General features: G+C 58.9%; 58 protein-coding genes (2 of these 58 running past the window's edge). 25 read left to right on the top strand and 33 right to left on the bottom strand.

Annotation, left to right across the window (positions count from 1 at the left end):
• The 11 genes from RE428_RS07850 to RE428_RS07800 all read right to left on the bottom strand — a co-directional run.
• Window positions 1-220, bottom strand: the 5' portion of a protein-coding gene (locus RE428_RS07850; protein ID WP_205624610.1) for a 2-hydroxyacid dehydrogenase. 758 nt of this gene lie to the left of the window's left edge; 220 of the gene's 978 nt are visible here — the first part of the coding sequence; its start codon is at window positions 218-220; the stop codon falls past the left edge of the window.
• A 114-nt stretch (window positions 221-334) separates the two neighbouring features.
• Window positions 335-1,912: an aldehyde dehydrogenase (NADP(+)) gene (locus RE428_RS07845; RefSeq protein ID WP_004581441.1), complete on the bottom strand. Its 1,578-nt coding sequence runs from the start codon at window positions 1,910-1,912 to the stop codon at window positions 335-337.
• Between the two features lie 147 nt (window positions 1,913-2,059).
• Window positions 2,060-2,818 (bottom strand): FadR/GntR family transcriptional regulator, encoded by a 759-nt coding sequence (locus tag RE428_RS07840; protein WP_004581440.1) that lies wholly within the window; start codon window positions 2,816-2,818, stop codon window positions 2,060-2,062.
• A 57-nt stretch (window positions 2,819-2,875) separates the two neighbouring features.
• On the bottom strand, window positions 2,876-4,201 hold the full coding sequence (locus RE428_RS07835) for an enolase C-terminal domain-like protein (RefSeq protein WP_004581439.1): 1,326 nt from the start codon (window positions 4,199-4,201) through the stop codon (window positions 2,876-2,878).
• 75 nt (window positions 4,202-4,276) lie between these two features.
• Complete coding sequence (gene kdgD / locus RE428_RS07830) at window positions 4,277-5,188, bottom strand: 5-dehydro-4-deoxyglucarate dehydratase (RefSeq protein ID WP_004581438.1); 912 nt, start codon at window positions 5,186-5,188, stop codon at window positions 4,277-4,279.
• Window positions 5,189-5,325: 137 nt separating this feature from the next.
• Window positions 5,326-6,900 (bottom strand): galactarate dehydratase, encoded by a 1,575-nt coding sequence (garD, locus tag RE428_RS07825; protein WP_004581437.1) that lies wholly within the window; start codon window positions 6,898-6,900, stop codon window positions 5,326-5,328.
• On the bottom strand, window positions 6,897-8,408 hold the full coding sequence (locus RE428_RS07820; RefSeq protein WP_004581436.1) for a tripartite tricarboxylate transporter permease: 1,512 nt from the start codon (window positions 8,406-8,408) through the stop codon (window positions 6,897-6,899). The genes garD and RE428_RS07820 overlap by 4 nt, the downstream gene beginning before the upstream one ends.
• Before the next feature lie 12 nt (window positions 8,409-8,420).
• Window positions 8,421-8,864, bottom strand: a complete 444-nt coding sequence (locus tag RE428_RS07815) for a tripartite tricarboxylate transporter TctB family protein (protein WP_004581435.1) — start codon at window positions 8,862-8,864, stop codon at window positions 8,421-8,423.
• 116 nt (window positions 8,865-8,980) lie between these two features.
• On the bottom strand, window positions 8,981-10,027 hold the full coding sequence (locus RE428_RS07810) for a hypothetical protein (RefSeq protein ID WP_004581434.1): 1,047 nt from the start codon (window positions 10,025-10,027) through the stop codon (window positions 8,981-8,983).
• A gap of 301 nt (window positions 10,028-10,328) precedes the next feature.
• Window positions 10,329-11,282: an HlyD family secretion protein gene (locus RE428_RS07805; RefSeq protein ID WP_004581433.1), complete on the bottom strand. Its 954-nt coding sequence runs from the start codon at window positions 11,280-11,282 to the stop codon at window positions 10,329-10,331.
• A gap of 2 nt (window positions 11,283-11,284) precedes the next feature.
• Window positions 11,285-11,629, bottom strand: a complete 345-nt coding sequence (locus tag RE428_RS07800; RefSeq protein ID WP_004581432.1) for a DUF3302 domain-containing protein — start codon at window positions 11,627-11,629, stop codon at window positions 11,285-11,287.
• A 261-nt stretch (window positions 11,630-11,890) separates the two neighbouring features.
• On the opposite strand from RE428_RS07800, the gene RE428_RS07795 reads away from it, so the two are divergent.
• The 10 genes from RE428_RS07795 to RE428_RS07750 all read left to right on the top strand — a co-directional run bounded on the left by RE428_RS07795 (window position 11,891) and on the right by RE428_RS07750 (window position 23,899).
• Window positions 11,891-12,841: a ribose-phosphate diphosphokinase gene (locus RE428_RS07795; protein WP_004581431.1), complete on the top strand. Its 951-nt coding sequence runs from the start codon at window positions 11,891-11,893 to the stop codon at window positions 12,839-12,841.
• Between the two features lie 609 nt (window positions 12,842-13,450).
• Window positions 13,451-14,905: a catalase gene (locus tag RE428_RS07790; protein ID WP_004581430.1), complete on the top strand. Its 1,455-nt coding sequence runs from the start codon at window positions 13,451-13,453 to the stop codon at window positions 14,903-14,905.
• A gap of 144 nt (window positions 14,906-15,049) precedes the next feature.
• Complete coding sequence (locus RE428_RS07785; RefSeq protein ID WP_004581429.1) at window positions 15,050-15,850, top strand: Fpg/Nei family DNA glycosylase; 801 nt, start codon at window positions 15,050-15,052, stop codon at window positions 15,848-15,850.
• A gap of 230 nt (window positions 15,851-16,080) precedes the next feature.
• Window positions 16,081-16,866: a PIG-L deacetylase family protein gene (locus RE428_RS07780; RefSeq protein ID WP_004581428.1), complete on the top strand. Its 786-nt coding sequence runs from the start codon at window positions 16,081-16,083 to the stop codon at window positions 16,864-16,866.
• 67 nt (window positions 16,867-16,933) lie between these two features.
• Window positions 16,934-19,189: an HAD-IIB family hydrolase gene (locus tag RE428_RS07775; protein ID WP_004581427.1), complete on the top strand. Its 2,256-nt coding sequence runs from the start codon at window positions 16,934-16,936 to the stop codon at window positions 19,187-19,189.
• A gap of 1 nt (window position 19,190) precedes the next feature.
• Window positions 19,191-20,432 carry a glycosyltransferase family protein gene (locus tag RE428_RS07770; protein ID WP_004581426.1) on the top strand — a complete coding sequence of 414 codons (1,242 nt, stop codon included), beginning with the start codon at window positions 19,191-19,193 and terminating at the stop codon, window positions 20,430-20,432.
• Entirely contained in the window at window positions 20,429-21,334 is a 906-nt protein-coding gene (locus RE428_RS07765; RefSeq protein ID WP_004581425.1) for a glycosyltransferase family 2 protein, read from the top strand. Before RE428_RS07770 ends, RE428_RS07765 begins: the two co-directional genes overlap by 4 nt.
• A complete protein-coding gene (locus RE428_RS07760; RefSeq protein WP_004581424.1) occupies window positions 21,331-21,933 on the top strand; it encodes an SAM-dependent methyltransferase in 603 nt (200 codons plus the stop codon). The genes RE428_RS07765 and RE428_RS07760 overlap by 4 nt, the downstream gene beginning before the upstream one ends.
• A 2-nt stretch (window positions 21,934-21,935) precedes the next feature.
• A complete protein-coding gene (locus tag RE428_RS07755) occupies window positions 21,936-22,955 on the top strand; it encodes a hypothetical protein (protein ID WP_004581423.1) in 1,020 nt (339 codons plus the stop codon).
• Window positions 22,956-23,116: 161 nt separating this feature from the next.
• A complete protein-coding gene (locus RE428_RS07750; RefSeq protein WP_004581422.1) occupies window positions 23,117-23,899 on the top strand; it encodes a crotonase/enoyl-CoA hydratase family protein in 783 nt (260 codons plus the stop codon).
• Between the two features lie 7 nt (window positions 23,900-23,906).
• Here RE428_RS07750 and RE428_RS07745 read toward each other — a convergent pair whose 3' ends face one another.
• From RE428_RS07745 to RE428_RS07735, 3 genes are all read right to left on the bottom strand, one after another.
• Window positions 23,907-24,215 (bottom strand): hypothetical protein, encoded by a 309-nt coding sequence (locus RE428_RS07745; RefSeq protein ID WP_004581421.1) that lies wholly within the window; start codon window positions 24,213-24,215, stop codon window positions 23,907-23,909.
• 26 nt (window positions 24,216-24,241) lie between these two features.
• Entirely contained in the window at window positions 24,242-25,270 is a 1,029-nt protein-coding gene (locus RE428_RS07740; protein WP_004581420.1) for an alpha/beta fold hydrolase, read from the bottom strand.
• Window positions 25,271-25,407: 137 nt separating this feature from the next.
• The gene (locus RE428_RS07735; protein ID WP_004581419.1) at window positions 25,408-25,671 is read right to left on the bottom strand and encodes a hypothetical protein; all 264 of its coding nucleotides are present in this window, start codon (window positions 25,669-25,671) and stop codon (window positions 25,408-25,410) included.
• A 108-nt stretch (window positions 25,672-25,779) separates the two neighbouring features.
• On the opposite strand from RE428_RS07735, the gene RE428_RS07730 reads away from it, so the two are divergent.
• Entirely contained in the window at window positions 25,780-26,703 is a 924-nt protein-coding gene (locus RE428_RS07730) for a LysR family transcriptional regulator (protein ID WP_004581418.1), read from the top strand.
• Window positions 26,704-26,715: 12 nt separating this feature from the next.
• Here the strand turns inward: RE428_RS07730 and RE428_RS07725 are convergent, their stop codons facing one another.
• Window positions 26,716-28,113, bottom strand: coding sequence for a DHA2 family efflux MFS transporter permease subunit (locus tag RE428_RS07725; RefSeq protein WP_004581417.1), 1,398 nt, complete (start codon window positions 28,111-28,113; stop codon window positions 26,716-26,718).
• Window positions 28,114-28,460: 347 nt separating this feature from the next.
• Here RE428_RS07725 and RE428_RS07720 point away from each other — a divergent pair, with 347 nt between their 5' ends.
• From RE428_RS07720 to RE428_RS07710, 3 genes are all read left to right on the top strand, one after another.
• Window positions 28,461-28,997, top strand: a complete 537-nt coding sequence (locus RE428_RS07720) for a YgjV family protein (protein WP_040882571.1) — start codon at window positions 28,461-28,463, stop codon at window positions 28,995-28,997.
• A gap of 114 nt (window positions 28,998-29,111) precedes the next feature.
• On the top strand, window positions 29,112-29,480 hold the full coding sequence (locus RE428_RS07715; protein WP_004581415.1) for an ArsR/SmtB family transcription factor: 369 nt from the start codon (window positions 29,112-29,114) through the stop codon (window positions 29,478-29,480).
• Window positions 29,477-30,010: an SRPBCC family protein gene (locus RE428_RS07710; RefSeq protein WP_004581414.1), complete on the top strand. Its 534-nt coding sequence runs from the start codon at window positions 29,477-29,479 to the stop codon at window positions 30,008-30,010. The genes RE428_RS07715 and RE428_RS07710 overlap by 4 nt, the downstream gene beginning before the upstream one ends.
• Window positions 30,011-30,146: 136 nt before the next feature.
• Here RE428_RS07710 and RE428_RS07705 read toward each other — a convergent pair whose 3' ends face one another.
• From RE428_RS07705 to RE428_RS07680, 6 genes are all read right to left on the bottom strand, one after another.
• Window positions 30,147-30,659, bottom strand: coding sequence for a DUF2243 domain-containing protein (locus RE428_RS07705; RefSeq protein ID WP_004581413.1), 513 nt, complete (start codon window positions 30,657-30,659; stop codon window positions 30,147-30,149).
• A 78-nt stretch (window positions 30,660-30,737) separates the two neighbouring features.
• Entirely contained in the window at window positions 30,738-31,307 is a 570-nt protein-coding gene (locus RE428_RS07700) for a DUF421 domain-containing protein (RefSeq protein ID WP_004581412.1), read from the bottom strand.
• Between the two features lie 240 nt (window positions 31,308-31,547).
• On the bottom strand, window positions 31,548-31,943 hold the full coding sequence (locus tag RE428_RS07695) for an SRPBCC family protein (RefSeq protein WP_004581411.1): 396 nt from the start codon (window positions 31,941-31,943) through the stop codon (window positions 31,548-31,550).
• 24 nt (window positions 31,944-31,967) lie between these two features.
• Window positions 31,968-32,594, bottom strand: coding sequence for a LysE family translocator (locus tag RE428_RS07690; protein ID WP_040883332.1), 627 nt, complete (start codon window positions 32,592-32,594; stop codon window positions 31,968-31,970).
• 22 nt (window positions 32,595-32,616) lie between these two features.
• Window positions 32,617-32,982 carry a hypothetical protein gene (locus RE428_RS07685; RefSeq protein ID WP_154660755.1) on the bottom strand — a complete coding sequence of 122 codons (366 nt, stop codon included), beginning with the start codon at window positions 32,980-32,982 and terminating at the stop codon, window positions 32,617-32,619.
• Window positions 32,983-33,229: 247 nt separating this feature from the next.
• Window positions 33,230-33,907, bottom strand: coding sequence for an SIR2 family NAD-dependent protein deacylase (locus RE428_RS07680; protein WP_004581408.1), 678 nt, complete (start codon window positions 33,905-33,907; stop codon window positions 33,230-33,232).
• Between the two features lie 211 nt (window positions 33,908-34,118).
• Between RE428_RS07680 and RE428_RS07675 the strand changes: the two genes are divergently transcribed.
• The gene (locus tag RE428_RS07675; protein WP_004581407.1) at window positions 34,119-35,144 is read left to right on the top strand and encodes a synaptic vesicle VAT-1 family membrane protein; all 1,026 of its coding nucleotides are present in this window, start codon (window positions 34,119-34,121) and stop codon (window positions 35,142-35,144) included.
• Window positions 35,145-35,180: 36 nt separating this feature from the next.
• Here RE428_RS07675 and RE428_RS07670 read toward each other — a convergent pair whose 3' ends face one another.
• Window positions 35,181-36,575 (bottom strand): FAD-binding oxidoreductase, encoded by a 1,395-nt coding sequence (locus RE428_RS07670; protein ID WP_004581406.1) that lies wholly within the window; start codon window positions 36,573-36,575, stop codon window positions 35,181-35,183.
• Window positions 36,576-36,786: 211 nt separating this feature from the next.
• Between RE428_RS07670 and serA the strand changes: the two genes are divergently transcribed.
• From serA to RE428_RS07655, 3 genes are all read left to right on the top strand, one after another.
• Complete coding sequence (gene serA / locus RE428_RS07665) at window positions 36,787-38,016, top strand: phosphoglycerate dehydrogenase (RefSeq protein WP_004581405.1); 1,230 nt, start codon at window positions 36,787-36,789, stop codon at window positions 38,014-38,016.
• Between the two features lie 330 nt (window positions 38,017-38,346).
• Window positions 38,347-38,661 (top strand): hypothetical protein, encoded by a 315-nt coding sequence (locus tag RE428_RS07660; protein ID WP_004581404.1) that lies wholly within the window; start codon window positions 38,347-38,349, stop codon window positions 38,659-38,661.
• 128 nt (window positions 38,662-38,789) lie between these two features.
• On the top strand, window positions 38,790-39,053 hold the full coding sequence (locus tag RE428_RS07655) for a hypothetical protein (protein WP_004581403.1): 264 nt from the start codon (window positions 38,790-38,792) through the stop codon (window positions 39,051-39,053).
• A gap of 114 nt (window positions 39,054-39,167) precedes the next feature.
• Here RE428_RS07655 and RE428_RS07650 read toward each other — a convergent pair whose 3' ends face one another.
• Together RE428_RS07650 and RE428_RS07645 are read right to left on the bottom strand one after the other, a co-directional pair.
• Window positions 39,168-39,827: a YiaD family glycine zipper/OmpA-like lipoprotein gene (locus tag RE428_RS07650; protein WP_004581402.1), complete on the bottom strand. Its 660-nt coding sequence runs from the start codon at window positions 39,825-39,827 to the stop codon at window positions 39,168-39,170.
• A gap of 32 nt (window positions 39,828-39,859) precedes the next feature.
• Window positions 39,860-40,903, bottom strand: a complete 1,044-nt coding sequence (locus tag RE428_RS07645) for an alpha/beta hydrolase (RefSeq protein ID WP_004581401.1) — start codon at window positions 40,901-40,903, stop codon at window positions 39,860-39,862.
• A gap of 294 nt (window positions 40,904-41,197) precedes the next feature.
• On the opposite strand from RE428_RS07645, the gene RE428_RS07640 reads away from it, so the two are divergent.
• Window positions 41,198-42,097, top strand: a complete 900-nt coding sequence (locus RE428_RS07640) for an alpha/beta hydrolase (protein ID WP_004581400.1) — start codon at window positions 41,198-41,200, stop codon at window positions 42,095-42,097.
• A gap of 84 nt (window positions 42,098-42,181) precedes the next feature.
• Window positions 42,182-42,988 carry an SDR family oxidoreductase gene (locus RE428_RS07635; protein WP_115840245.1) on the top strand — a complete coding sequence of 269 codons (807 nt, stop codon included), beginning with the start codon at window positions 42,182-42,184 and terminating at the stop codon, window positions 42,986-42,988.
• Between the two features lie 61 nt (window positions 42,989-43,049).
• Here RE428_RS07635 and RE428_RS07630 read toward each other — a convergent pair whose 3' ends face one another.
• Together RE428_RS07630 and RE428_RS07625 are read right to left on the bottom strand one after the other, a co-directional pair.
• Entirely contained in the window at window positions 43,050-43,328 is a 279-nt protein-coding gene (locus RE428_RS07630; RefSeq protein ID WP_004581398.1) for a GIY-YIG nuclease family protein, read from the bottom strand.
• Entirely contained in the window at window positions 43,325-44,227 is a 903-nt protein-coding gene (locus RE428_RS07625; protein WP_004581397.1) for a DMT family transporter, read from the bottom strand. Before RE428_RS07625 ends, RE428_RS07630 begins: the two co-directional genes overlap by 4 nt.
• A 376-nt stretch (window positions 44,228-44,603) precedes the next feature.
• Here RE428_RS07625 and RE428_RS07620 point away from each other — a divergent pair, with 376 nt between their 5' ends.
• Entirely contained in the window at window positions 44,604-44,978 is a 375-nt protein-coding gene (locus RE428_RS07620; RefSeq protein ID WP_004581396.1) for a DUF4168 domain-containing protein, read from the top strand.
• Between the two features lie 72 nt (window positions 44,979-45,050).
• Here the strand turns inward: RE428_RS07620 and RE428_RS07615 are convergent, their stop codons facing one another.
• Together RE428_RS07615 and RE428_RS07610 are read right to left on the bottom strand one after the other, a co-directional pair.
• Window positions 45,051-46,331, bottom strand: coding sequence for a TRAP transporter large permease (locus RE428_RS07615; protein ID WP_004581395.1), 1,281 nt, complete (start codon window positions 46,329-46,331; stop codon window positions 45,051-45,053).
• Window positions 46,332-46,374: 43 nt separating this feature from the next.
• The gene (locus RE428_RS07610) at window positions 46,375-46,977 is read right to left on the bottom strand and encodes a TRAP transporter small permease (RefSeq protein WP_004581394.1); all 603 of its coding nucleotides are present in this window, start codon (window positions 46,975-46,977) and stop codon (window positions 46,375-46,377) included.
• A 210-nt stretch (window positions 46,978-47,187) separates the two neighbouring features.
• Here RE428_RS07610 and RE428_RS07605 point away from each other — a divergent pair, with 210 nt between their 5' ends.
• Complete coding sequence (locus tag RE428_RS07605; RefSeq protein WP_004581393.1) at window positions 47,188-48,336, top strand: TRAP transporter substrate-binding protein; 1,149 nt, start codon at window positions 47,188-47,190, stop codon at window positions 48,334-48,336.
• Window positions 48,337-48,438: 102 nt separating this feature from the next.
• Here the strand turns inward: RE428_RS07605 and RE428_RS07600 are convergent, their stop codons facing one another.
• From RE428_RS07600 to RE428_RS07580, 5 genes are all read right to left on the bottom strand, one after another.
• Window positions 48,439-49,488 (bottom strand): META domain-containing protein, encoded by a 1,050-nt coding sequence (locus RE428_RS07600; protein ID WP_004581392.1) that lies wholly within the window; start codon window positions 49,486-49,488, stop codon window positions 48,439-48,441.
• A gap of 20 nt (window positions 49,489-49,508) precedes the next feature.
• Window positions 49,509-50,309 (bottom strand): mechanosensitive ion channel family protein, encoded by an 801-nt coding sequence (locus tag RE428_RS07595; RefSeq protein WP_004581391.1) that lies wholly within the window; start codon window positions 50,307-50,309, stop codon window positions 49,509-49,511.
• A 23-nt stretch (window positions 50,310-50,332) separates the two neighbouring features.
• Complete coding sequence (locus RE428_RS07590) at window positions 50,333-51,544, bottom strand: hypothetical protein (RefSeq protein ID WP_154660754.1); 1,212 nt, start codon at window positions 51,542-51,544, stop codon at window positions 50,333-50,335.
• 86 nt (window positions 51,545-51,630) lie between these two features.
• Complete coding sequence (locus RE428_RS07585) at window positions 51,631-52,041, bottom strand: DUF1330 domain-containing protein (RefSeq protein WP_004581389.1); 411 nt, start codon at window positions 52,039-52,041, stop codon at window positions 51,631-51,633.
• Between the two features lie 86 nt (window positions 52,042-52,127).
• Window positions 52,128-52,964 (bottom strand): 23S rRNA (adenine(2030)-N(6))-methyltransferase RlmJ, encoded by an 837-nt coding sequence (locus RE428_RS07580; RefSeq protein WP_004581388.1) that lies wholly within the window; start codon window positions 52,962-52,964, stop codon window positions 52,128-52,130.
• A 184-nt stretch (window positions 52,965-53,148) separates the two neighbouring features.
• Here RE428_RS07580 and RE428_RS07575 point away from each other — a divergent pair, with 184 nt between their 5' ends.
• The 3 genes from RE428_RS07575 to RE428_RS07565 form a co-directional block, all read left to right on the top strand.
• Window positions 53,149-54,450, top strand: a complete 1,302-nt coding sequence (locus tag RE428_RS07575) for an imelysin family protein (protein ID WP_004581387.1) — start codon at window positions 53,149-53,151, stop codon at window positions 54,448-54,450.
• A gap of 123 nt (window positions 54,451-54,573) precedes the next feature.
• Entirely contained in the window at window positions 54,574-55,986 is a 1,413-nt protein-coding gene (locus tag RE428_RS07570; RefSeq protein ID WP_227500218.1) for a di-heme oxidoreductase family protein, read from the top strand.
• A 30-nt stretch (window positions 55,987-56,016) separates the two neighbouring features.
• Window positions 56,017-56,809 carry the 5' portion of an imelysin family protein gene (locus tag RE428_RS07565; protein WP_004581385.1) on the top strand. It continues 227 nt past the right edge of the window, so the window shows 793 of its 1,020 coding nt (coding positions 1-793); it begins with the start codon at window positions 56,017-56,019; its stop codon lies off the right edge, out of view.

The following is a 56,809-nucleotide window of genomic DNA, read 5'->3' as shown; positions in this document are numbered from 1 at the left end:
GTAGTTCGCGGGAAAAACCCACGCCGTTGCTGGTTACCACCACCTCGATCTTCTCGCCAAAGTTTGCAATCAAGACGTCGGAATCAGTGGCTTGGTCCAATCGGTGCAGTATATAGAGGTCTTCGAGCTCGGCCATTTGGGCCGGTCGAATGGCGCCAACGACGAGCACATGCCGCTCTGCCCGGGTTGCTGAGCGAGTATCTGAATTCGGTTCTGACACAGGTACCTCCCTGAACCAAAAAGGCCCCGCTCTCACGGGGCAAGGAGAGGATCGCTCCGAACCGGGCGCCTATAGAGCCACCCGGAAGAAACCAAAGATATGAGAGCGGATCGTCTAGCGTTGGTCCTGACCATCCACCAAGCGGCGAATGCCTTGTGGATTGCCATCCTTGAGGCTCTCCGGCATCAGCTCCTGCGGCAGGTCCTGATAGCAAACCGGGCGCACATAGCGCTGGATCGCCAGGGAACCGACAGAGGTGGTGCGGCTGTCGGAAGTCGCCGGATAGGGGCCCCCATGAACCATGGCATGGCAGACTTCCACGCCGGTAGGATAGCCGTTGCAGAGGATGCGCCCTGCACGGTATTCAAGCACCGGGAGCAGTTTGCGGGTGGCATCGTGGTCGCCGTCGTCCAGCTGCAACGTTGCCGTCAGCTGACCTTCCATTTGATCCGCAACGCGGGCGAAGTCGTCGACGCTCTTGCACTTGACCACCAGGGACGTCGATCCGAACACCTCGGCGGACAGACTCTCATCCGCCAGGAAGTCTTCCGCAGTCGTTACGAACAGGCCCGCCTGGCACTGGTTGGGCTGGTCGCTATCCTGGCCGGTCGCGACCTCGGTGACGCGGCTGTTGCCCTTGAGCTGCTCCATGCCGCTGCAATAGGCCTTATGGATCCCCGGAGTGAGCATGGTCTGCGTGCCGGCCTGGGACAGTTCCTCAGCAGCGACTTTCAGGAAGTTGTCGAGGTCCTCTCCTTCCTGTGCAAACACCAAACCCGGGTTCGTGCAGAACTGGCCTGCCCCCATTTGCAGGGAGCCGATAAAGCCCTTGGCAATCGCTTCGCCCCGCGCCTTGAGCGCCTGTGGCATCAGGAATACCGGGTTAATGCTGCTCATTTCCGCATACACCGGAATAGGCTCCGGGCGATTGGCTGCGATGTTCATCAGCGCCGTGCCACCGGAACGGGAGCCGGTGAAGCCTACGGCCTTGATGCGCGGGTGCGCGACCAGCGCCTGACCCACGACGTTGCCAGCGCCGAAGATTAGCGAGAACACGCCCTCGTGTAGGTTGCACTTGGCCACAGCCTTCTGCAGGGCGCGGCCGACCAGTTCGGAGGTGCCGGGATGCGCAGAGTGCGCCTTGACCACAACCGGGCAGCCCGCAGCCAGCGCAGAGGCGGTATCGCCACCTGCCACGGAGAACGCCAGTGGGAAGTTGCTGGCGCCGAAAACGGCGACCGGACCCAGAGGGATCATGCGCATGCGCAGGTCGGCGCGCGGCATCGGCTCACGGTCGGGCATGGCCGGATCGATCCGGGCATCAAGATAGTTGCCCGCACGCACGACGCTGGCGAAAAGACGCAACTGACCCATCGTACGACCGCGCTCGCCTTCGATCCGCGCCCGGGGCAGGCCGGACTCGGCCACGGCACGCTCGATCAGTTCATCGCCCAGGGCGAGGATCTCGTCAGCGCAGGTCTCAAGGAACGTGGCGCGGGCTTCGGGTGCCGTTTCGCGGTAACTGGCGAAGGCGTCCCAGGCCAGTTCTACAGCTGAATCCACATCTGCTTCGGTACCGCCGGCGAAGACCGGTTCCAGGGTCTCGTTAGTGGCAGGATTGATTGCGTGGATCGGCCCGTTGCTGCCCTTCACGGCGCGTGAGCCAATGAGCATTTCGCCAAGAATAGTCATCTGCATCTCCATTAAAGATTGTCTGCACTCCAGACGATCCGGAGCGCATTCAGTCAGGCCAGTACTCGGAGAAAGGTCCGCGGCTATGAGTCGATGGCTACAAAGTGCGAGCCATTGCCACTGCGTCATAAATGACGTCAGCTAGCGTTAGTCGAACTCATTGCTGGTGCGGTACTTCTCGTACAGGTGATAGGCACGATAGAGGTGCTTGTGCATCGCCTTACTGGCCGCTTCGGGCTGTCCCGATTTGATAGCGTCGAGGATTTCGCGGTGCTCCTGACGCACCCGGTCCAGGTACTGCTCGGTCGCCGGGTGATCGAGACTGGTATTGACGATCTTTGCTCTGGGGATGATGTTCTTGTTGAACTGCTCGTAGAACTGTCGGAAAAACGGGTTCTTGGTGGCGCTGGCGATGCCGAGGTGGAACGCGAGATCCTCGTCCCGGGCCAACTCCCCTTTTTCCAGGGCCTGGTCAAAGCGATCCAGGCATTGTTCGAGCCGTTCGATATCCTGTTCGTTCCGGCGCACCGCAGCAAATTCCGCCGCCTTGGTCTCGACACTGAGACGCAGTTCCAGGATGTTCAGGATATCTTCCACGGCCGTGGGATTGATGGTGTACGCATACAGGGTTTCAGCGGGCTGATTACGCATGACCGTCGTGCCAACACCACGGCGCGTCTCGACCAGGCCCAGCGACTTGAGCTGGGTAATCGCTTCGCGGACCACGGTGCGGCTGACCTCGAACATGTCGCACAACCGGCTCTCGGTCGGCAACTTGTCGCCAATGGCAATCTGCCCCTGGGCAATCATCTGCTCCAACTGCGAAGCGACATGCGTCGCCAGGCTGCCCGTGCGCTTGACGGGTTCAACCTTGAACGTACTACCGGAGGAGCCAGTGTTTCCCATTTTTGTTGTTTCCATCATCAATCCAATTCGGCCGAGTTACATTACCCCATGAGCTGATCAGCGAACAAGCGCGGGGCGCTTGGGATTAAAGGTCCAGCCCGGAATCAGGTACTGCATTGCCATGGCATCGTCTCGCTTACCGAGAGATAGGGACTTGAACAGCGCGTGCCCCTGCTCCAGCTTTTCGCGATCCAGTTCGATGCCGAGGCCGGGCTTTTCCGGAACCTTGAGTTTGCCGCCACGGATCTTCAGCGGGTCCTTGGTGATCCGCTGGCCGTCCTGCCAGATCCAGTGCGTGTCGATAGCGGTGATTTCGCCTGGGCAAGCAGCTGCCACGTGGGTCATCATCGCCAGTGAAATATCGAAATGGTTGTTGGAGTGAGAACCCCAGGTCATGCCCCACTCGTTGCATAGCTCACCCACGGCGACAGCGCCCTGCATGGTCCAGAAGTGGCAGTCGGCAAGCGGGATGTCCACGGAGTCCAGTCGAACCGCGTTGCGTAGTTGCTGCCAGTCGGTGGCGACCATATTGGTCGCCGTGCGCAGGCCCGTTTGGCGACGGAACTCGCTCATGGTTTCGCGACCCGACCATGCGCCTTCCTGGCCGCAGGGATCTTCGGCATAGCTGAGCATATGCTTGACCGGCGTGAGGTATTCCACCGCCTGCTTGAGCGTCCAGGCGCCGTTAGGGTCCAGAGTCAGCCGGGCCTCGGGGAAGACGTCATAGAGTGCCGCGATACATTCAGCTTCCTGGTGGCCATCGAGGACGCCGCCCTTCAACTTAAAGTCCCTGAAGCCATAACGGGCGTAGGCGGCCTTGGCCAGCCGCGCAACAGCCTCGGGCGTCAGGGCCTCCTGGGTCCGAACAATGTCCCAATCGTCGGAAGGATCGTCGGCGGTCGGATACGGCAGGTCCGTCTTCTTCGGATCGCCCAACAGGAACAGGTAGCCGAGGGCCTCGACCTCGTCGCGCTGGCGCCCGAACTGACCCAGCAGCTCGACCACCGGTAGCCCCATGCTCTGGCCAGCAAGGTCCAGTAGCGCGGACTCGATGCCAGTAATCACATGCACGGCAGTGCGCAGATCGAACGTCTGATTGCCACGGACGTCGTCCGCCTGTCCCGACGTGGCCTCGCGCACACGGCTGATGATGGCCTTGTAGCGTCCCACGGACTGGCCTTCCACCAGCTCGCGGCACTTCTCCAGGGTATCGATGATCGAAGCCGTTGCCGGGATTTCGCCCAGGCCGATATTGCCGTCGTTATCTTCCAGAACCACCACCGTCCGGATAAACCACGGGGCATGCCCGCCGCTGAGGTTCAGCAGGAAGCCGTCGTAGCCGGCGACCGGCACCACGGACATCTTCTTTATGGTTGTAAACATGCGCATACCTCACTCAAAGGTTTGGACAGGGCCCTTGTTCTTGCTGTTGCCTGTCCAGGGGACGTGATACCGCGGTCAACGATTGTTGTTGATGATGGCCGCAAGTGCCTCGCGGTCCGCCGGTGTCGGCATGGTCAGTGGAGCGCGCACGTCGCCTGCCGGCTGGCCCATAATGTCCGCACCGGCCTTGATCAGGCTGACCGCATAACCTTTCTTGCGATCGCGCAGGCGGCAGAACGGAATGAAGAAATCCTTGATGATGGACGACACCGTGGCCTGGTCGCCGCCGCGCAGCGCCTTGTAGAACTTCATTGTCATTTCCGGCATGAAGTTGAAGACGGCTGAAGAGTATGTATTCACGCCGACAGACAGGTAAGCCTCGGCAAAAATCTCGGCGGTCGGAACGCCACCGATATAGACCAGGCGATCGCCCACGGTCTTGATGGTGTCGTTAAGGGCGGCGATATTGCCGACGCCGTCCTTCAGGCCGATCAGGTTCGGACAGTCCGCCGCCAGCGCCTTTACGCTTTCAGCATCGAGAATGCCGTTGCCGCGGTTGTAGTAAATCACCTGCAGCGAGGTGCTGTTAATGATCGCTTTTGCATACTCGACCACACCTTCTACCGGACACTCAGTGAGGTACGGCGGCATCAGCAGGATACCGTCACAGCCCGCCTCTTCCGCGGCCTTGCAGAAGGCCCGGGCGTCCGGGACGCTACGGCCGGCACTGGCAATCACCGGCACACGGCCGTCAACGACCTCGACAGCTGCCTTGACGATCTGCCTGTACTCATCCAGCGACAGGGAGAAGAACTCACCCGTACCGCCAGCCACGAACACGCTGGATACGCCCTGCTCCACGAAACGCTCGATGCGTTGGCGATAGGTCTCGACATTGAAGCGGCCTTCGGCGTCCATGTCGGTGATCGGGAACGAAAGCAGGCCGTCGCTAAGGGACTGGCGGATACGTTCTACTGAAAGTGTCATTATTAATAATCCTCGATCTGTCGTTTTCGGGCGCCCACCTGGGTGGTCATACTCGGCAGAAGAGTTTCGATGCCCGGTCACTTAGTAATACATCATACAACATGCAGCGGTCGTCTCAACCACGCATCCCTACTACATCAAGTCACTGGCGCTGGATTAAACAGGACCAGATCGTTATGAAGACCCAAACGATCGGCGGCGACGACCTTGCGCCCGCTGGCGACATCAAGAATCATCTCGAAGAGTTCCCACCCGAGCGTTTCTATCGTTGCTTCACCGGTAGCAATCCGTCCGGCATCCAGATCAATCAGATCGTGCCAGCGGTTGCCCAACGTGCTGTTAGTGGACATCTTGATGACCGGCGCAACTGCCAGGCCATAGGGAGTCCCCCGTCCCGTGGTGAACACTTGCAGATTCATCCCCGAGGCAAACTGCAACGTGCCGCAGATAAAGTCGCTCGCCGGCGTCGCCGCAAAGTTCAGGCCGCGCTTGCGGATACGTTCGCCAGGACCCAGAACGTCGACGATCGGACTGGTACCGGACTTCACAATGGAGCCGAGCGCCTTCTCGACCACGTTACTCAGGCCGCCCTTCTTGTTACCGGGAGATGGATTCGCACTGCGGTCAGCCATGCCCTGGGTCAGGTAGTTGTCGTACCAGTCCATCTCACGGACCAGCGCCTCTGCTACCGATCGGTCGGCCGCTCTCGGCGTGAGCAGGTGAATGGCATCGCGAACCTCGGTCACCTCGGAAAACATGACGCTGCCACCGGCGCGAACGATAAGGTCGGAGGCAAAACCAACGGCCGGATTCGCCGTCACACCGGAGAAGGCGTCGGAGCCGCCACATTGAACGCCGACCACCAGCTCACTGGCGGGACAGGTTTCGCGACGGCGGCGATCCAGCTTCCGCAGGTGGGCTTCGGCCATTTCCAGGATCCCGTCAACCATCTCGCCGAAGCCTTCAAACTGCTCATCCTGCAGGCTGAGGATGTGATCGATCTCTTCGGCCGGATCGATAATACGCAGTGGTTGCTCATCATTGCCCTCCCCCAGCAGTCGTTTGGGTTGCAGCTTCTCGCATCCCAGGCCGATTACCATGACTTCGCCCCCGAAATTGGGGTTATTCGCCATGTTTTGCAGGGTACGGATCGGCACGATGGCGGCCGGTGCATTTATCGCCACCCCGCAGCCATAGCTGTGATTGAGCGCGACGACGTCATCCACATTTGGATAGCGCGGTAGCAATTCCTGCTTGATGCGCTTGACCACATAGTCGGTCACACCCGCGACACACTGCACGCTGGTGCTGATACCGAGGATATTTCGCGTGCCTACGGTGCCGTCGGCGTTGCGGTATCCCTCGAAGGTATAGCCCTCCAGCGGGGCGGCTTCCGGAGCAGGCCGCGTTGCCATCGGCAGGTTATCGAGCCCCGGAGGTGTCGGGAGCTGCACGAGGGTTTCGCGTATCCAGCGTCCGCGGGGCAACGGTTCGAGCGCATAACCTATCACCTCGCCGTAGCGGACAATCGGTTCGTCGCTCCCGATATCGGCCAGGGCCACCTTGTGACCTGACGGAACACCCTCGATCAGCATGGTGCCATCCTCGAGCTCGGTCCCCTCGGGTAGTCCTTTGGGATTGACGACAATAGCGACGTTATCCTCAGGTTTAATGCGGATAACCAGTGGCTTCGTATTCGCTTCAACACTCACGCGTTAGCCTCCTCTAGAGCAGCCTGAAGCTTGTTGCGGCGATGAACGACGACCGAGAACACCAGGGAAGCGATAATCAGGATCCACAGCACAACAGCAATGGGGCTCTTGGTAAAAAAGATCGTCAGGTTGCCGTAGGATTCGATGCTCTTGACGAAGTAGACTTCCGCGGACCCACCGAGAATGAAACCGATGACCAACGGGGCCGCCTCGATGCCTATCTTGGTCGCGGCCCATCCGAAGATGCCGAAGATCAACAGCGTCCACACGTCAAACATGATGCCGTAGTTGATCGCATAGGCACCGATGACACACATCATGATGATGATCGGGTAAAGAATGTACTTGGGTACCATCACCACCTTGGCAATGTGGCGAATGGCGAAATACATCAAGCCAAACATCACCAGGTTGGCAAAGACCAGCGCCACGACCATGGCGTACCACATCTCAAGGTTCTCGCCGATAAACAGCGGGCCAACCTGCAGGCCTTGCAGCGTGAAGGCGCCAATAAGCACAGCCGTCGTGCTGTCCCCCGGGATACCCAGTGAGAGAAGCGGAATCAACGCACCGCCCGTCAGACCGTTGTTGGCCGACTCAGAGGCAATAAGCCCTTCCGGCGCACCCTTACCCATCTGGCTCGGGTTCTTGGACATGTTCTTCTGCTGGGTGTAGGACAGCACGGAAGCCGCGCTACCGCCGATACCCGGAAGCATCCCCACGAACGTGCCGATGAACGAAGAGCGCACCAGGTTGACCCCTTGGCCCTTGAACACGTTGAACTTGAAGCGCTTGCCCTTGGATAACGCGACCTGGTCCTCGCTGGTATTCTCCTTGATGCCTTTCTCGGCCTCGTCAAAAATCGTGGCCAAGCCGAACAGGCCGATCAGCACTGGCAGCAAAGCAAAGCCCGCGTAGAGGTAGTCCTCCATGCTGTCGGTAATCAGGCGGTACTCGCCGTTACCGCCGTCGGAGATCTCGTAGGCCCCAACCAGTGACAACAGGACGCCCAACAGACCGCTGAAAATTCCGGCCAACACGTTCTTGGAGAGGGATGCGATAACCGTCAGCGCAAAGAAGATGATCAGGAATTTCTCGATGTAGGAAAACTTGATCGCAAAATCAGCGAGTAACGGCGCGAAGAAAAAAAGCAGGATGGCGCTGAACAGGCCGCCGAACACCGACGCCACGATACAGATCTTCAGGGCCCGCTCGGGCTCGCCCTTCTTGGCCATCGGGTGCCCGTCGAACGTTGTCGTTATGGACGATGGCGTACCCGGCAGGTTAAGCAGCACGGCCGGCACCATACCGCCGGAGATACCACCGACATACAAACCCAGGAGCAAGGCCAGGCCTTGCTGGAGTTCCAGCGAATAGGTCAATGGCAGGCAGACGGCAACGGCCATCGTTGCCGTCATTCCGGGGATCGCGCCGAAAATGATACCGATCAGGCAACCAACAGCGGCAAGCAGGAAATATTCAGGAGACAGTAGTGCTATAAATTCCATGTCAAAGCGCCCCTATGGAAGCGTAATCCCAAACAATTGCCCCAAGACGTACCAGGCGCAAAGCGGAGCAATCACGGCATTGAGCGTAATGATCAGCACGACACGTGCAGTAACGCCATGCACATAAACGAGGGATAGCAGGAACACGAACGGGATGGAGGTCAACAGGAAACCCAACCCCGTGTTGGGAAACATCTGGCCCACGACATCCATCAGGTAAAAGTAGGCGGTGACCAGGATCAGGGTGCTGAAGAGCCGGAACTTATCCGCCCCCGGTGTAAAGAACGCGAAACCACCCTGCTCGCCTTTCACCTTTGCAAGTAGCGTCTTGTGATTGGCAATCGCTATCCACACCAGGAGGATGCCGAGCAGCGAAAGGATGATTGTCGGAAAGAACAGGTGCGACTTATCGAAGTCGACCGAGACTTCCATCAAGGCGTGAAGTTGCTCGCCCATAACAATACCTCTACCTATCAACGGCGGCAGATCCAGCGACTACGCAGGACATGCCGGGAGCCATTCCAGTAAAGACAGGAGGGATGGCGACCGGCACCAGCCCTCCACAACCGTCGCTATTCGTTCAACGCTTCGATGATGTCAGCGTAACGGTCACGTTTGTCTTTGAGGTAAGTCTGGGCTTCACTCGATGGCTTGAAGTTCGGGATGAAGAAGGACTTCTTCTGGACCTTCTGGATGTTTCCAGCCTCGAATATCTCGGCGAGAGCGGTATCGATCGCCTCGATAATCTTGGGATCCGTCTCCTTGTTATAGAGGAAGAAGAATTCCTTATCGAACGTGAAGTTCTCATCGTCTCCCATAGGGACGGTAACGGCCGGCTCGACATATTTCAGAAGGTCTTCGCGGCTGGTCTTACCCATTCCTTCTGCGTTGGCCTGCTCAATCGTGTCATGGCGTGCTGTGAGCCAAAGGAATAGCATGGCTTTCTGGTCATCAGCAGGAAGGCGGGTGTACTGCTCATTTGCTTGGACGGTGCCGTTGATCACGTCGGCCAGCCCATCAAATAGCGTCTGGTTCTTGTCTGATTGGGATCCGGTATTTAGAGGCACCAGATTGGATTCCTTACCGGGATATTGCAGCCGCACCGCATTCTTCAGCGCGCTATAGCCGATCTCTGACACCCCTCCAGGCTGGATGGCGACGCGTACCGTCTTACCACTACCTGCCGCATCGATAACGTCTTGAGGTGTTTTGTAAGGAGAATTTTTCGGGACGAGATACGCGTTGCCGGGGTTGATGGCAAACGTCGGGCCGACGATAAAGTTCTCGAAAATATTGTCGTAACCGGGCGTGCCATACAAATGTCCAAGATACGCCTGATCATGGAAGATCATAATGGTGCTGCCGTTGGAGATTCGCTCCAGCGTCCGGAATGCGGCAGAGGAGCCAACGGCATCCACCTTGAAATTGACACCCAGATTCTCTGAGAGCGCATCAGCAATGATGCTGGACGCTTGATAGGTATCCCCGCCCGTCGAGGATGAGCCTATAACGACACGCACGTTACCGCGAATGGCATCACTGGCAGCAAAGCTCTGCATGGGCGCGACAAGGGATAGGGCTAAAAGGGCAACCTTCGCCCGGGTTAGGAGCTGTTTCATGACATTTTCCTGTTTTTGTGCTGTCAATTTTGGCCTTCACACCCCCTGCTCCGACACTGGCAGTCGCATTCACGACTTCGTCGTGCCCAATAACAGGCGAGCTTGTCGGTTATCATACATCATACAACTGCTCTTGCAACTCGGTTGCTCGGTTTTCTTAGAATTGGCAATGGGTATTTCTACCAGTGCGAAAGCAGGCCTCTTCGGTCCCTGACGGAGCCGCCGGAAGACAAGCTTTAGGCCAGCATGGATAAGGCGCTTCCCATATCTCACCAAAGCTCGACAAAAAATTCAGATAAGCTCAATGGAAAGGAAAGACATAGTTCATCCACGCCGACATCCGCAGCAGGATCTTGCGCATGATGGCTACGTGGTGAAAATGGTCGCTGTAGAGGGCCATTTGGCCGTAGGCGCCGCCCGGGAGTTGCTGACGGTACTTGTCGAAGGCTGGGTCGGTAATGCGTACCGCAACCGGGATACGGCCCGGCGGGGCGACGTCGATGGCCAGCGTCCCTGACGGCTGGAGTTGTCCCTCGGCCAGGATGGGCACTACGATTTCAACCTCCCCACGGAAGACCTGGCCGGGAATGCCATCGAAGGCCACCTCGGCCTCATCGCCCTGCTCCAGCCGCAGCAGGCTGTTTTGCCTGAACCAGCCGGTAAACAAATCTGCCTCCTGGTGCACGAATACCATAGAGGGCCGCAATGGAAGACTGACCGCGCGCATACCAGGTCTCAGGAAGACCTGGGAGACATAGCCGCGCGTGGGCGCCCGGACAATTGTTTCGTCCAGATTGTACTGAGCCGCAATCATCTGACTTGTCAGGTCATCGTAGCGAGCCTGGGCCAGATCCTGGTCCCTTTTGGGGCCGGCCCCTCGCTGCGCCAGCTGGGTTGCCCGGTCGAGATCCATCCTGGCGGATTTCAGTTGGGCCTCGAGGGAATCTACAACCGCCTGGTAAGGCGTCGGATCCATCCGAAAGAGTACATCCCCCTTCTCGAGCAACGCGTTCGGTCTCGCTTCGACACTGACCACGCGCCCTGACACGCTAGGGATAATCGGCGTCGTTAGTTCGTACTTGCGCGCGCGTTCCGAATAGGGATGGTTGTAGTTCATCAGCATGATCAATGCGCCGATCAGCACCACGCCGCCCAGGACCGCGGTGGGAACAGTCCACTTGTTCAACGGCACCCGGAACACCTTGAAGATCACCACGCAAATGGCGGCATAGGTGAGGATCAGCAGCAAATCCATGCTCAGGCCCCCGGTTCGTTCGTGGAACGATCGCTCTCGTAACGATCCAGCCGTTTCTTGAGTTCGGCGACCTGGGCTTCCAGGCTCGCCAGATGCTCATGGTCGGAGCGCCCGTCCTTGAAACCCCACCCACGATCGGGGCGATAAAGTGTTGCCCAGATCCACAGGAAGGGCCAGAGGATATGCAGCGTCAGCAGGCTGATCCACCCCGTCACATGGATTGCGTCCTGATGGGGATGACCGCGCTTCTTGGCGATCTCATAGGGAATGTCGTGAATGGCGATGATGCCGTAGAACAGTACGATCACCACAAACACGAGCATGAACAGCGCCACGTAGTCGAGCATGGGTCCGAATCCTCTTCGGGGCCGATCACGTCTTTACCTGAAGTAATCTCGAGACAGAAGCGCTTTCTCTGTAGGAAGCACGTTCTGGTATAACACGTTCTGGTATAAAGAGTAGCACCATTACTGAATTGCGCAGCGGCGGGCGTCACCGGTTATGGACCGTTTTTCATCGCTAGTGCGCTTATCTATAACTCGTTTATTTACAAACCCGTGAGTTGCGTAGCATCGTGACGGCACGCCCATCGAAAACAAGGAGAGGATATGGAAAGCCAGCCGCTGCTGTTTGCCCTGGAAGGAAGCGAACACCTGGGCCAGGATGTCGCCGATGCTCTTGGTATCCAGTTGAGCGAACACGAGCTCCGGGAGTTCGAGGACGGCGAGCATAAAACCCGTCCGTTGCAGAGCGTTCGCGGCCGGGATGTCTTTATCCTGCATACGCTGTTTGGCGACGAAGGTCATAACGTCAACGACAAGCTGATGCGGCTGCTGTTCTTTGTCGCGACGGTCAAGGACGCTGGCGCCCACCACGTTACCGCCCTGCTCCCCTATCTCGCCTACGCGCGCAAAGACCGGCGCACCAAGGAGCACGATCCGATCACGACACGCTACGTCGCCCAATTGCTGGAATCCATGGGGACCGACTGCGTGGCTGCACTGGAGGTGCATAACCAGGCGGCATTCGACAACGCGTTCCGCTGCCGGACAATGCATCTCGAAGCGCACCATCTGTTCGTCGATAGAATCCGCGAGCACATCGGCGAAGAGCCCGTCGTGGTGGTCTCCCCGGACGCTGGCGGGACCAAACGCGCAGACCGTTTCCGTGACGCCTGGGCCGAGGCTACCGGCGAGACGCCCCCGACGGCTTTCCTGGAGAAGCACCGGAGCGAGGGCGAGGTTTACGGAGATGCCGTGGTGGGGGATATGACTGACCGCGTGGCCATCGTCATCGACGACATGGTCTCTGGCGGGACGACGCTGCTACGCGCAGTGGAGGCCTGCAGGAACAAGGGTGCGACAGCGGTTTATGGCGTCATTACCCATGCCTTGTTCCGCCCCGGTTCGGAGAAGCTCTACGATACGGACGTTATGGACCAGCTCTTCGTCACAGACAGTGTCAAACCCCAACGCGAGGCCGAAGATGGCAGCAAGGTGACGGTGGTACCCGTGGCTGAACTGTTCGCCGATGCCGTACGGGAACTGCACGGGTTCTAGAATAAACTCGACCTCCTGGCGGGAGCGATCAACAAGCGGCCGACGACTCTCCAAGTGTCCTCTGTCCACGCCGCAAATAACCCCGTGTAATCTCCCGCCAGGGTTTACGATGATCCTCCCGCTCCAGGGTAAGCATACCCAAATAGACCCCGGCGCCAGTTCGGAACTGATCTGCACATCGACTTCACAGTTGCGCACGCGGCTTCTCGGGAGCCGCAGCCCAGAACGTCATATGCGAGAGGCTTTTTTAGTTTGTAGATGAATTCCCTCCGGTGCGGCATCAGCAAACTTAAATCTTCTCCATGAATAGCTGGGGCGAGCTCACCCTTGATGGGCCCGGAACAGGCCCAATCCCCGCCAGACCTGGAGTCCAACAGTATAGAAAAGCTATTGAGAGGGTCCTGCGAAAGGCACAGCCTATCGGGCCTATTGATTGACTGACGCTCGCTCTGATCTGAGGATTGTGAGGCTTAACGTTGAATTAAGCGCGATTATTCCGCCAGGCAGTTTCTCGTTCATCCAGGACGACCGGGGCTCGCTAAAACGCCTCGATGATGACCGGGTACGTGTTGGACATCGCTTCAAAGTGAAGACAAGGGAGACCTCACGATGAGCAGTAATAACAAACCGACAACGACCGATGCCGGTATACCGGTAGCAAGCGACGAGCACTCGCTCTCCATCGGCCCGGACGGCCCCCTACTGTTGCACGATCATTACCTGATCGAACAAATGGCCAACTTCAACCGGGAACGCATTCCCGAGCGCCAGCCTCACGCCAAGGGCGGTGGTGCCTTCGGCCACTTCGAAGTTACCGAAGACGTCAGCAAGTACACGAAGGCGGCCGTATTCCAGCCCGGTACCAAGACCGATGTGGTGATTCGCTTCTCAACAGTGGCAGGCGAACGCGGCAGCCCCGATACGTGGCGCGACCCGCGCGGTTTTTCGATCAAGTTCTATACCAGCGAAGGCAACTACGACATGGTCGGCAATAACACGCCGGTCTTCTTCGTTCGTGATCCGATGAAGTTCCAGCACTTCATCCGCTCCCAGAAACGCCGCGCCGACAACCACTTGCGTGACCACGACATGCAGTGGGATTTCTGGACCCTATCCCCGGAATCTGCGCACCAGGTGACGTGGCTGATGGGGGATCGTGGCATTCCCAAGACGTGGCGCCATATGAATGGCTACTCCAGCCACACCTACATGTGGACCAACGCCGAGGGCGAAAAATTCTGGGTCAAGTACCACTTCAAGACCGACCAGGGCATTGAGTGCCTGACCCAGGAGGACGCCGATCGCATCTGTGGTGAGGACAACGACTACCACACCCGCGACCTGTATGAGTCCATCGAGCGTGGCGAATATCCGAGCTGGACGCTGTATATGCAGATCATGCCGTTCAAGGACGCGGAAACCTATCGCATCAATCCGTTCGACCTGACCAAGGTCTGGCCGCACGGTGACTATCCGCTGATCAAGGTCGGCAAGCTGACCCTGGACCGGAATCCGACTGACTACCATGCCGAGATCGAGCAGGCGGCCTTCGAGCCGAACAATCTCGTACCCGGGATCGGGATCAGTCCGGACAAGATGCTGATCGGCCGTGTCTTCTCCTATGCGGATGCGCACCGGGCTCGCCTTGGGGTCAACTACAAGCAGATTCCGGTCAACCAGCCTGTCGCGCCGGTGCACAGTTACAGCAAGGACGGCGCCATGCGGATCAACAAGGTCTCTGATCCGGTCTATGCGCCCAACTCCAAGGGTGGCCCATCCGCCGATGGCGAGCGCTATCCGACCGATTCCACCTGGCATACCAGTGGAGACATGGTCCGCGCCGCCTACACCCTGCGGGAAGGCGACGACGATTACAGCCAGGCCCGCGACATGATCAACAAGGTCATGGACCAGGCCGCTCGTGATCGGCTGGTCAGCAACGTCGTCGGCCATGTGTCCGGGGGCGTCAAGGAGCCCGTGCTGTCTCGCGTCTTCGAGTATTGGAAGAACATCGACCCGGAAATCGGTGCCCGGATTGAGAAAGGCGTGAAAGAAGGCATGTAAGGCTTTTCCATCGGTTGGAATAGCCACAGACCAAGAGCCCGCAACGGTTCCGCCGGTGCGGGCTCTTTTGGTTCGTCGTATCAAGATGTGGAAGAATGGCTCCCAATGCCATTTCCAGACGACAAACTGCAAGGAGGGTCAGCCATGCCCGAACTGCCTGACGTCGAAGCATTCAAACGGTACATCGATTCCACTGCCCTTCACCAATCCATACGTCGCGTGACGGTTCCGGCGCCCAAGGTCCTTGGCGATCTCAGCAAGCGTAAACTGGCCCAAGCGGTTTCCGGCCATACCTTTACCAAAAGCTACCGATGGGGGAAGCATCTCTTTCTCGCCCTCGACAGCGGCCAATGGCTCGCGTTGCACTTCGGTATGACCAGCCGCCCCCGGTACGGCTGTAAAGACAGCTTGGACAAGAGTCCTGACGCTGCCTACGACGCTGTTCGTTTTTTCTTCGATAACGAGTACGCACTAGCTTTCAACTCTCGACGGAAGCTCGGGCACATCCGCCTTATCGACGACCCCGAGCACTATGGCCAGGGACGAAAGCTTGGGCCGGATGCTCTGGAACTGGGAAAAGACGAGTTTGTAGACATTGCCCGCAAGGCACGGGGCGGTCTGAAATCCTTTCTGATGAACCAGAAACACCTGAGTGGCCTTGGTAATGAAACCAGTGACGAGATCCTGTTCCAGGCACGTTGGCACCCCAGCGCAGAACTCAGGGCACTGGATCACGAGCAGTATCGAAAACTCTACGAGACAATGCACAGGGTGCTGAAGGCCGATTTGGATGCCAACGCCGACCAGGACCGCATGCCCGACTGGTTTATCCTTCCACGCCGACACGAGGGCGAGCCCTGCCCACGATGTAAAAGTGCCCTCCGCAAGATCAAGGCCAGCGGTCGCTCTGCTTATATCTGTCCCAGGTGCCAACCCGAGCCTTGAGCCGGGAATGCGCAGCCTTCAAAGCCGTTCATACTTAAGGTTTGGTAAGCCGTCTGTCGTCCGACGCAAGGAGGCCTTATCCCGAACGTGGTAAATGTTCTTTCCATTAAACGGGTTACATCCTGTCTGAAACTTAACCCCACATATCGCGGCAAACGACAACATAACCTATGTGAGTGAGGTTACTGGAGAACAACTCGTATCTTTCGTCACAGGAGGCTACGGAATCGATGAACCAGATCGCATGCGTGGATAGCGCATCATGCTCGAACTTCTCCCAGACCAGACCCGTACTCGTCGATGACGCATTGAATGCTATTGCCATTGAAGACCTGGGGCCGGTCCTTGTCGCATCGCCACACCCGGACGATGAGTCGCTGGGGTGCGGTGGCCTGATCGCCCGTTGTGCCGACTTGTCGATACCGGTGACTGTACTGGCCATGACCAGCGGCGACGCATCGCACCCTGGCAATCGGGTATGGCGTCGCGAACTGGCTACGATTCGCAAACGCGAGCAGCGAAATGCGTTAAAAACGCTTGGATTGGAACGGCCGGATGTTCTCGCGCTGGAATTACCGGATGGACATCTGGATAAGATCACCGGCCAGATGCGCGACCGCATCGTCGAGCTGATCCGGGACACCCTGCAATCCCGTGCTGTTCGAAGCGTTTTCGTACCCGCGGTCGATGACTGTCACAACGACCATCGTGAAACCGCCCGGCTCATGGCGGAAGTGCTCGGGCAATGCCCCGTCGAGTACGTGTTCAGCTACCAAATCTGGCCGCCGGAGCAACGGCCAACGCACGTCGAGGCGAATGAACAGCCATACCGACATGACATCCGCGACCTTCTGTCGTTGAAGCGAAATGCCGTACACGAACATCAGTCACAGCTCGGTGGATTGAAGACCGCTCAACGCGAGGGCTTTCAGATGCCGGCGGTGCTGTTGGAGGAAAAGCTCAAAAACCAGGAAATTTACGCGTTAGTTCGCGACCTACCCGCATGGAGTATATAAAACGCGCAGATTGTGATGTTCACCGCGTTGAAAGAGGACCTGCGGCGCAGCATGGACAAGGAACGATATGGACAAGGACATCACCAGAGCCCATCCCTTCTTGGATCTTTCTGACAACGACATACTGACGGACAGCAAGGCGCCAGGCTCCCGATCCGGCGTGGTCATGCACATCGCACTGCAGGGATGTTTGCGGGGGGGCGACATCCCCTACGGCCTGACCGCCGACACCGGAGGCCACATCCGCTACCTGCTCGAACTGGTCGAGGCTCTGTCGCGAAGGCCCGAAGTCGAGCACCAGATCATCGTTACCCGAGCTTTCGACGATCCCAAGCTGGGTGCCGAGTACACCGCCGCGGAAGAGTCCCTGGGGCCCAACGTCACGCTCTGGCGCTGCCCGGGCCAGACCAGCGACTACCTTGCCAAGGAAGCACTCTGGAGCGAGCTACCGGCGCTGACGGAAGCCTTGGTGGACCGTATGCGCGAGCAAGGCATCCGCCCTGACCTGGTACATGCCCATTATGCCGATGCGGGCATCATGGCCTACCAGCTCAAACGCAGATTGGGCATACCTTACGTGTTCACTGCCCATTCACTGGGGGCGTCAAAGCTACAGCATGCGTCTCCGGACAAGCCAATCAGCAGGACCCTAAGGCGTCGCATCCGTTACGAGGAGCTGGCCGTGCGCGGTGCGTCCAGCATGATTGCCAGCTCCGAGCACGAGGCAAAGTTCCAGTACGGACTTTACCGTTGCCACGACCTAAACCGGACGAAGGTCAATCCGCCCGGCTGTGACCTGCAGAATTTCAGTCGACCGGCGCCTCAAAGTACGACCCACGAGGTGGATACCCTGCTTAAGCGCTTCCTGCGCGAGCCCGAGTTGCCGTGCCTCCTGGCCATAGCGCGTCCGGTCGCGAAAAAGAACCTGAAGGCATTGATCAAAGCCTACGGCGAAAACCCGGAGTTACGGCAGAAGGCCAATCTCGTCCTTATCGCTGGTACCCGTTCCCGGATCGAAGCCTGTGAACCCGAGGCCCAGCAGGTCTGGCTCGAGATGCTGCAGCTGATCGACGACTACGATCTTTACGGCCACGTCGCCTACCCGAAGCAGCACGAACTCCGTCAGATTCCCGCAATCTATCAATGGGCGGCGCAACGCAAGGGTGTTTTCGTAAACCCGGCGCTCAACGAGCCATTCGGACTGACCCTGCTCGAAGCGGCTGCTGCCGGCCTCCCGGTCGTGGCCACACAGGAAGGCGGCCCCATCGATATCGTCCGTCGTTGCGGGCATGGTCTCGTGGTTCCGCCGACCGATACCAGGGCCATTGCTGAGGGCTGCCGGCAAATCCTGTTCGATGATGTCGGCTGGCAGCGTCTGAGCGCCCGCGGGCGCAAAAATGTCGCGTTCTACAGCTGGTCCCGGCATGCCCGGCAATATGTGATGGAAACGGGGCTGGTGACGCGGGATTCGCTCCCCGTCCTCGGACACGAGCGCCCCACTCGGATCCTCGCTTCCGACATGGATGGCACACTTCTTGGCGACCATCGAGGCCTGGAACGCCTCAAGCAGTGGCTGGCGCAAAACCGAGAATGCCTGTTTGTCGTCGCCACGGGCCGCGCTGTAGATGAGGCACTTGGTGAGCTTAACGCCTGGTCCGCTCCGCTGCCCGATTTCCTGATCGCGGACGTGGGGTCGTCAATCTACCGGATCGATCCCCAAGGCCGCCCCCACCCGGTCCAGGCCTGGCAAGACAAACTCGATCAGGATTGGGACAGGCGCGCATGCGAGCAGGTACTTAGCCCGTTACCAGGGCTCCGGCTACAGCCAGCACACACGCAGTCAGCCTACAAACTGAGCTATTTCACAGATGACTCAGGCGCGTCCAAAGATAGCCTCATCGTCAAAGCGAAGCAGTGCCTGGCAGGTGCAGGTCTGGAAGCGCGGGTTGTCCATTCCCATGGCCACTTGCTGGATATCCTCCCGGTAGCGAGCGGCAAGGCCCGGGCCGTGGACTTTATCCGCCAGCATGCGGGAATAGCCCGCCGCCGGGTTGTCGCCGCAGGAGATTCCGGCAATGACGAGGACATGCTCCGTTACGCCGCATTGGGGATCGTCGTGGCGAACCATAGCGGTGAGCTTAACGACCTGAAGGGCTACGAACACATTTTCTGGGCCCGCTCATCCTGCGCCGCCGGCATTCTGGAAGGCCTGAACTCCGTCGACACGTCTACGGGACGCCAACTCAACGACAACAATCAACGCCATACGCCGCTTGAAATCGACATCAATGGAAACGCAGCGGGTATGGAGGCAGGTGCATAACATGACGTCACATCACGTTCTCCCCGACAACACGTTCTCCCAGCGGCCTGTGGGTTACTTCGTACACCACCATGGCCATGGTCACGCCAAACGCTGTCTGGCCATCACCCAGCAGTTGGCCCCTCGGCCGGTGACCATCTTTTGTGCCAAACCGGAGATCTTCCCGGACCCGCCGGATAACGCCGAGATCGTCCGGATACCGGATTTCCATGGAAAGCAGGCGCGCTCGGAACAGTTGCACAACCAACCTGCCTGCGTGGCGCTGGATTGCGCCCCCGTAGGCGTGTCCGCCATTCGCGGGACCGGCGGCATCATCGCCTCTTGGCTTGCCAGTGAAGATCCTGCCCTGTTCGTGGTGGACGTTTCAGCCGAGCTGGCGCTGCTGGGACGCATCTGCAGCGTACCGGTGGTTAAAGTCCGCATGCACGGGGACCGCGAAGACCAGGCCCACCAAGCCGCTTATTCGGCATGCGCGGCGATGCTGGCCCCCTACGACGAAGCGCTGGAACAAGCGGATTGGCCACCTCACCTGCGCAAGCGCACGTTCTATACCGGCGGGCTGATCGATACCCGTGAGTCAGTTCCAGACCGATCCGAAGCACGGGAACGCCTGGGGCTTTCGCAAGATCAGCAAATCTTCGTCGTCGTCGCCGGCAACGGTGGCGCCGGCATTCCGATCGCGCCTGTAACCCTGGCGGCGCGGGCCTATCCCGATGCACTCTGGCTTACGGTCGGTAAAACCGTGCGCTACGGCCACGAAACGGATTTCTCCAACGTGATCGATGTAGGCTGGGTCGACAACGTCAACGATTACCTGGCCGCCGCGGATGTCGTCATTGCCACGCCAGGTGACACCCTGACCCACGAAATTGCCCGGGTGGGCCGGCCGCTGATCTGTATTCCCGAATGGTGCTACTACGACGAACAGGCCTGTAAGGCCGAGGCCCTGGCCGCCCGGAACTACGCAGCCTATTCGCCGACCTGGCCCGCCAGTTTCGCCCAGTGGCGACGCCTGGTCGACCAGGCCAACACCTGCGACATCGAGGGCCAACGCCAACTGGTCGATGAGCATGCTGCACGCCGCGCAGGTGACTATCTGGAAGGTTTGATACGCGACCTATGGCTCGACAGCCGTCCCGACGAACTGTCGGAAGATCAGCATCCGGGCCTCTATCGGGCCATTCCGGCGTCCGCCGCCCTGTCCCCCGGCGAGTACGAAGAAACCGTGCAGGACCCCGAATGACGTCCAACACAGATACCGGGGCACGTGGCACTAAAGCCAGCGTGCTCACACTGGTTCGGGGCCGCCAGGCCCACCTCGACGCGCTGATAGACGGCCTGACCAGGCAGACGGAGCCGGCCTTCGAGTTGATCATCGCGAGCATGCAGCCTGAACCCCCGCGGATATCAGCCGAGGTCCCGTTCCCGGTCAGGGTCGTCACTGTTCCGGGCGAGAGAATGCCCCTGGCCGCGGCCAGGAACGCGGCTGCACGGGCGGCAGATACCGAGCGGCTGATCTTCCTCGACGTGGACTGCATACCGGGCCCCGAGCTGGTGGGCCAGTATATCCGCCAGCTCGATGCATCCGGCCGTTGCCTGCTTGGCGAGGTTCGCTATCTCCCGGGCACCTGCTCCACCGAAGATATCAAGGCGAGCACCTTTGCCGATTTGGCCGGCTTTGCCGTGCAGCACCCAGCCCGCCCCAGCCTGGAGAGCGATGGCTGGATCGACGAACCCGAACACCGGGCACTCTGGGGGCTTTCGTTCGCCCTGACCAAGGACCAATACTTCAGCGCTGGCGGCATGGACGAACTCTACGTCGGTTATGGCGGCGAAGAAACCGACTTTGCCGAGCGATTGGCCGCAAACGGCACACGGCTAGCCTGGTGCTCAGATGCCCTGGCCCTGCACCAATACCACACGGTGTATACACCGCCGCTGGATAGATTCGACGACATTATCGAGAACGCCACCCGTTTTCGTGCCACCTGGGGCAGTTGGTGTCTCGAATACTGGCTGGACTACTTCGCCCGCTACGGCCTCGTTCGATGGGCACTGGATGCCGACAGGATCGAGATTTTAAGACGCCCAACACCGCAAGAGGTAGAAGCCTCTCGCCAAGGACCGGAGATTGCCTTCGCATGAGAACATCCCATACCTTTGATTCCTCCCCGGATACGTCGCCTGAATTCTTCGAGAGCTTGTACCGTCAGTCCGAAGACCCCTGGGATTTCCGTAACTCCGCCTACGAACGCTATCGCTATAGCGATATCGTCGACGGCATCAGCGACCGTCAATACGCAGCGGCCTTTGAACCGGCCTGCGCCATTGGCGAGTTGACCGCCTTGCTCGCACCGCATTGTGATTCGTTGATTGCCATGGACTGTTCTGCAGCCGCCATCGAGAGCGCAAAGCGTCGCTGCAGCGGTTTCGACCATGTGGAAGTGCACGAGGGCAACCTGCCAGGCGACCTTCCCGGGCAAACCTTTGACCTGATTGTCTTCTCGGAGCTGGGCTACTACTTCACCCCGGACGAACTCGCACTGCTTGTGGCCCGGTTATGGACGCGCCTGGAACCGGGCGGGCGGTTGATTGCCTGCCATTGGCTGGGATTCTCCGCGGACCATCGCCTCCACGGATCCGAGGTGCACGCAACGATGGACCAGGTGATCCGCGTACCCGATGACTTCGACATCAGCAATCCGGGCTACGCCCTAAAACGCTGGACCAAGCCGGAGGGGTAACCATGGACGATTCCGAACTCCACGGCCTGCTCTCAGATCTGCCAGGCTCCCCCACTGCCAAACAATACCGGAACCTGGCCCGGGCACTATTGCCCTATATCCAGGCCCATGTTCCCCCCATGGGAGAGGGCCGTAGCCTGGCGCGCCTTCAATTCCTTATCGAGGTCGCAAGGCGCGATCTGGGCCTCGCCCGCATACTGGAAGGCCATCTCGACGCCACGCAGATTCTCCACGAGGCCGAACGCACAGCGGAACCCGGGGCACTCTATGGGGTCTGGGCTTCCGGAGGACCGGACGATACCACGCACTTCATGCAATCGGAGGCCATAGGCGCGCGAGACGCGCTTTCAGGTAGCAAACCATTCTGCAGTGGTTCTGACATCGTTGACCGCGCCCTGGTCTATGTCTATCCCAACGAGCAACTGGTGGACGTCGATATGCAAGCCGCCTCGGCGGAACATCGGCTCCGCTTCGAAAGGGGGCAATGGAAAGCACAGGCGTTTTCCGAAACCCATACCTGGACGGTCACCTTTGATCAGCTACCGATTGGGCCAGAACAGAAAGTCGGCGAGCAAAAGTGGTACTTCGAACGGCCCGGTTTCTGTCTCGGCACCCTGGCGCCGGCCGCATGCTGGGCGGGCGGGGCGAGCGGCCTGGTCGACCACGTACGCCAGAGAACCTTGAAGGGCGGTCACGCGAAAGCCCACCTGGGAGCGATAGTCGCAGCCAGCCAGAGCAACGTGGCAATGCTGGAATGGGGTGCAACGCGGATAGACACGGATCCCGCCAATGAACAGGGCCATATGTTTGCGACGGCGTTGCTGGTGCGCCATCTCATTGAACGCAACTGTACCGAAGTCCTCGATCGCTTCGGACGTGCATTGGGGCCGCGTCCCTTTGCCTTCGATGAGGTGAACGCACGGCGGACGACGGAGCTTCAGCTTTACATTCGCCAGTGCCACGCCGAGAGCGACCTGGAAGAACTTGGCACCCACTTGGCGGCGCACCCGAATTTTCCCTGAGAGCTCTGTAAGGTCTGGTGCCCCCTTTGGCGAATCCGTTGATCTCCTGCCCATTCACCAAATGGGACGCCTGCCTTCTCGCGCCGGTCTGAATTTGTGCGAAACTTATCGCCTGTGAGAAGTTGAACCACAAAATAAGAACAGATCCAGGGAGAGAGTATGTGAACGAATCACTGGTCATCACAGCAGCCGACGGCCCGGTCTGCACGATCACGATCAACCGCCCGGACAAACGCAACGCCGTCGATCGCCCCACCGCCCGGGCCCTTCGCCAGGCCTTCGAAGACTTCGAAGCCAACGATACCCTTAAAGTCGCCATACTGACCGGTAATGGCGGCAACTTCTGCGCCGGGGCCGACCTGACCGCCATGGCCGATCCCGATCTGCGCAACGAAATCGAACCCCAGGGCACGGGCCCCGGCCCTATGGGCCCCAGTCGGCTATGGTTGGACAAACCGGTCATCGCCGCCGTAAACGGTTACGCGGTTGCCGGCGGCCTGGAACTGGCCTTGATGTGTGACATGCGAATCGCGGGAGAGTCCGCTGTCTTCGGCGTATTTTGCCGACGTTGGGGCGTACCGCTGATTGACGGCGGCACGGTGCGCCTTCCCCGTATTGTTGGCCAGGGCCATGCCATGGATATGATCCTGACCGGACGCCCGGTTCAGGCAGACGAGGCTTTACGTATTGGACTGGCTAACCGGGTGGTTCCCGACCACGAATCCCTCGAGACAGCCCAGGCGCTGGCCGCGGAAATCGCCCAATTCCCCCAGCAATGTCTGCGCGCAGACCGCCGCTCAGCCTATCGTCAATGGGATCTGGAGCTGGACCAGGCGTTGATCGAGGAAGGCGCCGACGGCTATCCGATCGTCTTCGAGGAAGCGATCCAGGGCGCGCATCGGTTCGCCAAGGGTGCCGGACGTCACGGCAAGTTCGGGGAGTAGAAATCGACTACTTGCGTTGCCGGGCTCTTTCCTGGCGCATGGCCTTGCGCTCCTGCTTGTTGGGTACGTGCTCGCGGATGGAGAGCACGTCCTTGAGTTCGGCGTAGGCCTGCTTCCATTCCGGCTGGTCCTTGAACCGGATCGTCCGGGCCCTTGCCCCGGGCCGGTTGAGTGCCGCATCGCCCGGGATAGCGGCGGTCTCGGCGCACTTCAGCAGCGCCGACCGCCGATTCATCAGCGAACCGGTATGCATCTGTTCCAGCTTCGCCCTGGAAACGATGGGAACCGGATGCGGCTTATGTTCCGTGTCGGCCATACACCTTCCAATCACGCCCTTTCCGGTTAGGGTAGCGCCTTGGCGAATACCGTCTTGAAGCGATCGAACGCTTCGATGTGCGGCAGGTGTCCGAGGTCTTCCAACTCGTAAAGCTGGATGTCCTCATTGCGTGCACGGATGGCACGGCCGAGTTGGTCGTAACGCCCCAACTCATACTCGACGCCCTCTTTCTTCCAATTGCGGCCTGGGCCGGTGCGGTCCCGGGTACCGAGGATCAGCGCTGCCGGCACATTGAAATCATCGTATTCCTCGACCACAGGCTGGGTGAAGATCATGTCGTAGGTCAGCGCACTGACATAGGCCAGATCGTTCCAGTCCGGGCCCTGGACCCAGCCTACCAGCGGCTCGGTCAGTGCGGCATAGTCTTCATTCCAGTCACCGGCGTAGTAGTTCTTCCGCTGGTAAGCCTTGATCTTGTCGGCTGATTGCTTGAGTTCGTTCTGGTAGAAAAAGCCCACGTCCTTGTACTGGACGAAATGCAGGTAATTCTCCAAGCCGATGGGATTAACCAGGATGAGCTTTCGGGTGGCATCCGGGTAGTTCAGGGCAAAACGCGAAGCCAGCATGCCACCCATCGAGTGGCCTACGATCACGGCGTTGTCGATGTCCAGCGATTTCATCAGCTCCCGCGTATTATTGGCGAGTACGGGGAAAGAATATTGATAGCCGGTCGGCTTGGATGACTTGCCGAACCCGATCTGGTCCGGCATCAACACGCCGTAACCCTGTTTCTGAAGGAACTGCGCTGTCCGCTCCCAATAGGCCCCGTTGAAATTCTTGCCATGCAACAGGGTAACTACCGGCTTGTCGCCCTTGGGCGGCAAGTACATGTAGGCCATTTCCAGTTCCTGGTCCTGGGAGTCGAAACTGAAGGTTTTCACATCGAACGGGTAGTCATAACCGGACAAGCGCTTGTCGTAGGAAAGATCTTCTGTCGAGGACTGGGCGCTGCGTTCTTCTTCGGCAAAAACCGGGCTCGCGAGCCCAAGAGCCAAGAAAGCAATGCAACCAATGCGAGGCAAGAGATAACGCACGGGGAAACTCCTTTTTCTGGTTTCGCATTCATGGATTTCGCATTCGTGGACCTAAAGTCCCGAAACGAATGTTTGGATGGAGTCCCAAGAGCAGAGTTCCCCGCGTTGTATGACAAACCCTTTTATGACAGTACCCTTTAAGCCCGCCAGAACGGTTTACCGGCCTCCTCCGCCAACGTCCCCATCGGCAGGCCGACATCTTTCTCAGCCAGGTAGGTGTCCATCTCTCGTAGCTGACGGCGCAGACGGGACCGGCTCCGGTAACGCCTGGCCCACTCGCGCAGTATCGCCCCGATCCTCGTCCGAAAATCGCCCCGGCGGTTTACCTGCGACTCTAAATGACAAGCCTCGAACGGCGGGATAAACACCGTTTGTTTCTCCGATGACGCTGCATTGTGCATAACACCTTCCTCCATAAAAGACGAATTGAGCCAGGCCTGTGATTGCCATTAGACTGCTCTGATAACGGCACATCCATCAGTCATTCATGAAGGCGGCGTTCGTAAAACATGAACATCAAACTCGACAAGCTCCGCTCCTTCGTCCTCGTGGCCGACGAAGGCAACCTGACCCGGGCAGCCAACCGTCGCCACACCACACCGTCGGCAGTCAGTGAGCACTTGCGTCAGTTGGAGGATCACTTTGGTGTGTCGCTATTCGAGCGTTCAGCCCGGGGCATGTCGCTCACACCCGAAGGCCGCAAGCTGGTGGTGCCGGCGCGGCAGGCACTGCTGCAGGTAGCGGAGCTGGATGAAATCGCACGTACCCTGCGCTGCGAGAAGCCGTCACGGTTGTTCCTCGGCCTGAATGCGCCGCCCGAGTACCTGAAGGTGGATCAGCTGCTGCGGCAGGTTGCGCGGCATATACCGGAAGTATCACTGGAACTGGGCACCAGCGCGTCCTATCTTATTGCCGAGCAAGTGCGCGCAGGCAAGATGGACCTGGGGTTCGTTTACGGGGATGTGCTCGATGAGCAGATCCAGAACATTCGTCTGTCGCCCATCCGGATCTGTATCGTCGGACCCATGGAAGGCGGCCTCGATACGATACCCGACGATACGAAGGCCCTGCAGCGCCTACCCTGGATCTGGCCTTCCTGCAGTTGCCCTTTCGATCGCCTGATGCCGGAAATTATCGGCTGCACCCGTGACGAAGCGAACACAGTCAGCACATCGGAAGACGAGCACACGACCCTGTCGATGATCCGTGCCGGTATCGGCTACGGCATCCTTGAGTACGAGCTGGCCAGGCATTGGGCCGACCGGGGCAGTGTTCGGCTCTACGATAAACCGGACAGCGCGATTAACCTGAACCTGCTGGTCCGCCGCGACCAGCTCACACGCGCACCGGTGGCCTCCATGGTCGAACTGGTCAAGCAGCTCTGGGCAAGGGAGAGCGAGGACGTGGTTGCGCCGGAAAACACGATTGGGTGAGAGCGGCCTGTTCTAGTCCGCCAGTCGCTCCTGGGGCTGATGTGACTGGCGCTGAAGCACCATGGCTGTCGCAAGGGTCATGAGGGAAAGCAGCCCCAGCGCGGCGAAAGCGCAAATATAGGATTCGGTCGTCGACAGGATGTTGACCTGTTGCAGGACAATCACGACGGCCACCGCGCCTATTGCGCCCCCTACGCGCTGGACGATATTCACCAGCGTGGTGGCGTCCCCCATTTCATCGGTATGCGCGACTGAGTATGCAGCCGCTACAGCCGGCATTTGTGCCAGTGCCAACCCGGCGCCCCGTGCCAGCAGGGCCGCCGCCAAAACACCATCGGAAAGCGCAGTCGGAAACAGGAAGGGAATGGTACTGACCAGCAGCAGCCCGGCGCCGGTCAGGGAAACCGGACCGGCGCCAAGGCGGTCGGCCAGCGAACCTGCCACCGGCAAGGCTACCGCGCTCCCTAACCCCATGACCAGGAGCCAAATGCCGGTCGCACCCGGCTCCAGCCCCACCACGATCTGCAGGTAAAGCGGCAACAACAACAGGCCACCGTACATATTGGCGCCGGTGAAACCGGTGATCACCGTTGCCGCGGCAAAACGCCTCATTCCCAACAGATGAAGATGGATCAGTGGATGACGGGCATTCATCGTGCGCAGGACAAACGACCCTACGAGAAACGCCCCCAGCGTCCCCGCCACGATTGCCATCGAGCCGAGACCGGCAGCACCGATTTCCGTCGCGCCATAAAGCAGCAAGGGAAGTCCCAGGCTAAGCATCAGCAGCCCGGCAATATCCAGTATTCGCTCGGGATCTTCCCGCCCTTCCGGAACCAAGCGGATAGCCATGAGCAACGCCGCGATACCAAAGGGAACGTTGATCCAGAATAGCCAGCGCCACGACGCCACATCCAGCAGGAAGCCGCCAGCCGCCGGTCCAATCGCCGGCCCCAACGCAATGACCAGGCCGAGGAATCCCATGATCCGCCCCAACTGACGACTCCCCGCCACGGCGCCAATCACCGCCTGGCCGGCAGGTACCATGAGGCCACCGGCCAATCCCTGTAGTAGGCGCGCGGCGATAAGCATTCCGGGACTCGCAGCCACCGCGCAGAAAGCGGAGGCCATGACAAAGAGGGCCAGGCTCACCGCCCAGATCCGACCGTAGCCGAAACGGCCACCTAACCAGGCCGCTGCCGGCAGGGACACGGCCAGTGCCCCGAGGTAACCGGTGCTGACCCACTGGACGACAGGAAGCGTGGTGGCAAAGTCGGCGCGAATGGATTCAAGCGCGAGGTTGGCCACAGTGGAATCGAGCATAGCCATAAAGGCACCTGCCCCCGTGACCGCAGCGATACCCCAGGTACGCCCCGAAATCGGTGGGTTCACGTGCGCTTGCCTGTCCATTGCTAGCTCCTGCGGCACTGCCAGCGGTTGAAAAGCGGCCTCTCGGAATTGAAGAACGTGGCGGTAATTATTTGAAGCTAGTCGGTTAAGGGCCGTCTTGCATTAACACTGGATGTTACTTCGATGATGGTTTGCGGAAGACAGTGTCGCTAGCGGTAGCGTATGACGGGTGATACATGGAAAAACATCGTCGATACAACTCTGTATCCTGTACCAAACGTCAACGGAGCATGATGTTGCTATCGGTTTCGCCATATTTTTAGATGGTGGCCCAAAAACTTAGAATCCATTGACTACCGATATCTATCGAACCCTTCGACCTTCCGTCGAATAGCCGGAGCTCACCTATCGTTTCCCTATTTGAGAGCTACAGCGCGTGGGCCGGCCAGTTCTTTGGCCTGCTTTCCCTGATCCTTTGCGTGCTGGCCTTTTCCAGCAAGCAGGACGACCGACTGCTGGTACTGCTGCTCTCCGCTAATGTGGCATTCGCCCTGCAATTCCTGTTCTTTGAAAGTTGGACGGCGGCGGCGCTGACCGTGCTGGTTATTGTCCGCATTGCCCTAGCAAGGCGCTATCCAGGCAGCAAGAAGGTCATGACGTTCGTGTTGGCTGCCAGCGGCGCGGCGGCAGCGCTGACCTGGCAGGGTTGGGCGGACCTGCCGGCTATCGTGGCCATGGTGCTGGGCACGATGGGCATGTTCCTGCTCAGGGGCATCCCGCTGCGCACCTGCCTGGGACTGGCGGCAGTAGCGTGGATGCTCAGCCACATCCTGGTGGGCTCGGTCGGAGGGACGTTGGCCGAAGCACTCGTGCTCTTCACCAACGCGGTTACCATCTATCGCATCCATCGTGACAAGCAACGGTATCCGGAAGCCGGCCACTGACGCCAGGGCTTTCCAGCGTATCCTCCCTTAATCGAGGTTTCGTTCTACAACCGCCACATCTTTTATTCAACAAACTGGTTGAATGAAGAGACGCACAGGTCTATATTCAACCATATGGTTAAATCAGAAACGACTCAGTTGAATACCGTCTTCCATGCACTCGGTGATGCGACGCGCCGCCAGATGTTGCTGGAGCTCGCCGATGGCGAACGCACCGTTGGCGAGCTTGCGAAGCCGTTCGAGATCTCACTCGCAGCAGCGTCGAAGCACATCAAGGTGCTGGAAAAAGCCGGGCTGATCCGTCGCGAGGTGCGTTGGCGCACGCATGTGTGCCACCTCGAGCCGGCACCGCTGGCAGGCGCCCACGAATGGCTGGGCTTCTATGAACGCTTCTGGACCGACCGACTGGATGCGCTCGAACGTCTCCTGCACAAGGAGGACGCAAGCCAGTCCCCTTACGACAAAGAAGGAGATGACCCATGAACGGAACCGTAACCCCCGACGCTTACGGCACGTTGATCGAGCCGACCACGCTGAAAATCCAGCGCCTGCTACCCGGCCCCATCGAGCGTGTCTGGGCCTATCTGACCGAGAGTGACCTGCGCAGCCAGTGGCTTGCTGCGGGCCAGATGGAGATGAAGGTTGGCTCCACCTTCGAGCTGGTCTGGCGTAACGACGAACTCACCGATCCTCCCGGCACGCGCCCACCGGGTCACTCCGAAGAACATCGGCTGGAGAGCCAGGTCACCGAACTCGACCCGCCCCACAAACTCGCGATCACCTGGGGCGGTACGGGTGGCGTCGCCTTCGAGCTGGAGCCGCAGGGAGACAAGGTATTACTCACAATCGTCCATCACCGTATTTCCGATCGCTCGACCTTGCTGGGTGTCAGCGCCGGATGGCATACCCATTTGGATATCCTTGTCGCTCGCCTGACCGATCAGAAACCGGAACCGTTATGGGACGAGTGGGTGCGGCTGAAAGTGGAATACGAGCAGCGCCTGCAGGTCTGATATGCACAAACCGCTGCACCCTGCCGTCGATTTGCACGGTGCGGCGGCGACCAAGGAGTAGCAGACCTAGGGGGCAGTCCATATAACGGCGGTTTGACATGGTCTGGGTTAGGCGGCACGACGAATATCCAGGAAACTAGCGTTTGACGGCGCCCGGTGGCGACTTCTCCAGACCAGATCGATAGAGGATCCAGCCACCGACCAGCATCGCCGCACCCCATACCAGGAAGCCGATATCCCAATAGATCCACTGGGATTGGGGCACGGTTTCGTTCACATGATGCAAGCCTAATATCTGGTGATTGATAAGCCCCTCAACCAGATTGAAGATGCCAAACCCCATCAATAGCGACCCGGCCAGGAGCTTGCCGGACCACCACAGATGCGCGCGGTGCGACGTCCGCCAAAGCAGGAGTAGCCCAACAAAGATAAAAACATAGGTGCTCGCGTGGAACAGGCCATCCCATAGCGTGTTTATTCTCAGATTCTCCATGCTGGTAATGGGATAACCCGCGCTTGTCAGCATGTGGTGCCATTGGAGAATCTGATGAAGGACTATGCCATCGAAGAAACCGCCGAGTCCCAAGCCAAAGAAGATTCCGGCAGAAGTGGGGAAAGTTCGATCCTTGTGTGCCTGGTTAGTCGCCATGGTCGGGATCCCTCCATCATCCATGCTATGAAGTCTGTGCAGCGTGGCACACTTCGGGGAGATGGCGTTTAACCTATCTTAATTCTCGCGCCTCGCCGTCGCTGCAGGACTAACCACGTGATCACGGGCTTCCATACCGCGGACGTCGACCAGGCTGGAGTTCTCCGGACGATCTGCACCTCGAACAACACTGAACGAGCCGTCTGTCTCCAAGACAACGGCCTGGACCGCGTTCAGATCGCTGATCCCCGCTGACCTGACGGCCGCGCGTACCTCACTTTTCGTGACCCGGGCACGGCGCAAAGCCGCCGAAACAAAATGGCCGCCGTGAAGAAGCAGTTGAGGTTCGCCCGTCACTATCTGCCTGACCCACCGGATGCGCACACTCGACCAGGTCACAACGAACTGCAGGGTTATTAAGAGCACGAACGCGCCAACACCCTCTGCCAGAGCAACACCATCGCTCAGAATGATCGAGGCAAGGGTCGACCCGAGGGAGACCGTGACAACCAAGTCAAACGCATTCATCTTCGCTAGCGTACGTTTACCTGAAATACGCAGGCACAGGATCAGGCTGATGTATGCGAGTATGCCAACAATCAGGATTCGAGCCAGTCCCTGCCAGCCATCGTAAAGAATGTTCTCCAAAATCCCCTCCTATTCTTTGGTTCATCGCGGATTAGCGTGACAGGGAGCCGGGAGTTCTCCGCACGAGTCGTAAGACCATGGGCACCTTCGGCGCCGGGCTGCCCATTCCCGGAATGCTTTCCGTTATACGGATTCCCGCTAAAGTGCGATGGACCTATTCTTTTCAGTTTGGCCAGGCAAATAACGACCAACTGGCGGTAGAGATGGGCAGCCGCGGAATCCCAGCGTAGCGGGAGGGTACTACTTCTCAAGCAACGTCTTCAGCGTCCTGAGATCGGTCTCGATCGCCAATCGGTCTTCCGCGAATTGCTCGTCGGTCATATCCGGTTGGCGAATCAGCGTGAAGAGAAATTCACTGCCCTCGCCATTGGGCACCACGCGCATCGGATTGTGAACGAGCACACCCGATGCGAGCTCTACATCGTGGTCCATGACACCAAAATTGTTCCGATCGGCAAACCGGATCTTGACCCTGCCGAAGGGTGCTTCGGCCACCCAGCCGTCAGGGCCTTGCGTCAATTGCGAACTGGCCAGACCGGCAGCCCATTGCGGGAGGTTGGCTGGGTTAGATGCGAAGGTGTAGACATCTTCTGGTCGGCGGGCGATGGAGATGCTGATATGTTGCACTTCATACATGGGGCATACCTCCTTTCCAGACGCCTATAGTTTTGCGCGCAGCAAATTTAAACCAAGCACCACATAGACGGCACCCACCGCTTTGCAAACGATTCGTCCCACTACACCGTCAGCACGGGCAGCCTTGGTAAAATAAGCGGCGAAGACCACTAGCATCAGACACCAAATCGTACCGCCCAGCACAAATAGGACACCCAGCAAGAGCAACCTCGCGCCGCCCTCGTTGATACCCGGCGCAACGAACTGAGGTAAGAAGGCGAGAAAGAACACGGCGACCTTCGGGTTCAACAGGTTGGTGAGAAAACCTTGCCAATAAATTTTTTGATAGCTTAGCGTTGCTACGGAAGACGTGTTGGGTGGCGCGTTGCCGCGTCGAAATGCCTGGATACCCAAATAGATGAGATACGCAGCGCCAATACACTTCACGACCGTGAAGGCCGCGGCCGATGTTGCCAGCAAAGTAGAGAGCCCGATGGAGGCAAGAAGTGTGTGAGCAAGCACACCGCTACCGATACCCAGAACCGACACCACTCCAGAAAGGCGCCCTTGGGTCGTTGTTCTGGCCAGAATGTAGACGGTGTCCGGGCCCGGGGTAACCCAGAGGACGAAACTGGCGCTCAGAAAAATCCATAGGTTGTGTGACTCCGGCATCCTGCCCTCCAAAAGTCCGTCCTTAAAGATCCGTCTTTACCAGTCGTATCGCAACGCCAGTATATTCCGCCCCGGTATTCGTCGTGTGGCTGGAGCCGAACAATTGGACCCACTGGCCTTCATTCACGAGTAATTCGCCGTGGCCAGCGTTCATATCGGCATCGATCGTGTACTCTGCCGAATAGGTGAAAAGGAATCTTGCACGACCGCCTTCAATTTGCTTGATCCCATAGCCCATCGAAAACCCGTCGGAAGAAACAAACCCCTCATCCTCACCAAAAGCCCCGACCTTGAGAAGCTTCGATGTCTCAAGAAAGCTTGGAAGCACAGCGTCTGACGCGCGACTCAAGTCCGTCGCCGCACATTCGCAGTAGCGTACTTCCAGCACGAGTGGCTTCGACGAAAGGTAAGCTCCCGGCGTCGGCCCTGGCGCTGCAAAAACCTGCGAAAAGGCACCTATAGCGGTTGCCCCAACGACAACCCACGCATCGCGTATTAACCTTGGCATATCCATTCCCTCGGTTTCACCAAAAAAGACTAATATTACCGCTCACTCACCTGACGAACACAATGATCGGCGGCCCGCCGAGTCCGGTCTTCGGGTACGGGTTCCTATTCGCACACCGGACGCCAACCTAGCTTCGCAATGACGCCAGCCACTCCAACACCCCTTCACTCGCCGTCTTCCGAATCACCGTCGCCCGGGACACATTCGCCTCACCTGGATCAATCACGGTGATCGGTACATCGAAATCGACGAAATCCACAAGCCCCGCGGCCGGATAGACCTCCAGGGAGGTGCCGACAATCAACAGATGGTCTGCAGTACCCACCACATCCGCTGCGGTTTCGATCATGGGGACTGCTTCGCCAAACCACACGACGTTGGGGCGCATCTGGCTGCCCATATCGCAGGTGTCACCCATCCGGATAGCGTCGTAACCAATATCGTAGACGAGATCTTCGCGCTTGGAACTGCGGGCTTCAGTGAGTTTGCCGTGAAGGTGGACGACTTTGGTGGAGCCGGCGCGTTCGTGGAGGTCGTCGACGTTCTGGGTGATGATGGTGACGCGGTATTTCTCTTCCAGCTCCGCCAGGGCCCTGTGGGCCGGATTGGGTTGGACATCCTTGAGTTGCCGGCGACGGTCGTTGTAGAAGCGCAGTACCAGCTCAGGGTCTCGCTGGAAGGCTTCGGGGGTGGCGACATCGTACACATCGTGTTTTTCCCACAGGCCACCGTTGTCGCGGAAGGTGGCGAGCCCGCTTTCAGCGCTCATGCCGGCGCCGGTGAGGACGACGATGTGTTCTTGCATATCCAGCCTCGCATGTTTGGGGGTGTGTTGGGACTTTAGCATCTGGCAGAGGTTGGGTGGAGGCAGGTAACTCCTGGCGCAGAAGGTTAACCGGTGCGGTTCGCGTTGCTCACCGGCCCCCACATTAGATGAGTTGAACTTATGGGGTAATCGGCTCACACTTCGACAGGTATCGAAGTGAAAGATCACTGACGAACACGAGGACACAAGGATGCGACGCCTGATTACGCCCGAACCTGGTGATGCGGATGTCCTGAAGGTCGAAGAGGTTGCGGATCTCCAACCGCTACCGCATGAGGTCCTGGTCAATGTACGCGCCGCCGGGCTCAACTTTGCGGATGTGCTGGCCCGGCAAGGCCTTTACCCGGACGCGCCGCCCTATCCGAACTGCATGGGTTATGAGTTTGCGGGCGTGGTCGCCGCCGTCGGCTCCAAGGTCGAGGGCGGCTGGCAGGATAAGCGGGTATTCGGCCTCAGCCGCTTTAATGCTCAGGCCGAACAGGTCTGCGTACCGGCAGATCAGCTGTTCGCCCTGCCCGAGGAAATGGACTTCGAGACTGCGGCGGCCATTCCAGTGAACTACCTGACCGCCTGGCAGCTCCTTGTAGTAATGGGCAGCTTGCAGCCGGAAGAGACGATCCTGATCCACAACGCCGGTGGCGGCGTGGGACTGGCAGCGCTGGATATCGCCCGCAAGATCGGCGCACGCACGCTGGGCACCGCCAGCCCCGGCAAGCACGCCTTCCTCAAGGAGCGGGGCCTGGACGAAGCCATCGACTATCGGGCGGATGACTGGGAAAACGAGGTGGCCCAACTGACAGATAACAAGGGCGTCGAGCTGATCATCGATCCCATCGGTGGCAGTCACCTCAAACGCAGCTATAAATCCCTACGTTCGACCGGTCGGTTGGGTATGTTCGGGATATCTTCCGCCAGCGAGTCGGGGCTGAAAGGCCGGCTGAAACTGCTACCGACGGTCGCCGGCATGCCCATCCTTCATCCCATTGGCCTGATGAACGCCAATAAAGGCGTGTTCGGCGTCAATCTGGGGCATCTCTGGGAGGAAACCGGCAAGATCCGTATTTGGATGCAGCGGCTCCTGGAGGGTTATAGCGAAGGCTGGATGCGGCCACACGTGGACAAGGTCTTTCACTTTAGCGGAGGCGCCGACGCCCACCGCCACCTGGAACAGCGGCGCAATATCGGCAAGGTGATCCTGGTACCGGATGTTCGATAGCCGGCCCGACCTATGCGGCCCGGCTATCGCTTGGGATCAGAGATCGAAGATCTTGCCCGGGTTGATAATGCCGTTCGGATCGAAAACCTGCTTGATACCTTTCAGATAGGCGATCTCGGCTTCGCTGCGGGTGTATTGCAGGTAAGGCTTCTTGGTCATACCCACACCGTGCTCGGCGGAAACGCTGCCGTTGTAGCGCTCGACAATCTCGAACACCCACTTGTTCACCTGCTGGCACTTCTCGAAGAAGTCTTCCTTCGCCATGTCCTCAGGCTTGAGAATATTCAGGTGCAGGTTGCCATCGCCGATGTGGCCGAACCAGATAATCTCGAAGTCCGGATAGTGCTCGGTGACCACCGCGTTGATCTCGGTGAGGAACTCCGGAACCTTGGAGACCACCACGGAGATGTCATTCTTGTAGGGCGTGCGCGGCGCAATCGACTCGGAAATGCCCTCCCGTAACATCCACAGGTTCTTCGCCTGGGTCTCGCTCTGGCTGATGGCGCCATCCAGCACCCAACCGTTCTCGACGGTCTGCTCGAACAGGCTCATGGCGGTATCCATCACCTCATCGGAAATCGCCTCGAACTCAAGCAGCGCGTAGTACGGCGCCTCGGTCTCGAACGGCGCCTGCACCTGGCCATGCGCGAGGACAAACTGCATCGCTTCATGGGAGAAGAACTCGTAAGCCGTGAGGTCGATCTGCTTCTGGAAGGCCTGCAGCACGTCCATGGTATTGGTCAGGTCCGCCAGGCCGAGCACCAGTACCGTAAGGTTATCCGGCTTGCGGGTCAGCTTCATGGTGGCTTCGGTGATAAAGCCCAGGGTGCCCTCGGCGCCGATGAACAGGTGACGCAGGTCGTAGCCGGTGTTGTTCTTCTCCAGGTCCTTGTTCAGGTAAAGGATATCGCCCTTGCCGGTGACCACGGTCAGGCCCGCCACCCAGTCGCGGCTCATACCGTAGCGGATGACCTTGATACCGCCTGCGTTGGTGGAGAGGTTGCCGCCCAACTGGCTCGAGCCGGCGGAGGCAAAATCCACCGGGTAGTACAGGTCGTTCTCTTCCGCAAAATTCTGCAACTGCTCGGTAATCACGCCAGCCTGGCAGCGGACCGTGCGGTCACTGGCGCTGAAATCGAGGATCTGGTTCATGTAGTCGAACGCAACAACCACCTCACCATTGGCTGCAACCGCGCCCGCACTGAGACCGGTGCGACCGCCGGAGGGTACCAGTGCCACCTCGTTCTCGTTGGCGAAGCGGACCAGCGCCTGCACCTGCTCGGTGGTCTTGGGGAAGACGATAGCGACAGGCTTGGGCGGATAGATCTTGGTCCAGTCCTTGCCGAAGTTGTCGAGGTCGTCAGGGTCGGTGAGCACCTTGCCATCGTCTACAAGGTCTTTGAGGGCAGCAATAATCTGGTCGGCAGTCATGAAGGTGTCAGTCTCGTGAAAGGCAAATCCGCGGCGTTTCAATCAGTTCCCGGCACTGCGGCGGCAGCCGTCACAGGGTCTTGATGGAAGTCACCGAACACAATGTCAAAACGGGCGATTATGGTATCATACCGCCCCTATTCTGCGAGCCCGGCCGCCTGGACGGCCGCGGCCACGGTTTACATCACGCGACGAAAGGTCTGTTAAGCCCATGGCAAATACGTCCCTCGACAAAAGCAAGATTCGGATCCTGCTGCTGGAAGGTGTTCACCAGTCAGCGCTGGATACGTTGCACGAAGCGGGTTACACCAACATCGAGTACCTTAAGCACTCCCTCGCCGAGGACGAGCTGAAGGAAAAGATTGCGGACGCACATTTCATCGGCATCCGCTCCCGCACGCAGCTGACCGAAGCCGTATTCGAAGCGGCCAGCAAGCTGGTTGCCGTGGGCTGCTTCTGCATCGGGACCAACCAGGTCGACCTGAAGGCGGCGACCCGTCGTGGCGTGGCCGTGTTCAACGCACCTTTCTCCAACACCCGCAGCGTGGCCGAACTGGTCCTGGCCCAGGCTATCCTGCTGCTTCGCGGCATCCCGGAGAAGAACGCCAAGGCCCATCGCGGTGACTGGCTGAAGTCCGCCAAGGACAGCTACGAGATCCGAGGCAAGAAGCTGGGGATCATCGGCTACGGTAACATCGGCACCCAGTTCAGCGTATTGGCCGAGTCCCTGGGCATGAAGGTCTACTTCTATGACGTGGTTTCCAAGCTGTCGATCGGTAACGCCACCCAGGTCAACTCCCTCAAGGAACTGCTGAACATATCCGATGTGGTGAGCCTGCACGTACCGGAAACCCCGGCCACCAAGTACATGTTCGGCCCCGAGCAGCTGGCCCAGATGAAGCCGGGCAGCATCCTGATGAATGCCTCGCGCGGTACCGTGGTCGACATCGAAGCCCTGGCGGAAACCCTGAAGAGCGGTAAGCTGCTCGGCGCTGCGATCGACGTATTCCCGGTCGAGCCGAAGTCGAACGACGAGGAGTTCGTCTCTCCCCTGCGTGAGTTCGACAACGTCATCCTAACGCCGCACATCGGTGGTTCCACCATCGAGGCCCAGGAAAACATCGGTCGCGAAGTGGCCGAAAAACTTGCGATGTACAGCGACAACGGCACCACCGTATCATCGGTCAACTTCCCGGAAGTGGCGCTGCCGTCCCACCCGGGCCAGCACCGTCTGCTGCACATCCACGAGAATATCCCGGGCGTCATGTCCGAGATCAACCGCGTTTTCTCCGACAACGGCATCAACATCTGCGGCCAATACCTGCAGACCCAGGAGGACATCGGTTACGTGGTGATCGATGTAGACAAGGCCTACGGCGAACTGGCACTCGAGAAGCTCAAGTCTGTCCGTGGCACCATCCGCTGCCGCGTGCTTTTCTAGGCCGCCCAGGCTTCAAAGCACAAACAGGCCGGGATATTCCCGGCCTGTTTTGTTTCAGCGCCCCAAATCCCCCTGCCCTCACGGTATCTCATTTTTAGCAGCCTTAACCTTGCCGGCCTTTTCTGACCTTGTTTCGCAAACTGATCGTCCTAATCTAACTAGTGAGGCGAAGGGAAATCTCACGAAACCTTGGTTAAAACAGGTTATGGCCGTCACGACGCTGAACACATATCACAGATAACGCAGCAGTCCACTTTCACGAGTCGTTCAAGTCACGGGTCGTTATAACCACGAATGGTTCCACATCACGACAGTCAAAAGGAGAAGACTATGTCCCTGAAAGACTCACTCCTGAAGAAACTCGAAACCCGACGAGACCATTGGAGCAAACAGGTTGAGCGCCTGCGGGCCGAATCCGAGGAAGAGCAGGCCCGTGCCGAAGACGAGAAGGCCGAAGCCGAAGTCCGCGAGAAGTTCGCCAAGCGCATCCAGGGTGTGGAAGATCGCATGGACCAGGCTCGTAGCCGGATGGATGAGCTACGCGAAGCCGGTGAAGACAAGGTCGATTCCCTGAAAGGGAAGGTCGACGACTTCCTCTCCAGCAATGAAGATGAGGAAGACCGGAGTCAGGCGTCCAATCAGTGATCTGTACGATGGATGATTCGGGCGCTGCATCTGGCGGCGCGCCTATCTACTCTGCTCAATACCTGACGCTGGTATCCGGCATTCAATTAGGCCCCCTTTTATTTGATTTACGAAAATGGAGGTGACTCATGGCAGGGAACAGAACATCGCCGACAGACTGGCCAACCCACGAACTGGACTCCCAGACCGAGGAATGGAACCGGGAGATAGAGCGTTTGCGCAACCAGTCCCACGAGAAAATGGCTGAGGCCCAGGATCCCCAAACCCGACAACGGATTGAGGAAGAGTTCGCACGGGAAATCCAGCAGAGACAGGACAATATCAGGAAGGCCCGCGAGCAGGCCGAAGCCGGGCAAAGTTCAGGTAACGGCAAGTCTGAGGAAAGGAAATAGCGAGCTGGCCCATCAAAAAATAGCGCAATTCCATCTTGTCGAAGATGATAGAAAGGCGTGGTCCCGAGGGACCACGCCTTTTTAACGCTTCGCACTTTTTCACACCTTGCAGGTTCAGCCCTGCATCGGCACCAGCGTCAGTTCCACGCGGCGGTTTTGCTCGCGCCCTGCGGCGCTGTCGTTGGACGCTACAGGATACTGCTCGCCATAGCCTGTGGCGCGAGTGCGTGACGGCGAGATACCCTGATTGAGTAGAAAATCACGCACGGAGGACGCCCGGCGCTCGCTCAGCATCTGGTTGTAGGATTCGGAACCGGTACTGTCGGTAAAGCCGTCGATCTGAATCATGGTCTCGTCGTACTCATTGAGCACGAGTGCGACGGATTCAAGGACACCCGTGAAGGACGAGCGGATCGATGATTGATCGACGTCGAACGTGACGTTGCCCGGCATGATCAGTTCAATCTGGTTGCCGTTACGCTTGACCCGGACACCCGTACCTTCGAGCTTATGGCGCAGCTCGGATTCCTGGCGGTCCATGTAATAGCCGATGCCACCCCCGGCTGCACCTCCGGCGGCTGCGCCAATCAGCGCGCCCTTGCCGCGGTCACTCTTGCTGGACGTCGCCGCACCGATCGCGGCACCAGTGACTGCACCAATCACACTACCTTTAGTCGCGTTCGATACCTTTTCTTCACCGGAATACGGATCGTAGGTCATGCAGCCACTCAGCGTGGTACCTGCAACCACGACCGCCATGATTGTTTTTTTCATTCCACTTCACTCCCTAGCTACTTCTACATCAATCACGCGCCGGCGGCTCTTCTGGCCTCGGCCGTTTCTTCGCTGCGTTCAACGAAAGCATTGATGGTCACGTTGAACACGGTGGCCTGGAGGTCAGTCGCCTCGTTGACGAGGTGATGACGACCGTTGGGTAACCGCCGCTCGGTAACCGCTGAAAACTTGTTCCTGATAATTCTCAGGTTGTGCTGCCAGTCTACTGTCAGGTCTTTTTCACCCTGGATAACCGTGACGGCGAACTCTACTGGCGTTGCGGCCTCGATACGCGGCACCCACTGACGCAATGCCGAGACCCAGTCCACATGTACGGCGCGGGCCTGGAGCGGATCATGCTCACGCAGGAAGCGGAGAAAGCGGGAATTACCGCTGTTCTCCGAAAACATCCGACGCCAGCGCGAAATAAAGGGGCGCATCACGCTGTGCAGAAGTTTGGCGCCAATCCAGCCCGCCGGCCGCACCAAGGGCGCCAAAAGCACCACGTGACGAAACTCTGACTTGCCTTCGGGTACATTGTTCAGCAGGTAGTCGATCAACACCCCGCCGCCCGTGCTCTGGCCGACCGCAAACCAGGGTCCCGGAGCCTTACCACGGGCGGCTTTCATAACGTCCGTCAGTACCTGCTGATACTCCAGAAAACTACCGATCGCAGCTGGCGTACCGCTGGATAGCCCATGTCCGGGCTGGTCGTAGGCGAGCACATCGAAGCCTGCAGCCAGGCAGCGGTCAATCAGTTGGCTGTAGAGACCGACGTGGTCGAAATAGCCATGCAGGATAAACACGGTTCCGCGGGCCTGGGGCAGACGGTAGTAGTGAATGGCCACCCGGTGAGCCCCAGCCTGTAGGTTACCGACGGTGTACTGCACATCCGGGTGCTCGACCCAGAGATCCAGTCCGTAGAAACGGCAGTAGGCGGCAACCTCGTCCTGGAGCTGGGTCTGCCCGCCCTGGGCAGCACCACGAACTTCACCAATGGCGAAGTCAGGCAACAGGGAAATCAGGCTGGCCCGTTCCCACTCGGGCATATCCAGATTGTCGGTTTTCCAATACACAGTGATTCGCCGTTTGCGGACATTCTACGAAAGGGGTTTTGGAGACGTTATTACGTCTCTGTCATCTGCCCAGGCTCGCGGCACGATCATTCCCGTGGCGATTAATCACCTGAACAACGACGGCCTACCTGCGCGCGCTCTTCTCTGAATCTTCCAGTGCGACTACATTATCACAACGTGGCCGGATGCAATGATGCCGTATTGACCGAAATAGATGACAATCCACCGAGCCAAGGCCACATCAATGCGATGCCCGATCGGCAATCATAGGCGCACGTCGATGGAGCTCCCTCAATGCTGCAGACCGCTTTACAGAACGTTCTGAGATTTACCCTGCAAACCACGGTCAAGCCGCTGCTCAGGCCCGGCATGCCGGTTGGACTGCAGCGCAAATTGATCCGCCAGGCCTATCGCCTGTCGCCGCCTCCGAGACATTGCGAGTTCTCGCGTTCGAGGATCAGCAACATTCCCTATGTGCGGGTTACCCATGGCAAGCCCAACGGCACGGCTATGCTCTATCTCCACGGCGGGGCCTATATCATAGGTTCGTCGGACACCCATCGGGGCCTAACCGGCCACATTGCCAAAGTGTCGGGGACCACGGTTTTCGTCCCAGACTATCGTCTCGCACCGGAGCACCCCTTCCCCGCCGCCCTGGAAGATGCCCTATGCATGTACCACCACTTATTGGCATTGGGCTACCGGGCAGATCGCATCAGCATCGCCGGCGATTCCGCGGGCGGCGGGCTGACGTTGGCCCTCGCGCTGAAACTCAAGCAGGAGAAAGTGCCGTTACCTGGCGCCTTGATCATGCTCTCGCCCTGGCTGGACCTGACACACCGCAAAATGCATACCCCAGAGATTGAACCGGTACTCCAGCTCGGCTGGATCATGAAAGCAGCCGAAGAATACAGCAGCGGCCTGTCACTTGACGAACCACTGATCTCGCCCCTCTTCGGCGATCTGACGGGGCTGCCGCCGATGCTGGTCCAGGTGGGCACCCAGGAAATCCTGTTGAACGACGCCCGCCGTCTATCGGAGAAAGCGCGACAGGTCGGCGTCCACGCCAGACTGGAGGAGTACACCGACCTATGGCACGTCTTCCAGATTCATGCAGGCCCCCTGGAGGCAGCCAATGAAGCGATTCGGCAGATCACCGAGCACCTCGCCCTTCATGTCAATGCGTTGTCCTGACCTGGTAGCTTCAGCGTCCCCCTAGACCAACAGGACAGGTCAGCAGGCGTCCTGAAAAATACGTACCAAAAACGAGCTCGTCCTATGGCATACGCATACACTGAATCAAAAAAGAGGAAAAACGCCCGCAAAACCATGCTGGTTACCGGCGCTGGCGCCGGCATCGGCGCCGCCACGGCGCGCCGCTTTTCCCGCGAGGGCTGGACCCTGGGCCTGATCGACATCGACGGCGAAGCGGTGGAGACCCTCAACACCGAACTGGGTAGCCGCCACTGGCACCGTGCGTTGGACGTGACCGACCCGACTGCCGTTGCCTCGGCCCTCAGTGACTTCGGCACCTTCGTCAACGGGCGGCTCGACCTGCTGTTCAATTGCGCCGGCATCCTGCGTGTTGGCCATTACGAGGACATCCCCGCAGCGGAGCACCGCCGTATCATGGAGGTCAACGTATTGGCGTTGATGGAGATAACCCAGCAGGCCTTTCCCTTGCTTCGAACAACGCCCGGTGCCCGGGTCATCAACATGAGTTCGGCCTCGGCGCTCTACGGGATCCCCCACTTCGCCAGTTATTCGGCATCCAAGTTCGCGGTCCGTGGCTTCACCGAGGCGCTGAACCTGGAGTGGCGGCAACACGACATCACCGTCCAGGACATCATGCCGCCCTTCGTAAAGACGAAGATGGTATCGAGCCAGACCTTCCAGGCGCCTATCATCGACCGCCTGGGCGTCAACCTGGAAGCGGAGGATATTGCCGAGGCGGTCTGGAAAGCACATACCGTCGACGACGTCCACAATCCGGTCGGCCTGCAGTTCAAGTCCCTGGTGACCGGCAGCAAATGGCTGCCCAACGCCGTTACCCGTCAATTGATCGGATTACTGAGCAAGACCTAGGGAGCCTTACCTGTGAACCGCTCTGAGGGCCAGAGGTGATCCGGCGTTATTCAGGGGCTCCCTAGGGTTCGATATCGTCCAGGTGAATCTTGCCCGCCACCAGTCTTTCCTTTCGGGTGCGCGGCCAGCGCTTGAGGGCATACTCGAGCTGGGCGGCACGGGTTCGGTCGCCAACCTTCGCGGCATAGGCCAGCTCCAGCGGCCCCTTGCCTCGCAAGCTCCGGGCTGCCCTGGGTCCGCCGGACTGGTGTTCGGAAAAGCGGCGCTGAACATCCGTCGTGATGCCCGTATAGAGTGTACCGGAGCGGGTCCGGATCAGGTAGAGAAACCAGGGCGTCATACGGCTTCTGCGGCCAGGTCCCGCTTGCGTCCACGCTGCTGCCACCATAGCCCGACCACGATCAGCACCAGCCCGACGTAGGTGGACTCCAGGATCTCCTCGCCGAGAATGAAGTGAATGAAGATCAGGGAAAGGAAAGGCGAGATGAAAATCAGGTTACTCACCTGGGAGGTATTTTCCGCCTTCTTCATGGCGAACATCCACAGCACGAAGGCGATGCCCATCTCGAAGACGCCAATATAGACAGATGCCATCAAGGCGGTATTGGATCCGGTAGGCAACCCATCAACGACCATACAGATCACCACAATGAACGGCAGGCTGAAAAGGAAGTTGAGAAACAGGCCAACCAAAGGATCCCGGGTGTCCCGGGCGGTGGCAATCCAGTAGACCGCCCAGACGACGGTGCTGGCCAGGGCCATAAAGACGCCTATGGGATCCGAGAACTCCAGAGCCAGCACATCGCCATGGGTGGCGATAACCACAACCCCGCTGTAGCAGATCAGCCCGGCGACGATATCCGCCCGGCTCAGACGCTGCCCAAGCAACGGCACCGACAGGTACGCCAGGGTCAGCGCCCAGGTGTAGTTCAAGGGCTGTGCCTCTTGGGCGGGTAGTCGGTCAAACGCCTCGAACAACACGAGGTAGTAGAGCAACGGATTCAGCAACCCCATGACCACCGAAACCAGGTATTGACGCCGGGTCAGCTCGAACAGCATCGGCAAACGCTTCTGCGCTACCAGCACCCCTGCCATCACGGCAACCGAGGTGGCACAGGCGATCAGCATCAGCTGCAACGGCGTGAGGTCCCGCAAGGAGAGCTTGAAGGCAGTCGCCACCGTCGACCAAAGCAGCACGGTGCCCGCCCCAAACATCAAGGCCTGCTTTTGATTCTTCATGATTCTCCCCGTCGCGGTGCACATACAACATGAACAGGCACCTGGTCCCAGCGAACGCCGCAGAATAACCAAGATGCCTTTCTCCCGCCAGCGATCAGCGGTCACGAAAAGCCCGAGCGTCCTGTAGGAACAGGCGGTGAAGAAGGGCCTGACAGCGGCTTTTCAGCGGTGCCAAGTGTGGCCAAAGCATGGGTAATCCTTAACTTGAACCAAAAAACACACATGGCAAGGTGAGCAGTGTCTGATTTGGATGGGTTGTCGCTCTAGGACTGGCGCCATCCGGGGGAGCTATTGGGTAGGTACCCGCTTGCTCAAGCGCGTCTTTTCGCGACTCCCCGAGAAAACGGAAACTCCCTGGGAAATTGAGGAGACATCTATGAAGACTTTAATCACATCCGCTGCGGTTTCCATGGCGCTGCTGGCTGCAGGCCCCGCCATGGCTGAATCCACCCAAAACCAGGGCTACCAGAACCCGGCAGCCACCGGCACCCAGAAGACCGACTACACAGACGCACAGTTGAAGAAATTCGTGAATGTCCAGGAAGATATCAGCGACATTCGCGAGCAATATATTCCACAGATTGAGAAGACCGACGATAAGAACAAGGCCCAACAGCTCCAGATGGAGGCGAACGATAAGATGGTCAATGCCATCCAGGAGAAGGGCCTCGACATTCCGACCTACAACGCCATTGCTACCGCTTACAATAGCGAACCGCAAGTGCGTAACCGGGTCGACGCGCTGATGTAATAAAGCGCAAGAACGAAAAAACCCGCTCCGAGGAGCGGGTTTTTTTATGGGTGGTTGTTTTTGGCTGGTGCCCTACTGCATTAACCCGGGCAGGAACAACGCAATCTGCGGGAACATGATCAATAGCACTGTCGACAACAGCAATAGCACTATAAAGGGAGGCGTGCCGGCAATGACTTCCAGATAGGGGCGCCTGAATATCGCCACCGCTGTAAAGATGTCACAGCCAAAAGGTGGTGTCGCCGAACCAATTGCTGCCTGCAGTGTCACCAGGGTGCCCACCAGAACCGGATCGATTCCTGCCGCTTCAACAGCCGGCGCAAAGATGGGTGTAAGAATCAGGATCACCACGATGGGATCCACGAACATACAGCCGATGAAGTACGACACCGCGATCAACCCGAGAATGAAATACGGGCTATCCGCCGCGTTGGCGACCACATCCCCGAGGAGCAAATCAGGGATCTTGGCGAATGAGATAACCCAGGAGAAGGCAGTACCCGCCGCCACGAGGATAAACACCACCGCGGTGATCAGTCCGGTCGAAAGCGCAACGGAAGGCAGGTCACTGATCTTAACCTGTCGGAAGATCACCACCTCCAGCAATAGCGCGTATGCCACGGACATGGACGCTGCCTCCGTGGGACTGAAGGTCCCCGAATAGATCCCGCCGATGATGATCACCGGAAAGCCCATAGGTAGCAGCGCCTTCTTCAGTGCCACCCAGCGTTCGGACCAACTCGCCTTTTCTGCAGTCGGGATCTTGAGCCGCACCGACTTGAAATAACAGTAGACCGAAAACAGCACCAGAATCATTAGCCCGGGGCCGATGCCCGCGATGAACAAGTCACCGACTGAGGTGCCGGAAACCACACCATAGATGATCATGCCGATAGAGGGTGGAATCAGGAGCGCGATGTCGCTGGCGTTGATGATCAGGGCCATCGCGAACTTGTCGGTATAGCCCGCCTCGATCAGTTTTGGCCGCAGCGGCTGGCCCATGGCCACTACAGTGGCCTGCGTGGAGCCGGAGACGGCACCGAAAAGCGTACAGGACATCGCAGTGGTCATGGGCAGTCCGCCGCGCAAGTGGCCGACGAACTTGGAAACCAAATCGAGTAGCCGATCCGCGGTATGACCCTTGATCATGATATCCGCGGCCAGGATAAACATCGGCACCGCCACCAGAACGCTCTGGGAGATGCCGCCGATCATCTGCTGGATCAGTACCGTGCCTTCGAGGAAGGGAAACTGGGAAAACAATAACACAATGGCACCGATCAGCAGCGGGACCATCATCGGAAAGCCCAGGAGCAGGAATACGATCATGACCACCGCCACCACGATCGCCATGCTGAATGTGCTCATGCCAGCCAGGCCGAGAAACTCCATGACCTTATCCATTGGACTTCTCCTTTCCACCGGCTTCCTTCGGCGCACTCTCGCTTTCGTAATACGCCTGCTCTTCAGTGGAGATGCCCGCCTCGGCGGCCAGTTCATCCTCGTACTCGTCCCGGTTATGCCATGACAGCCAGGCGCCCTTGCTAATGATGTTGCGTACGCCTGCAAGGAAGAACTGCGCCGAACCGACGATCAGACCGACAGGTACGATGAGATAGGGAATCCATAAGGGCAACTGCATGGAGGGCATTACCCGACCAGACTTCTGGAGGTTCTGGATGTATTCGATGGAATAGTAGGCCAGCAGGGCCAACAACGCGCATGAGAAAAAGCTGACGAAGGTCAGCAATATTTTCTGCCCTTTGTCCGGAAGCATGTCATGGAGCGCGGAAACCCGGATATGGCGGGCGTTTCGGACGCCGTGACCAACCCCCACGAAAGTCACGATCACCACGAGTAACTGAGCCAGCTCGTCGACGAATGACAGGCTGTGCCCCATGTTCCTGGCGAAGACGCCGATGATACTGGTTGCCGCCATCACCAGTATGCCGACGATGAGAATACCCTGCTCAACAACGTTGAGGCCGGTATCAAGCATGTGAAAGGGCCCACCTTTCTTTTTCTTTCCCTGTCCCTGTCCCTTATTTGGGCCATCGGATGCGCCCGTGGATGATGCCATGGTTTCGCTCCATTTTCTTTTCAGATAAATACAGTATACGTTGTAATGGATGGCAAACTTCAAGAAATATGTCTATTTGATAGTATGTTATCTTAGAGAAGTTGGTTAGAACTCAAAGGAGAAAAGCACATGAGAACACTCATCCGCTGGCTGGGAAGCCTGACCCTTCTGATGACATTCGTTCTGGTCGGATGCTCGGATTCAGGCGACGACAGCGCGAATCAGGATGCCAACACCCAACAACAGGAATCTTCAGGCTCGTCCTCCGAAACCGCAGAAAAGAGCGGCGAAACGGTGACCTGGCGCTTTGCACTGGAAGAAATCGAAGGCAGTGTCCAGGACGCCTATGCGCAGGAATTCAAGAAGCGCATCGAAGAGAAATCCAACGGTCAGATCAAGATCGAGGTCTATCCCTACGGGTCCCTGGGTACGTCATCCCAGCTGACCGAACTGGTCCAGCAAAAAGCAGTTGAGCTGGCGTTCGCTTCTCCAGGGCACCTTGCGTCAGTGATTCCGGAAGTGGGTATCTTCACCCTGCATTTCGTGCTTTCTGACGACAACGATGTGAACAAGGAAGTCCTGTCCAGTTCAGAGGTACACGACATCCTGGCACCGCGGTATGCGGAGCAGAACCTCCAGTTGCTGAGCATCGTGCCCGAAGGCTGGATGGTCTGGACCGCCAACAAGCCGCTGCGTACTCCGGCGGACTTTAACGACTTCAAGATTCGCACGATGACCTCCCCGATCCTGACCCAGTCGTACGAGGCTTATGGCGCCAACCCGACGCCGATGCCCTACTCCGAAGTCTACAGCGGTCTGCAGCTGAAGCAGATCGAAGGTCAGGTGAACCCGATCTTCGCCATCGAAGAAATGAGCTTCTATGAAGTTCAGGACTATATGATCATTGCCAAGCACGCGCAGTTTATCGCCACCGTTATTGCTAACGACGAGTGGTACGCGAACCTGCCGGATGATCAGCGTCAGTGGGTAGACGAAACACGTGACGAGATGGTCGACTTCATCTACGAGAAGCAGGCGCAGTTCAACCAGGAGCGTCTGGAGAAAATCAAGAATAACAGCGACACCGAAGTAATTACGCTGAGCGACGAGGAGCGCCAGGCCTTCCGCGAAGCCAGCATGGGTGTTCGCGACACCTACGTCGAGCAGGCTGGCGAGAACGGTCAGAAGCTGCTGGACACCGTAACCTCCATGGTTAAAGAGAAAGAAGGCGGTTCCGGGTCTGATTCAGGTTCTGGCTCGGGCTCTGAGCAGCAGTAATCCCTCCGTTTTACTGCATGAAAGGCGTGGCTTCGGTCACGCCTTTTTTCGTTCCACCTCCACCTGGAGGCAGCGCAAAACCCCAGCCATCTAAACGAAACGCTATTGCAGATCCCCGGCCTCGAATTCGGCCAATATCTTGCCGTCGTCCGTCATCAACAACAGCGTTTCGCCCTCGATAGCAAAACGTTCGGTCCGTTCCAACGCGACAAAGAACGCGTTCTCGGTTTCCGCCCGTTCCGGACACATCATGCGTGTTGCGGCCAACGGCCCCAACTGCAAGTCGTCCTTGCTGCGAGTGAAGGGCCCACTGAAACGGTTACAACCCGCCAGACCGGAGACCTTACCGTCCGCGCCGAAGGTAACATGGATTGCACGTTTGCCCCTGTCTGTCTCAATGTGCTCGTTTCCCAGCTTGCGCAGGACCCAGTATGTCCCTTGTAACGCGACCTGGGGACAAATCCCTGCGCCGGCTTTTCCCAGCGCCTCGAGGTTCGCGGCCCGCAGGAAAAGCACGTCACCGACACCATCCGGCGCATCGTCCAGCACCCAGTGTCCACTCACCTGGATTGGCAATCGTTGAGGCGGCTGGAGACCAGACTCGAGATAAGCGGCTTCCAACTGAGGGTAGGCCTCTGCCATCTGTACCGGGTAGTTGCGGCGGGTGAGCGGCTCGTAAGCCAGCGGCGCATCGGCCTGCGTCATAAAACAGATGGCCATGGGACGCGGCGTCTCGAGAGGTTCCACATCGTCTTCACGAACCAGGTTCACCGGACCGGTAACGCTTGAGCCCTTAAGCGTTGCCGTATCGTCGGACGCCACGTCCAGAAAATAACGAGATGCCTGCCCCCCGCGTGCGATAGCGACGCCCATGCCGTTAAGGTCATGCCACTGGCCCCAGTCAAACTGCGGCTGCGGCGCGGCATCGTTTGCGCTTCCAGGTTCCCCGCTTTCAGTTTCTTCTCCGCCGATCGCTGACCGCTCGAACATTCCATTTTCCCAGAACACCCACACCTGGCGCTCGTCGCTCGATACGTAGGTGCCCGGATTCAGGGGTAACGGCTGATCCCCGGGCTGGCTACCATTAATGGCGCAACCGGAGAGTGCCGATGCGATCAGCAGGGTGATGGGCAGGGAGACATTCGCCTTCATAGATACTCCTGGATTGGGATTCAGTTGACGCTGACCGGCGCCGTAACCTGACGGACATTCAACTGGCGCAGGGCCGCCTTGCCACGCACCGTCAAGTCGGAGATGAACTGGAACTGATCGCGAGGTTCTACCGGATAGGCCTTGACCCGGTAGCAGGTGCCCCAGGGCTTCTCGGATAGAACAACGACGACAGGCTGATAGGTCTTGGTCCATGGACTGGTGTAGGCCACGTCCCGCAGGCAGGCTCTGACTTCGGCGGCATCGTGTTCGGGTTCCAGGTAGAACTCCACCACACACATAAGATTGCTGGTACCACCATTTCCGTTGGCGATCAGGTTGTCCCAGAGCTTCCCATGCGGAATCACGACCGCATTGTCGTCCGGGGTCACGATGGTCGCTGCACGCGTGCCGATGGAGCGCACCTCACCGTATTGTCCATCCACTTCGATCCAGTCGCCCGGGCGGTAGGGCATTTCATAGAGGGTAACGATGCCCGCGATCAGGCTGTTGGCGTAGTCCTTGAAAGCAAAGCCCAAAGCCAGCGCCAGGGCACCGAATATGGCAATGAGGTTTTCGAACGTGGGCTCCACCAGTACCGGCACGACAAGGATAATGGCGCCGATGATAATCACCAGCCGCAGCAAGGGCGCCACTGCCAGGATATAAAGCCGCGACTTGCCGGAGAACCGCCCTGCTACGCGTGGCACGACCCATTGAATAAGTAGGATCAGCCCCCAGCATGCCAACACCAGCACAATCGCCTCGATCACCGCCGTCGAGGTGATTGCCTGTAGTGCGTCCTTCAGCCCGAGATCTCCCATTATCTTTTCTCCCGAGAAAACATCTAGAAACCGTCCACGGCAAAGCCTTCCGTCTGCAGGTAGCGCCTTATGGCCGGGTAGCCCCGGGCCGTCACGAACCAGCCCCGCGGGTGCGGTTCGACCAGTTCGGCCCGGCGCAGGGAGTGCAGTGAAATATGGATATCGTCCAGATCGAGGCCGGTGGTTTGGCGCAGGTGTTCTTCGTCGAGCCCCTGGTGCATCAGCAACGCATGTAACACGAAAGCCAATGGACGCGATTCACCGGGGGGGAGGGACGGTAAGGTGAGCTGATCCCAGGGCACTACCCAGCAGGTAGACTCATGTCGTACCGGCGTCGTACCTGCCGTACCTTCGACCACTTCAGCCTCCGGCTGAGCCCGTAAAGCCTGGCGCCATGTCGACCAGGCCACTTCAGGGATGCCTCTCGACCAGGCGGCCAGGTCCCGGAGGAAGGCGCTGGTCTTGTGGTTTTGCTGCTCGCCGGCAGCCTTCGGCGGGACCACCCAACTGCCATTGGTGGTAAGACGAAAATGTGACGAGGGTTCTTGGGCAAGATCACCAAGCCAGCGTCCCAAGCGAACATGATCGTAGGCTTGAGGGGTCATAACCGAAAAGCGCAACTCCGGCATCAAGTGACGCCAGAACTGCCAGGTCCAACTGGAACAGCCGATGACACCCTGTCCCAACTCGCCCGCCGCAATGGCGCCGAGTAGGCGTCGCACCAATGTGAGCCCGGCCGGTGTTCGCAACCAGCAATGACCCAATTCAGGCAGCACCCAGGTTGTCTCGCCATCGAACTGGGACCACCAGCTAACGGCATCCGTACGGTGAATAGCCCGATCATCCGGTGGTTCTATCAGGCGCCAGCCCCGTTCCCTACACAGCTGCTCAAGGGACTCTCCAATACCGGAAAAGGGTGGCGCAACCAGGAATGCCACAGTCTGGACCGTGCCCCACCGCTCCCACCAGTTATCGAGGGCATCGGTCATACCCACCAGCCCAGACTGCCAATCCGCTGGCGGCGCCCATCGGGACAACTGGCGGCGGGACAGCGGGCGTAGCGCATCGCCTCCCTCCTCATCCGATTCCGCCAGCCAGGCCGTCTGCCGGGCACGCTCGAGAAAGCTGCTTATCGCGTCCCGCAAGGTGCGATGCACGGATGTCGTGGGCAGACTCCATTGGTCCAGGGGGACGAACACTCTCCTTTCAGACTCACTGTATGTACTTTCAGTCAAGACGGGGATCCAGCTTCAGCACTTGGTTTCGTGACAAAACACATGTCCTGGGGTCGGCGCCTGGTTTGGCGTCAGGGCCGGCGACATCAGAATTTCTTCGGCCGCGTGGCAATCAGGCGCGAATCGGCCAGCGCCGCTGTCCGGTGGTGGACGACTGCCTGATATTCGGGATCGCCGACCATGGCGAGGAACGCTTCCGCCGACGGGTACCGTACCAGCAAAACATCATGCCACCCTTCCTCGTCAGGCCCGATGACCGTCGTCATGGCTTCGCCCACCCATTCAGCCTTTGCGCCTACTTTCTCCAAGTGCGGCAAAGCCTGCTTACTGTAGCGCGCATAAGCCTCACGACCGGTGCAGGCGGTTTCGTTCTCATCGTCCGAATAGACCGCCTGTTCGCGGAAACGCAACAGGTTCAGCATCACTACGGGCTCATCTGGAGAGAAATGCCGAACCAGGGCTTCCAGGCTGGCACGAGAGGGGTGGATCGATGACATGAATAGCGACTCCTTTTACTATTTTTACTAACGAAATAAACTTGTCCGGCCCTCCGGCCCTGCCCTACCTTTAACCCAACGGGCCATCACTCAGGCACTACCCAGTCAAGCTGATGGCGCGCGGCAATCGCCCCGCTGGCATGGATCTCGCCCAGCATCGACTGGATGGCATCGGCCCAGCCCCACGGCGGATTTACCAGCAATAGTCCGGAACCCGCCATACCCCGCTCCGGTGGTTGGTCCAGCAAGTATTGACTGCGCAAAACCTTGGTCATCGGACTGCCCTGGACCTGCTCGATCATCCGTTCGAACTGGGCCTCAGGCAGCACCGGATACCATACAAGATAGACGCCGTGGCGACAGCGCTTCCAGGCGCGGATCAACGTATCGGCCGTCCTGGCGTAGTCATCCTTGATCTCGTAAGGCGGATCGATCAACGTGAACAGGCGCGGCTCCCGCGGCGGCAGGGCCGATAGCAATCCCCTGAAGCCGTCGGCTGCAATCACGCCGACCGACGTCGATGCCGCCCACTGCTGCAGCCGCGAGCTTTCATTCGAATGCAGCTCGAAAGCGGTTACGCTGTCCTGCTCCCGTCGCAAACCCTCCAGCCAGGCAGGCGATCCCGGGTAGTAACGTAACGCTGCTTCGTTCGGGTCACCGCCGATCAGCCCCCAGACCTCTGGCCAGAGCTCATGCTCCAACGTTGCTCGCCGTTGCCAAACGCGCTGTACGCCCGCATACGCTTCCCCGGTCTTGCGGGCCTTGTCGCCAGCAAGGTCGTAAAGCGCACTTCCGCCATGGGTATCAAAACAGGCAATTGGGGTAGGTTTCCGCTGCATCAGCTTCAGCGCAACGAAAAGCCCGAGATGCTTGTGGACGTCAGCGAAATTGCCGGCGTGGAAGGCGTGGAGGTAACTCAGCATAACGCAACAGATTTCCCGAAAATGGCAGTGGCTCATTAAGCCGCAAGCGGTGGCATCCAGCAACTCTACTTCGACATGTGGCCATCGATTTCATTGCAAAACATTAACGCGCCTTTATAATCGCAAATACAAATGAGTGTCATTAAAATTATTCAACAACCTCGTATTGACAGGGAGCATTTCCATGGGGGCCCGCTTTCCACTCAAAGCCTTGACCTTTGCGATCACGACACCGGCTGTGATCACCGCATGCGGAACGTTGTCCGGCGAATCAGCGATGAATGAAGAACCGGCGACACCGGCCAATGTGGTCGAACAGTATACAGACGTTGCCTACGCCACCTACCACGACGCCCTTAAAACGGCGCGCGCCCTGGATAAAGCCACCGACGCACTCATCGCCAACCCGACCGCAGACAACCTCGCGACGGCCAAGGCTGCCTGGCTCGAGGCACGGGTGCCCTACCAGCAGAGCGAAGTCTTCCGCTTCGGCAACGCCATCGTCGACGACTGGGAAGGCCAGCTGAACGCATGGCCGCTGGATGAAGGCCTGATCGACTACGTGGAAATCAACGACTACCAGTACGAACTGGGTAACGAAGGCGCCACCGTCAATATTATCGCCAGCGAAACGGTCAACGTGGGTGGAGAATCCGTCGACGTCGCCGTTCTGACACCGGAACTGCTGGCCGAGCTGAATGAAATCGGCGGTTCCGAGGCCAACGTGGCTACCGGCTATCACGCGATCGAATTCCTACTCTGGGGCCAGGATCGTCATGGTTTCGAGTCTGGCAACGGCGAGCGCCCGGTGACCGACTACGCCACGGATAGTGACTGCACCCACGGCAACTGCGAGCGCCGGGCCGCCTATCTAGACGCAGTGACCGATCTGCTGGTGTCCGACCTGGAATGGATGGCTTCCCAGTGGGCGCCAGGCAGCAGCGATAACTACCGCGCTGAACTGCTGGCCATGGAACCACAAGCAGCAATCCAGAAAATGCTGTTCGGCATGGGCTCGCTATCCCTGGGTGAACTGGCTGGCGAACGCATGAAGGTCGCGCTGGAGGCCAATTCCTATGAAGACGAACACGACTGCTTCAGCGACAACACCCACAACTCCCACTACTACAACGCCATTGGCATCCGTAACGTCTATACGGGCAGCTATACGCGCGTGGACGGTAGCACGATAACCGGTCCGTCCTTGTCCGACCTGGTCGCCGCAACCGATCCGGAACTGGACAAGCGCCTACGCTCCGATTTAAACAGTTCGGTAAAGGCGTTACAGAGCATGAAAGACCGCGCCGAGGCGTCCAGTAATGCCATGACCTTTGACATGATGATCGCCCCGGGAAACGAGGAAGGTGCGGCGATGATCAACGATGCCATCTCGGCGCTCGTGGCGCAGACGGGCTCCATCGAGAAGGCATCCAATATTCTGGGTGTCGCATCGCTGCAGCCGGACGACGCGGGCCACACATTCTAAAGCGCGGTCTGTTCGTTTAAGCTATGGGGCCCCGACCGGCCCCAGATAGCATAGGTTCCGCTTAAACCAGAGAGTCCGGCTGATACCTAACCGGGCTCCATGCCGTTGAAGAGCAACAGTAACGTGTTCAAGATATCCTGGCGCCGGTTAGCCCCGGCGCTTCTCGCAGCACTGGCCGGCACCGCTACCGGAGCAGCTACTGACCCGCCCGTCCAGGACACACCGATGACAGGCGGCGAAGGTTCGGTGGAACAATTCGACCGCAACGCCTATTCGCTGCCGCAAGCCAACCTGTCGATGACCAAGCGGCTGGACTTCAGCGTGGGCAACAGCTTCTTCCGGAATCCCTGGGTGGAAGCGCCCTCGAGCACCGACGCACGGGACGGCCTGGGCCCGCTGTTTAACACGAACTCCTGCCAGGGCTGCCACATCAAGGATGGTCGTGGGCATCCGCCAACCATCGACGAACCATCCGTATCGCTTTTCCTGCGCCTGTCGGTGCCTGCCGACCCGGTAGGCGATGCCGAACTGCTAAAAACCCATGGTTTCAAGCCCGCGCCGGTCTACGGCAGCCAGCTACAGACTGCAGCTATTTCCGGCCATAAGCCAGAAGCCGATCTACGGCTGACCTGGGAGTCCGTCGAACAGGTATTGCCAGACGGCACGAGGGTTGCGCTTGAGCGCCCGGTCTATCATATCGACAACGCAAACTATGGCCCCCTGCCTCAGGACCTGCTGGTGTCGCCGCGTGTCGCACCACCCATGATCGGTCTCGGACTGATTGCAGCTATTCCTGAAGAAACCATTCTCGCCCGGGCCGATGCGGAAGATAACGACGGCGACGGGCTCTCCGGACGTGCCAATCGAGTCTGGGACAAGGCCGCCGGGAAAACCGTGCTGGGGCGCTTTGGCTGGAAGGCTGGCGAGCCCAGCGTCCTGCAACAGAGTATGGGTGCGTTTTCCGGCGACATGGGGCTAACGTCCACTTTGGTGGCCGCGACCGACTGCACGCCAGAACAAGGGTGCGACGGCTTTCCCGATGGCGGTACCCCTGAGGTAAGCGACAAGATTGCCCGGTTCATCGACTTCTATGCCAGAAGCCTCGCCGTACCGATGCGCCGCAACATGGAGAACCCCGAGGTACAGCAAGGCGGACGGCTGTTCAACGGTATCGGCTGCGCAGGTTGCCACACGCCCCGCCAAGTAACCGGAACCGTGGTTGACCGGCCGGACCTGAGCCAGCAAACAATCTGGCCCTATACGGACTTGCTACTACACGACATGGGACCCGGACTCGCTGACAACCGCCGGGAGTTCGAGGCCGACGGCACGGAGTGGCGTACACCCCCCCTGTGGGGTCTGGGATTGGCGCAAACGGTCAACCCTCGTGCCGGTTTCCTTCACGACGGCCGGGCCCGTACGCCGGAGGAAGCCATCCTCTGGCACGGCGGCGAAGCCCAGAACGCAGCCGACCAGTATCGATCGCTGGCGCAGGACAAACGCGACGCCCTGCTGCAGTTCCTTGAATCGCTGTAGTTCCTCAAATCATTCTGATAGGAGATGCCGATGCCCGGCTTACGACACCTGATTCCAGCCTTGGCTATCGTTATCGCGCCCCTACTGCAGGCCGCCGAGTCGCCCCGCGCACAATGGCAGACAGACATCGCCGCCGGCTACGAGACCCTCGCCGAACACGTGATCGACCTACACCAGACGACCCAAACCTACTGTGAAGCGCCCAGTCCGGAGAACCGCGCCCACGTCGAGAACGCCTGGAAATCCGCCTTCCTCCAGTGGCAACGTGTCCGGTTCGTCGACTTCGGGCCCATCGAGCAGAACAGCCGTGCCTGGCAAATCCAGTTCTGGCCCGACACCAAGAACCTTGTGGCCCGCAAGGTAGGCTTCGCCCTCGACCAGAATACCGCCGACGAGCAGCAGGTCGCAGAAGCCGGCGTCGCACTACAAGGCTTTCCAGCGATGGAGTACCTCCTGTTCGATACGCGTATGAACCAAGCGGACGACGCCTTGCCGGCAGAGAGGACATGTGCCCTGCTAACCGCCATCGCTGGTCACCTCGCGGCAACAACGGGTAGTCTTTCCGCAGACTGGCAACGATTCTCTTCCCATTTCCTGGAAACCGATAGCTACACTGCCCGCACCGTCGAGGCGGGGCTGAACGGTCTGGAGATCCTTCTGGACCGGCGCCTGGCCGACCCCATGGGGTTACGGGGCACGCCCAAGCGCAACCCCTATCTTGGCGACGCCTGGCGCAGCGGCTATTCACTGGCAGCGATTCGCGCCAGCATACAGGGCATGGATCGGTACCTGCGACCGGGGCTGGACAGGCTGTTGACCCAGC

It is taken from the genome of Marinobacter nanhaiticus D15-8W (assembly GCF_036511935.1).
GTDB classification, from domain to species: Bacteria; Pseudomonadota; Gammaproteobacteria; order Pseudomonadales; family Oleiphilaceae; genus Marinobacter_A; species Marinobacter_A nanhaiticus.
This window is presented reverse-complemented; position numbering and strand designations above follow the sequence as displayed.

Excerpts from the sequence above, each read along its gene's own strand:
- RE428_RS07790 (WP_004581430.1), top strand. The coding sequence starts at position 13,451 with ATGAGCAGTAATAACAAACCGACAACGACCGATGCCGGTATACCGGTA.
- RE428_RS07610 (WP_004581394.1), bottom strand. The coding sequence starts at position 46,977 with ATGCTTGATACCGGCCTCAACGTTGTTGAGCAGGGTATTCTCATCGTC.
- RE428_RS07820 (WP_004581436.1), bottom strand. The coding sequence starts at position 8,408 with ATGGAATTTATAGCACTACTGTCTCCTGAATATTTCCTGCTTGCCGCT.
- RE428_RS07715 (WP_004581415.1), top strand. The coding sequence starts at position 29,112 with ATGGTTAAATCAGAAACGACTCAGTTGAATACCGTCTTCCATGCACTC.
- RE428_RS07595 (WP_004581391.1), bottom strand. The coding sequence starts at position 50,309 with ATGGGAGATCTCGGGCTGAAGGACGCACTACAGGCAATCACCTCGACG.
- RE428_RS07635 (WP_115840245.1), top strand. The coding sequence starts at position 42,182 with ATGGCATACGCATACACTGAATCAAAAAAGAGGAAAAACGCCCGCAAA.
- RE428_RS07745 (WP_004581421.1), bottom strand. The coding sequence starts at position 24,215 with ATGGCCGACACGGAACATAAGCCGCATCCGGTTCCCATCGTTTCCAGG.
- RE428_RS07775 (WP_004581427.1), top strand. The coding sequence starts at position 16,934 with ATGGACAAGGACATCACCAGAGCCCATCCCTTCTTGGATCTTTCTGAC.
- RE428_RS07735 (WP_004581419.1), bottom strand. The coding sequence starts at position 25,671 with ATGCACAATGCAGCGTCATCGGAGAAACAAACGGTGTTTATCCCGCCG.
- RE428_RS07625 (WP_004581397.1), bottom strand. The coding sequence starts at position 44,227 with ATGAAGAATCAAAAGCAGGCCTTGATGTTTGGGGCGGGCACCGTGCTG.
- RE428_RS07770 (WP_004581426.1), top strand. The coding sequence starts at position 19,191 with ATGACGTCACATCACGTTCTCCCCGACAACACGTTCTCCCAGCGGCCT.
- RE428_RS07575 (WP_004581387.1), top strand. The coding sequence starts at position 53,149 with ATGGGGGCCCGCTTTCCACTCAAAGCCTTGACCTTTGCGATCACGACA.
- RE428_RS07675 (WP_004581407.1), top strand. The coding sequence starts at position 34,119 with ATGCGACGCCTGATTACGCCCGAACCTGGTGATGCGGATGTCCTGAAG.
- RE428_RS07710 (WP_004581414.1), top strand. The coding sequence starts at position 29,477 with ATGAACGGAACCGTAACCCCCGACGCTTACGGCACGTTGATCGAGCCG.
- RE428_RS07695 (WP_004581411.1), bottom strand. The coding sequence starts at position 31,943 with ATGTATGAAGTGCAACATATCAGCATCTCCATCGCCCGCCGACCAGAA.
- RE428_RS07705 (WP_004581413.1), bottom strand. The coding sequence starts at position 30,659 with ATGGCGACTAACCAGGCACACAAGGATCGAACTTTCCCCACTTCTGCC.
- RE428_RS07655 (WP_004581403.1), top strand. The coding sequence starts at position 38,790 with ATGGCAGGGAACAGAACATCGCCGACAGACTGGCCAACCCACGAACTG.
- RE428_RS07845 (WP_004581441.1), bottom strand. The coding sequence starts at position 1,912 with ATGACTATTCTTGGCGAAATGCTCATTGGCTCACGCGCCGTGAAGGGC.
- RE428_RS07630 (WP_004581398.1), bottom strand. The coding sequence starts at position 43,328 with ATGACGCCCTGGTTTCTCTACCTGATCCGGACCCGCTCCGGTACACTC.
- RE428_RS07660 (WP_004581404.1), top strand. The coding sequence starts at position 38,347 with ATGTCCCTGAAAGACTCACTCCTGAAGAAACTCGAAACCCGACGAGAC.
- RE428_RS07650 (WP_004581402.1), bottom strand. The coding sequence starts at position 39,827 with ATGAAAAAAACAATCATGGCGGTCGTGGTTGCAGGTACCACGCTGAGT.
- RE428_RS07615 (WP_004581395.1), bottom strand. The coding sequence starts at position 46,331 with ATGGCGATCGTGGTGGCGGTGGTCATGATCGTATTCCTGCTCCTGGGC.
- RE428_RS07840 (WP_004581440.1), bottom strand. The coding sequence starts at position 2,818 with ATGGGAAACACTGGCTCCTCCGGTAGTACGTTCAAGGTTGAACCCGTC.
- RE428_RS07810 (WP_004581434.1), bottom strand. The coding sequence starts at position 10,027 with ATGAAACAGCTCCTAACCCGGGCGAAGGTTGCCCTTTTAGCCCTATCC.
- RE428_RS07640 (WP_004581400.1), top strand. The coding sequence starts at position 41,198 with ATGCTGCAGACCGCTTTACAGAACGTTCTGAGATTTACCCTGCAAACC.
- RE428_RS07580 (WP_004581388.1), bottom strand. The coding sequence starts at position 52,964 with ATGCTGAGTTACCTCCACGCCTTCCACGCCGGCAATTTCGCTGACGTC.
- RE428_RS07795 (WP_004581431.1), top strand. The coding sequence starts at position 11,891 with ATGGAAAGCCAGCCGCTGCTGTTTGCCCTGGAAGGAAGCGAACACCTG.
- RE428_RS07670 (WP_004581406.1), bottom strand. The coding sequence starts at position 36,575 with ATGACTGCCGACCAGATTATTGCTGCCCTCAAAGACCTTGTAGACGAT.
- RE428_RS07690 (WP_040883332.1), bottom strand. The coding sequence starts at position 32,594 with ATGCCGGAGTCACACAACCTATGGATTTTTCTGAGCGCCAGTTTCGTC.
- RE428_RS07815 (WP_004581435.1), bottom strand. The coding sequence starts at position 8,864 with ATGGGCGAGCAACTTCACGCCTTGATGGAAGTCTCGGTCGACTTCGAT.
- RE428_RS07800 (WP_004581432.1), bottom strand. The coding sequence starts at position 11,629 with ATGCTCGACTACGTGGCGCTGTTCATGCTCGTGTTTGTGGTGATCGTA.
- RE428_RS07600 (WP_004581392.1), bottom strand. The coding sequence starts at position 49,488 with ATGAAGGCGAATGTCTCCCTGCCCATCACCCTGCTGATCGCATCGGCA.
- RE428_RS07780 (WP_004581428.1), top strand. The coding sequence starts at position 16,081 with ATGAACCAGATCGCATGCGTGGATAGCGCATCATGCTCGAACTTCTCC.
- RE428_RS07680 (WP_004581408.1), bottom strand. The coding sequence starts at position 33,907 with ATGCAAGAACACATCGTCGTCCTCACCGGCGCCGGCATGAGCGCTGAA.
- serA (WP_004581405.1), top strand. The coding sequence starts at position 36,787 with ATGGCAAATACGTCCCTCGACAAAAGCAAGATTCGGATCCTGCTGCTG.
- kdgD (WP_004581438.1), bottom strand. The coding sequence starts at position 5,188 with ATGACACTTTCAGTAGAACGTATCCGCCAGTCCCTTAGCGACGGCCTG.
- RE428_RS07785 (WP_004581429.1), top strand. The coding sequence starts at position 15,050 with ATGCCCGAACTGCCTGACGTCGAAGCATTCAAACGGTACATCGATTCC.
- RE428_RS07605 (WP_004581393.1), top strand. The coding sequence starts at position 47,188 with ATGAGAACACTCATCCGCTGGCTGGGAAGCCTGACCCTTCTGATGACA.
- RE428_RS07725 (WP_004581417.1), bottom strand. The coding sequence starts at position 28,113 with ATGGACAGGCAAGCGCACGTGAACCCACCGATTTCGGGGCGTACCTGG.
- RE428_RS07760 (WP_004581424.1), top strand. The coding sequence starts at position 21,331 with ATGAGAACATCCCATACCTTTGATTCCTCCCCGGATACGTCGCCTGAA.
- RE428_RS07755 (WP_004581423.1), top strand. The coding sequence starts at position 21,936 with ATGGACGATTCCGAACTCCACGGCCTGCTCTCAGATCTGCCAGGCTCC.
- RE428_RS07765 (WP_004581425.1), top strand. The coding sequence starts at position 20,429 with ATGACGTCCAACACAGATACCGGGGCACGTGGCACTAAAGCCAGCGTG.
- RE428_RS07620 (WP_004581396.1), top strand. The coding sequence starts at position 44,604 with ATGAAGACTTTAATCACATCCGCTGCGGTTTCCATGGCGCTGCTGGCT.
- RE428_RS07730 (WP_004581418.1), top strand. The coding sequence starts at position 25,780 with ATGAACATCAAACTCGACAAGCTCCGCTCCTTCGTCCTCGTGGCCGAC.
- RE428_RS07835 (WP_004581439.1), bottom strand. The coding sequence starts at position 4,201 with ATGTTTACAACCATAAAGAAGATGTCCGTGGTGCCGGTCGCCGGCTAC.
- RE428_RS07585 (WP_004581389.1), bottom strand. The coding sequence starts at position 52,041 with ATGTCATCGATCCACCCCTCTCGTGCCAGCCTGGAAGCCCTGGTTCGG.
- RE428_RS07805 (WP_004581433.1), bottom strand. The coding sequence starts at position 11,282 with ATGGATTTGCTGCTGATCCTCACCTATGCCGCCATTTGCGTGGTGATC.